This is a genomic window from Micromonospora sp. MW-13 (assembly GCF_003434305.1).
GTDB lineage: Bacteria > Actinomycetota > Actinomycetes > Mycobacteriales > Micromonosporaceae > Micromonospora.
The window spans coordinates 1-57,671 of record NZ_QKKX01000017.1 but is presented as its reverse complement, the minus strand read 5'-3'; the positions used below and the strand labels follow the sequence as shown (position 1 = coordinate 57,671).

Sequence of the window (57,671 nt, the reverse complement as noted above, 5' to 3'; positions counted from 1 at the left end):
CTCCGATAATTATGGCGAGTACCCACAAAAGTTGCGCTGTGGGTTTTCACGCCGGGACGGTGAGTGACAGGAACGGCACTCATTAGCGCATTCTGCGCATATGGACATGTAATGCCGCGAACTCCCATCAAACGTCATAAGATTCAGCGTGTCAGCCAAGCCCGGGCAGGCATCGGTCGACGAAGTTCTTAGGACGAAAGGCGGGACCATGAAGGCTCACGACTGGCTCTGATCGAACTCTTCACCCGAGACCTGACCGGCCGTAAAGTCCGAGATACGCACTGCCAGGAATCACCCGCGGCAGAGGGACTGGACGTGACTGGGAGCGCAAGACGCGACAGTGAGACCGATCGGCGGCTTCTGCTGCTTGTCGGTCTCGTCGTGCTGTGCGCCGCCGCCGCGGTCGCGGTCAGCCTGCGCGACATCGGGTTCGACAGCCCGCCGAGCGCCCGCGAACTCACCAGCGCGGCGACCGTGGCCTTCCTCGTGGCGGTGGGCGCCACCGTGAACGTGCGGATCCGCATCCGGGCGACGACCCACGGTGTCTCCTGGACCGAGGTCGCGGTGCTCGTCGGGCTCGCGGTGGCACCCGTGCCCTGGGTGATCCTCGCGACCGGGCTGGGCGTCGGGTTCGTCCGGGGCATCGTCCGGGTGGCACCCCTCAAGCTGGCGTTCGGCGTCGCGAAGGACATGGTCACCGCGGCTGTCGGCGGGCTGGTGCTGCTGACCGTCGGCTGGAGCTGGCCCATCGGCGGGTCCGTCGGCCGGTCGATCTGGGCGCTCGTCGCCGCGTACCTCGTGGTCGTCGTCCTCGACGAGGTGCTGACCTTCCCGGTCATCGCCCTCGCCACCCGGACCCGGGTCCGCGACCTGTTCCGCGAGCACTTCGACCTGCGCATCGCGAGCGCCGCCGCCCGGTTCGCCGTCATCGTCTCCACCCTGCTGATCCTCAACAGCAACCCCAGCTTCCTGATCGTCGTGCCGCCACTGGTGCTGAGCCTGCACCTCGCCTACTCCAGTCGGGTCCGCAACCGGGCCGAACGCGACGCCTGGCAGCGGCTCGCCCGGACCACCGACGCGCTCAACGTCGTCGACCTCGACAAGGTGCTCACCACCGCCGTCACCCAGGCCGCCGAGCTGTTCTCCGCGGACGAGGTGGAGATCGCCCTGCGCGAGGGCACCCGGACCGTCCGGGGTGCCGCCGGCGCCCTCACCTACGACGGGCCCGCCGACCAGGCCGGCGCGGTGGACGGGTCGGTCATCGAGGTGCCCCTCGAAGGACCCGACCGGGCCGCCGACGTCGGCACGCTGCGGCTGCGGTTCCGCGGCCCGGTCCGGCTCTCCGAACGCGAGCAGTACACCCTGCGCACCTTCGCCTCCGCGCTGTGCACCGCCGTGCGCAACGCCCAGGCGTACGCCGAGCTGGCCCGCGTCGCCGACGAGCACGCGTACGCGGCGACCCACGACGCGCTGACCGGGCTGGCCAACCGGCGGGAGCTGCTGGAGCAGGGCACCGAGCAGCTCGACGCCCGGCACGCCGACGGGGTGACCGCGCTGGTGCTGATCGACCTCAACCACTTCAAGGAGGTCAACGACACCCTCGGCCACGCCGCCGGCGACCGGGTGCTCATGCAGGTCGCCGGCCGGCTGCGCGGTGCCGCCCAGGGCGACGACCTGGTGGCCCGCCTCGGCGGCGACGAGTTCGCCGTGCTCCTGCGCGGCCTGCCCGCGCCGGCGGTGGCCGCCCACCGGGCGGAGGCGCTGCTCGCCGCGCTGCACGAGCCGCTCAACCTGGACGGCATGCGGATCAGCGTCGAGGCCAGCGGCGGCATCGCCGTCGCACCGGCCAGCGGCGGGGTGGCGGAGCTGCTGCGCCGCGCCGACGTGGCGATGTACCAGGCGAAGCGGGCCGGCCAGCGGATCTCCACGTACGCCCCGGCCCGAGACACCGCCGACCTCGGCCGGCTCACTCTCGGCGGGGAGTTGCCCCGGGCGGTCGCCGACCACGAGTTCACCGTCAACTTCCAGCCGATCGTCGACCTCGGCACCGGCGAGGTGACCAGCGCGGAGGCCCTGGCCCGCTGGCACCACCCGGTGCACGGCATGATCGACCCGCTGCGCTTCCTGGAGGCCGTGGAACGCTCCGGCCTGCTCCCGGCGTTCGCCGAGGCGATCCTCGACCAGGCGCTGATCGCCGCCGACAGCTGGCGGGTGGCCGGCTTCGACCTGCCGGTGGCGGTCAACGTGTCGCCGCGCAGCCTGCTCGACGCCCGCTTCCCCGGCTCTGTGCTGGCCCGGCTGCGCGCCCACGACCTGCCGCCGGACCGGCTGGTCCTGGAGCTGACCGAGACGCTGACCCTCAGCCAGCTCGACGTGGTCGACCGGGTGCTCAACCGGCTGCGCGACGAGGGCGTCCGGCTGGCCCTGGACGACTTCGGCACCGGCTACTCCTCGCTCTCCCTGCTCTCCCGGATCCCGGTCCACGAGCTGAAGATCGACCGCAGCTTCGTGTCGGTCATGGAGGGTTCGGCCGAGGCCGCCGCCGTGATCCGATCGACCCTCGACCTCGGCCGCAGCCTCGGGCTCACCGTGGTCGCCGAGGGGGTGGAGAGCGAGCCGCAGCGCCGCGCCCTCTGGGAGGCCGGCTGCACCGCCGGGCAGGGCCACCTGTTCGGCCGGCCGGTGCCGGCCGGGACGCTGCTCTCCACGCTGCACCGGGGTTTCGGCGGTCGCCCCGGCATCCTCGCCCCACCGCTACACGACGCGGGCGCCGTGCTCCGGCTCCCCGCCGGCCGCCGGCAGGGCGGCCGGGCCCGGGGGGAGCATCTGCCACACTTGCCCGCGTGACCGCCGCCGCCGACCGGACCGTCCGCACCCCCTCGCGCTGGCGGAGGGCCGACCGGGCCGCTGGCGGGCTCGCCCTCGACCTCGGCCTGTACGCCGCCTCCGCCGCGTTCGCGGCGGTCACCGCCGCCACCTCCACCCTGCCGCCGCACCGCGCCTGGGGAACCGTCGCCGCGTACGGCTACCTGCTCGCCGCCGTCGTCGTCGCCGTCGCGTTGGCCGCCCGTCGGAGGGACGCCAGCTCCGCCCTGGCCGGCCTGCCGGCCCGCTGGGCGGTCGCCGGGCTCGCCTGGGTCACCGCCACCATGCTGCCGCTGGTCCAGCAGGGCGTGCAGCGGGTGGCCGGCCGGACCGACCGGGCACAGGAGGAGGTGGTGGTCGTCGAGCACGCCGGCAATCGTCTCGTCGAGACCGGCACCCCGTACCTCGGGCACGACGCGATCGCCGCGCTCCCCGCCGACGAGCGGCTGCTCGGCTACACCCCGTACCAGCCGGGGATGGCCCTGTTCGGGCTACCCCGGGCCGTCGCGGACGGCTGGTGGACCGACGCCCGGGTGTGGTTCGCGGTCGCCACCGCGCTGGTCCTCGCGCTGGCGGTCCGCGCCCTGCGCACGGACGCCCCGACCGACCCGACCGGCCGGGCCGACCGGGGCGCGCTGGTGCTGCGGGGCGTCCAGGCGGCCACCGTGCTGCCGATCTGCGCCCTCACCCTGGCCACCGGCGGCGACGACCTGCCCGTGCTCGCCCTCTGCCTGCTGGCCCTCGCCCTCGCCGCCGTCGACCGGCCGGGCCGCGCGGGCCTGGCCGTCGGGCTGGCCGGCGCGCTGAAGCTCTTCGCCTGGCCGGTCGCCCTCGTCCTGATCGCCTGGGCGGCGACCCGGCGCTCCACCGGGCGACTCGCCGCCGGCGCGCTCGGCGTGCCGGCACTCGCCCTGCTCCCGGCCCTGCTGGTCGACCGGGACGCGCTGGTCGAGAACGTGCTGCGCTTCCCGCTCGGCCACGGCCTGGTCACCAGCCCCGCGCAGTCCCCGTTCCCCGGGCAGCTGATCGCGACCGCCCTGCCCGCCGGCCGGGTGGTCGCCGCCGCGCTGCTGGTCGCGGTCGGCGTCGGGATCGCCGTCCGGCTGCTGCGCCGCCCGCCCCGCACGGCCGCCGCCACCGCCCTCGTCTGCGGGTACGGGCTGCTCGCCGCGATCCTGCTGATGCCGTCCACCCGCTTCGGGTACCTGCTCTACCCGGTCGCCCTGCTGGTCTGGGCACCCGCGCTCACCCGCCCCGAACCGGCCACCTACGCCCCCCTGACCGGGGGTCTTCGCCGGAGTGCCGGCGCGGGCCGCCAGGCACGGCGTACACCTGAGGTATGACGACGACCTACCGCGACCGGCAGGAGGCCGGCCGGATCCTCGCCGACCGGCTCGCCGGGCTGGCCGACCGGCCCGACGTCACCGTGCTCGGGCTGGTCCGGGGCGGGGTGCCGGTGGCCCGGGTGGTCGCCGACCAGCTCCACGCCCCCCTCGACGTGCTGGTGGTGCGCAAGCTCGGCCTCCCGATGGCACCCGAGGTCGCCTTCGGCGCGCTCGGGCCCAACGGGGTGCGGGTGCTCAACGAACCGGTGGCCGTCCGGGTCGACCCGGGGGAGGTCGCCGAGGTACAACGCCACGAGCAGGCGGAACTGGAACGCCGGGAACGCCGCTACCGGATCGGACGGCCCCCGCTCGACCTGACCGGGCGGACCGCCGTCGTCGTCGACGACGGCCTGGCCACCGGGGCCACCGCCCGCGCCGCGGTCCAGGTGGCCCGGCGGCTCGGTGCCCGCCGGGTGGTCGTCGCGGTCCCGGTCGGCGCCGAGGAGGCGTACGAGATGTTGGCCGCCGAGGCCGACGAGGTGGTCTGCGACCAGCGGCCCGCCGGCTTCGGCGCGGTCAGCAGCTACTACCAGGACTTCCACGAGGTCTCCGACGACGAGGTGACCGAGGCGCTCGGCACGATCCGGTGACAGCACCAGGTACCTTCGGATAATGCAGCTCACCTGTCCCAAGTGTCACGGAGACATGCGCCAGTACGAACGCAGCGGAGTCGTCATCGACCAGTGCGGCGAGTGTCGAGGAATCTTCCTCGACCGCGGCGAACTGGAGAAGCTGTTCGAGGCCGAGGCGAACTGGAACCGCCAGCAGTCGGCGGGCGCCCCGAACCCGGCACAGCGTCCCCAGGCGCCCGGCGGCTACCCGCCGCCCCCTCCGCCCGCGCACCAGCCACAGCAGCCGGGATACGGCGCGGTTCCCCCGCCGCCGCCTCCGCCGCCCGCGCACGGCTACCCGCCCGCCGCTCCGGCGTACGGCGGGCACGGCCAGCACTACGGTTACCACGGCCACTACCGCCGCAAGAAGCACCACGGCTTCCTCGGCGAACTCTTCGACTGACCGACGCGCCGCGCCGGGCCGGTAAATCCCGCCGGCCCGGCGTCGCCGTCGAGCCGGCGTCCCGTTGGCCGATCACGCGCCGTGGCAGGCTGCACGACATGAGCGTGATTCGGCAGCACGAGGCGCTGGCCCAGGCGTACGACGGCATCAGCTCCGTCGTCGCCCCGCTCGACGACGCCGGCCTGCAACGACCCACCCGCTGCCGGGTCTGGCTCGTCGCCGACCTGCTCTTCCACGTGCTCTGCGACGCTCAACGGGCGCTCGTGGCCCTGGCCAGCCCGGCACCGGGTCCGGCCGACGTAAACGACGTCAGCTACTGGCGCGCGTTCAACCCGGGCGATGACGAGGCCAGCGTGAAGCACGCCTGGTGGGCCGGCCGCTCGGCTGCGGCCTTCGATCGGCCCACCGGCATCGTCCGGCTCTGGTTGGACACCGCCCCCGGCGCCGTCCGGGCGGCGGTCGCCGCCGACCTCGACGGGTACGTGACCACCCAGGGGCACGTGCTGCGCGTACCCGATTTCCTCGCGACCCTGACCATCGAGGCGGTCATCCACCACCTCGACCTGGTGGTGGAACTGCCGAACGCACCGCTGCCCACGGCGGACCCGGCCTGGGTCGCGGTGAACACGATGGACGGGCTGCTCAGTGACAAGGCGGTGCGCCCGGCCGGCTGGGACGACCAGGAACACCGCGGCGGCGAAGGAGGCCACGGACAGCCACGTCTTGTCACCCCAGAGCGCTCGCCGATACTGGTGGTACTTTCACCACGGGCCGCACGCACAAACAACCTCTTCCCGCTCTGCGGAGTCAATTGACGCGCGACCCTTGTCATACGATGGCCATGTCCACGAAGCGGGAGAGATGAAGTTGCGCGGCCACCGTGATGCTGTCGGTCGGCCCATTCCGATGTTTGGCGACAATAAAATCCGCCTCGCCCGCTCGCGGGGACTCCTTGTCGTAGTAGTCGTCCCGGTGCAAAAGGATTACTACATCAGCATCCTGCTCAATTGAGCCAGATTCACGCAAATCAGACAGCTGGGGCCGCTTGTCCGTCCGTTGTTCCGGGCCACGGTTGAGCTGACTCACCGCGATCACCGGGCACTCGACCTCCTTGGCGAGCAGCTTGAGGCCACGGGAAAGGTCCGCGACCTCCTGCTGCCGGCTCTCGGTGCGCTTCGGCGAGGTCATCAGCTGGAGGTAGTCGACCACGATCAGCTTAAGGTCGTGCTTCTGCTTGAGTCGGCGCGCCTTCGCCCGGATCTCCATCAGGTTCATGCTCGGCGTGTCGTCGACGAAGAGCGGGGCCTCGCTGATCTCGCCCATGCACCGGGCCAGCTTGGTCCAGTCGTCGTCGGAGAGCTGGCCGCTGCGCAGCACGTGCAGCGGGACCCGGGCCTCGGCCGAGAGCAGTCGCATGACGATCTCGACCTTGCTCATCTCCAGCGAGAAGATCGCCGCGGCCTGGTTGGCCCGGATAGCCGCATTACGGGCAAAGTCCATGCTCGCGGTGCTGTTGTGCGTCGGGATCATGGACCGGCCGGCCAGGTAGAGGTGGTCCGGGTTGTCCACCGTCACGCAGCGGACCGGGACGCTCGGCACCGGCCGCACATCGACGATGAACCGGCTGTCAGTCCGAGCGGTACTCTCGCTGCGCCTGCGTAGGCGATGAGCCTCCTGCTTCCGAGGCAGGTGGAACACCTCGTCAGTGGTCGTGAAGTTGAGGTTGTACGCGATCGAGGTTTCCGGCCTGCGACCCTTCACCACCTTGCGGCTGATTGAACAGCGATGTCCGAGACTGACGACCAGTTCGTAGGCACCCTCGGCAAGCCTCGCCGAGGTTGTAGTGAGCTGAACAGTGCCGGCGTTGGTGATGGTGCCGTCGGTGTCGAGCAGGCCCGCGAGCAGCGCCCGGCGCTGCGTCTGCGATGCCCGCAGGTACGACTGCGGCACGTGCTTGTTACCGAGCACGCCGATTGCCCGCAGCGACTGCGTCAGCGACGACGGCGAACTGGCGCAGAGAACGCAGCCCTTGCGGCCACGGCCACACATTGGGCATTCCGGAGGCCGGATTGAGTGCAGCGTCGGCTCTGTCGTTGACTTTTTCGTCTCGAAGCCGTCCGCCTCGATCCGCCGCAGGATATCCGGGTCAACGGTGGTGAGCCGGCTACCGGCGCTGTGTCCGTCACCAAGCCAGGCGCCCAGCGTGTACGGGGGCACCGGCAGGTCCGCCTCCGGCAGTTGCAGTGCTTCGGCGTTTCGTACCGCGTGGTTCAACCTGCGGTCGGCGGTGGTGGTTCGCAGCGTTGCTCGGATCTCTTCGGTCGTAACGACATCGGAGTACCGGGCGGCGGCAACCGTATTCTGCCAGGCGCTTACGCGATCCAGAAGGCGCCCGTAGATGGCGCGGGCCGGGTAGACACGGGCACGCGGGCCCCCGCGCCGCTCCTGCGCCAGCGGAGCGAATTGGTACGGGAGGTCTCGCACGACGCGGCGGGCGGTGTGGACGAACTCGTCGCCGATCACCGACGCCAGTTCAGCAACGCTGACATCCTCGGATGCCTCAGACGTCACTCGTCGCAGCCGCTCCACCGCAGAGGGGGACCAAGCGACCTCCCGGCGAACCGCGCCGGCACGCCGGGAAGCGCGTGTAGTCGTCTTCCACAGGTGCTCGGCATCCGCAACGATCACACTGCCGTCGGAGAACTCGACTTCGTAGCAGGGTCGGCCCTCCATTACGTCAAATGCGTGGGTGACCGTCGTCGGGCACCCGTCAGCACCGATAAGTTGGTCGCCGGCCTTAACTTCGCCCATCGTCGTCCAGCCGTTGGGCGTGGGCAGCGGGGTGTCGAGGGCGAGTGCCTTGCCGAGGCCGGGCCGCCCCGCCACGATGATGAGCTGCCCGGCGTGCAGGCCGTTGAGCAACCGGTCGAGGTCGGTGAAGCCGGTCGGCACCCCGGTCATCATGCCGCCCTGGGCACCGACCGCCTCGATCTCGTCCAGGGTGGGCTGGAGCATGTCGGCCAGGACGGCGAAGTCCTCGCTGACCCGGCGCTCGGTGATCTCGTAGACGGCCTGCTGGGCGAGGTCGACGATGTCGTCCACGTCCCGGCTGCCGTTGTTGCCGGTGCCGTACCCGAGTTGCACGATCTTCGTGCCGGCCTCGACCAGCCGGCGGAGCACCGCCCGCTCTCCGACGATCCGCGCGTAGTAGGCGGCGTTCGCGGCGGTCGGCACGCTCGCGATCAGCGTGTGCAGGTACGGGGCCCCGCCGATGCGGGCCAGGTCGCCGGAGTCGGCCAGGGCGGCGGCCACGGTGATCGGGTCGGCGGGCTCGCCCCGGCCGTAGATGTCGAGGATGGCGTCGAAGACGGTGGCGTGCACCGGCCGGTAGAAGTCGTTGGACTTCAGGATCTCGACGACGTCGGCGATGGCGTCCTTGGACAGCAGCATGCCGCCGAGGACGCACTGCTCGGCGGCCACGTCCTGCGGCGGGGTCTTCTCGAACTGGCCCTCTCGCTGGGCGGGGGCTGGTGGCTGTCCGCCGCCCCGTGGCTCCGTCCGCATGTCGTCGGTGACCGACACGGGTCCCCCCCTCCGCTGCGTCGGTTCGAACTACCGGTCTGCCGCCGGGCACGACGACTGCCGATCGGACCGGTCGGGTCGATCGGGGGTCATCGCACCGTCGGTCGAGAGGCAACCATACGGAACCCGAGGTCAGCGACTCAACCACGCCGGTGGATGAGCCTTGGGACAACCTGTGGACGCCGGGGACAATCATGTGCGCAGGGTGTGCACAGGCTGTGGACAACCGCTGGGGAATTCTCCCACGGAACGCGCTGAGCTGCTCAAACGCCGCCCACACCCTGTGGAGGAAGAAATTTCCGGTGAGCTTCGCCGGCCCATCGTCCCGTACCCTCTCCTGCGAACGGCCCACCCACCGCCGCCTGCCACCTGCTGCCGGCGGTACGGTGCTGATCAGCGCCGTGCCCGGTCGGCCCATCGGCTGACCCGGGCAGCGCGCCGGGCGCGGTGACCACAGCACGCACAGAGCCCGCCCCGGCGTACCGGTGCGGGCTCTGTGCGTGGTGCTTCGGGTGTCAGCCCTGGACGACGTTCAGGGCGAACTTGGCGGTCACCTCGGGGTGCAGCTTGATGCTGACCGGGTACGCGCCCAGCGACTTGATGTGGCCGGGCAGTTCCAGCCGCCGCCGGTCGAGGGTCGGGCCGCCGGCCGCCTTGACGGCGTCGACGATCTCGGCCGGGGTGACCGAGCCGAAGAGCCGCCCACCGTCGCCGGCACGGGCCTTCAGGTTGACCTTCAGGCCGTCGAGCTGGGTCTTGACCTCGTTGGCGTGGCCGAGGTCGCGGATCTCCCGGGCCGAGCGGGCCCGCTTGATGACCGTGACCTGCTTCTCCGCACCCTTGGTCCAGGCGATCGCGAAGCCCTGCGGCAGCAGGTAGTTACGGCCGTAGCCGTTCTTCACCTCGACGATGTCGCCCGGGGCACCGAGGCCGGACACCTCCTGAGTCAGGATGATCTTCATGTCGGTGCCTCCTCTCAGCGGGCCGTGGCCGTGTACGGCAGGAGCGCCATCTCGCGGGCGTTCTTGACCGCACGGGCGATCTGCCGCTGCTGCTGCGAGGTCACGCCGGTCACCCGCCGAGCGCGGATCTTGCCGCGGTCGGAGATGAACTTGCGCAGCAGCGCGGTGTCCTTGTAATCGATGTAGGTGATCCCGTCCTTGTCTAGCGGGTTCACCTTCTTCTTTGGCTTGCGAAGGGCCGCAGCCTTAGCCATTGCTCGTGCTCCTGGTTTGCGATCGCGGGCGCTCGGCGCCATTAGAACGGAGGCTCCTCGTCAAAGTTTCCGCCACCCGAACCACCGCGCGAGGGTGCCGGTGCGGCCGAAGCCCAGGGGTCGTCGAAGTTGCCTCCGCCGCCGCCCTGGCCGCCACCACCACCGCCGCCGAAGCCGCCGCCGCCCCCGCCGGAGCGGGACATCTTCTGCACCTTCGCCGTGGCGTAGCGCAGGGACGGGCCGATCTCGTCGACCTCGAGCTCAATGACGGTGCGCTTCTCGCCCTCGCGGGTCTCGTAGGACCGCTGACGCAGCCGGCCCGACACGATCACCCGGGCGCCACGCTGGAGCGACTCGGCGACGTGCTCGGCGGCCTGCCGCCAGACCGTGCACGCGAGGAACAACGGCTCGCCGTCCTTCCACTCGCCGGACGCCTTGTCCATGAACCGGGGCGTCGAGGCGACCCGGAACTTGGCGACCGCGGCCCCCGAGGGGGTGAATCGCAACTCGGGGTCATCGGTCAGATTGCCGATGACCGTGATGGTGGTGTCTCCTGCCATGACCATCTCCTCGCGCACTCATCGTTCGCCGTACAGGCTCTCAGAGCCCTACGACAGCGTCGATGAGGCTGATCCGGGTGAACCGGGTGAACCGGGTTGAATGCTTGTTAGCGCATCTCCGGCCGGATGACCTTGGTGCGCAGCACGGACTCGTTGAGCCGCAGCTGACGGTCCAGCTCGGCCACCGCCGCAGGCGTCGCCTGCAGGTCGATGACGGCGTAGATGCCCTCGGCCTTCTTGTTGATCTCGTACGCGAGGCGCCGGCGGCCCCACACGTCGGTCTTCTCGACCGAGCCACCCGCGGTCCGGATCACGTTCAGGTACGTGTCGAGCGACGGGGCGACGGTGCGCTCCTCGAGGCTGGAGTCGAGGATCACCATGACTTCGTAATGACGCAAGACGTGCTCACCTCCTGTGGGCTAAGCGGCCACGGTCCTTCCGTGGCAGGAGGTCGTGCGTCGTGGCCCGCTCCGGATCCGGGGGAACCCGGCCGGACGCGGACAACCGGACCAGGATACCTGGTCCGAACGATCATGCCCGGGCAGGCTGGCCGCTCCCGGTGGGCCGGCGGGAGCGGCCGGCCGGGCGACGGACCCGGTGCACCGGCGGCCGAACAGGATCGGGGCCCGGGCCGACGCTGACGTCGGACCCGGGCCCCGGTCACGAGGCCGCGGGGCGTCCCGTCCGCATTCCTTGGGTGGGACCTGGGGAGGAACGACCACACCGATGAGGTTGGATCGCGACGCCCCGCGGAGCTTCATCGTGTTGTTATCTGACGGTACAACGACTCTCGTCCCCTTTGGGGCGGATTGGAACTTTCACCCGAGTTTATGCCGATGCTCCGGGTTTCGGACCGCCCGTCGGCCGGGGCGACGGAGATCCCGCTCCGGCTGGCCGGAGCCCGGTCCCGCCGTGGCCTACGGCCCGGAGAGCCGACCGTCGATCCCACCCGGACCAACGACCGCCCCCGCCCCGGGTGACGCCCCGCCCACCGGCGCCCGTCCCTGGATGCCGTACCGGGCCCCACCCCGCCGCACCGTCACCCCGCACGGCGGCGCCGCGACGTAGGCTCGCCTCCATGCGTATCGGAGCCCACGTCGATTCCGCCGACCCGCTGTCGGAGGCGGCCGCCCGGGCCGCCGAGGCCGTGCAGTTCTTCCTCTCCGACCCACAGGGCTGGAAGGCCCCGCAACCACGGGAGGACGCCGACCGGTTGCGAGCCGCCGAGGTCGACCGCTACGTCCACGCGCCGTACGTCATCAACGTGGCGACGTTGAACAACCGGATCCGCATCCCGAGCCGGAAGCTGCTGCTCGCTCATGCCACGGCGGCGGCGGAGATCGGCGCGAAGGGCCTGATCGTGCACGGTGGGCACGTCAACGCGGGCGACGACCTGGCGGTCGGCTTCGACAACTGGCGCAAGACCTTCGCGTACGCGGCGGACTCCGGCGGCTTCGCCCTGCCGGTGCTGATCGAGAACACGGCCGGCGGCGACAACGCCTGCGCCCGTCGCCTCGACGCGCTGGCCCGGCTCTGGGACGCCGTCGGCGAGTACGAGGTGGGCTTCTGCCTGGACACCTGCCACGCCCACGCCGGGGGTGAGGACCTGTTGGACCTGGTCGACCGGGTCAAGGCGATCACCGGCCGGATCGACCTGGTGCACGCCAACAACTCCAAGGACGCGTTCGGCTCGGGCCGGGACCGGCACGACAACCTCGGCGGCGGCAGCATCGACCCGGAGCTGGTGGTTGCCGTGATCCGGGCGGCGGACGCGCCGGTGATCGTGGAGACCCCGGGCGGGGTCGAGGGGCAGGGCGCCGACATCGCGTTCCTGCGCGACCGGCTCGGCGCGGGAAGCCCGGCGGCATGACGACCGAGCGGTCGGACACCGCCGCCGAGGACGCCGCCGGCGAGAAGCCGCCGACGACGGGCACCGCCGACAACAGCGCCGACGCCGTGCAGGACGACGCCTCCGTCGGGGAGGCTGCCGCCGCCGAGGACGGTGTCATCGGGGACGGTGCCGCCGCGACGGGCACCGAGGCCACCGACACCGCCGGCACCACGAGGAACGCCAAGACCGAGCAGACCGACACCGGCAAGGACGGTGTCAGCGCGAAGGACGACGCCGGCAAGGACGACGCCGGCAAGGACGACGCCAGCACAGCCGATGTCGACGCGAAGGACGGCGACACCGCCAAGGACGACAGCGACAGCACGAAGGACGGCAAGGGCGGTAAGCCGGATCGGTGGGAGGCGTTCGCCCCCGCCCCGGAGCCGGTGCCCGGACGGGTGCGGCGCGTCCTGCGGGCGGTCGGCCGGTTCCTGGTCCACGAGTGGACCCTGGCCGTGCTCGCCTCGCTGGCCCTGGCCGCCGCGCTCACCTGGCCGACGCTGCGCTACCCGCTCTACACGCTGCCCCAGGACTACTGGGACCCGAGCCTCCAGGCCTGGCAGATGGCCTGGTCGGGGCACATCCTGCTGACGGATCCGGCGCAGCTCTGGCAGTCCAACACGTTCTTCCCGGAGCCGTGGAGCTTCGCCTTCTCCGACACCCTGCTCGGCTACGCGCCGGCCGGCATGATCGGCACCGGGCCCGAGGCCGCCCTGCTGCGGTACAACATCATGTTCGTGCTGGCCCACGCGTTGGCCACGCTCGGGGCGTACGCGCTGGCCCGGCAGCTCGGCGCGGGTCGGGCCGGCGCGGCGGTGGCCGGGGTCAGCTACACCTACGCCCCCTGGCTGCTCGCCCAGGCGGGTCACCTGCACATCGTGTCCAACGGCGGCATCCCGCTGGCGCTGGCCATGCTGGCCCGGGGGCACGGCTGGTCGCTGCGCCACGGCTACCGCCCCGAGCGACGGCACGCCGGGTGGGCGTACGCCGGCTGGCTGGTGGCCGCCTGGCAGCTCAGCCTGGGCTTCGGCATCGGGCTGCCGTTCGCGTACGTGCTGGCGGGGGCGACGCTGGTCGCCGCCGTGACGTGGTTCGTCCGGCGGCGGTCGAACCCCCGGCCGTTCGGGATCCGGCTGCTCGTCGCCGACGCGGTCGGCGCGCTGCTCTTCGCCGGGGTGGGCGGGCTGTTGGCCGTCCCCTACTTCAAGGTCACCGAGCTGCACCCGAACGCCGCGCGGACGCTCGGCGACATCGGCGTCTACTCGCCGCCGTTCGCGGGCTTCTTCACCGCCCCGGCGGAGTCCCGGGTGTGGGGCGGCCTGCACGAGGGCGCCCGGTCGGTCCTGCCCTGGCACCCGGAGATGACCCTGCTGCCGGGCTTCGTGCTGTACGCGCTCGCCGCGGGCGGGCTGTTCTTCTCGGTGTGGCGGCTGCGGCACCGGCTGCTGCTGCTCGCCGGGGTGGTGGTGACGATGGTGCTGGCGATGGGCACCCGGTTCTTCGGTGGCACCTTCACCTACGGGTTGCTCTTCGAGTACTTGCCCGGCTGGAACGGGCTGCGCACGCCCGGGCGGATGATGCTGTGGACGACGCTGCTGCTCGGGCTGCTCGCCGCGGGCGCGGTCAGCGCCTTCGCCGTGCGGGTTCGGGAGTGGGCCGCCGAGCGGGTCCCGCCGTGGCCGGGTCCGTGGCTGCGGCTGGCCACGGTGTTGCCGCTGCTGCTGGTGGCCGCCGAGGGGTTGAACAGCACGCCACATCCGGTGGTGCCGGCCCAGCCCGCCGCGATGCGGTCGGTGGACGGCCCGATGCTGGTGCTGCCGAGCAGCCAGAACCTCGACCAGCCGGTGATGCTGTGGTCGACCAGCAGGTTCCAGGACATGGTCAACGGCGGCAGCGGCTTCACCCCCGTCCGGCAGGCCGAGATCCGGCAGGCCACGGAGAGCTTCCCGAACCAGGCGAGCGTGACCTACCTGCGTGACCTGGGCGTGCGCAACGTGGTGGTGCTGCGCGACCGGATCGCGGGCACGCCGTGGGAGACGACGATCGACACTCCGGTCGATGCCCTCGGCATCACCCGTGAGGAGGTCGACGGCGCGGTGGTCTACCGGCTCTAGCGGAATCCGACCGGGCCGGGTGGCGTCAGGGGCTCGCCGGGGCCGGTTCGGCGGCGGCATCCGGGGCGGTCGGCCGTCGCCAGCGGCTCAGCCAGGGTGCGTCCGGTGCGCCGTCGAGCACTCCGCCGTCCGGATCGTCGGCGTAGGTGGCCCGCACGGCGTCCCGCCCCGGGTCCAGGATCTCCTTGACGACCAGCACGCAGAGCAGCACGACGGTGCCCAGCCGCAGCGCCGAGGCCAGCACGAAGACTCCCTCGGGGAACACCGGGCGGCTGGTCGCGGTGCCGAGCAGCTCGCCGTAGAAGGCGGCGAAGTAGCCGATCTCGGCGACCTGCCAGGCGATGAACGCGCCCCACTTCGGGCGGGCGAGGACGGCCAGCGGCAGCAGCCAGAGCACGAACTGCTGCGACCAGACCTTGCTGAAGATCAGGAACGCGGCGACGACCAGGAAGGCGAGTTGGGCCAGCCGGGGCCGGCGCGGCGCCCGCAGCGCCAGCCCTGCCACCCCGAGGCAGGCCAGCCCGAACAGGGCGTACGAGAGCCAGTTCAGGGTGGGGATGTTGGCGTTCAGCCACTCGAACGGGCCCATCGAACCGGGGCCGCCGGTGTTGACCTTGCCGTCGAGGTAGCGCCCGATGTACCACAGGGTGCCCCAGTCGATGGGCCGGGTGGTGTTCAGCTCGAAGAAGCGGTCCCAGTTGTCGCGGTAGGGCACTGCGGCGGGGAGGTTGACCGCGACCAGCGCCACGAGCGCCGTGCCGAGGGCGGTGAGGCCGGCGCGGAGCCGGTTCGCGCGCAGGGCGAGCACCAGGATCGGCCCGAGGACGAACAGCGGCCACATCTTGGCCGCCCCGGCCAGGCCGAGCAGCAACCCGGCCATCGCCGGGCGGCGGCGGGCCCAGGCGAACAGCCCGAACGCGGCCAGCCCGACGGCCAGCAGGTCCCAGTTGACGGTGGCGGTGAGGAACAGGGCGGGGGCGAGCGCGAAGAGGGCGGCGTCCCACGGTCGTCGGCGGCGCAGGTTGAGGATGACCGCGACGGTGGCCACCGCGAGCGCGCCGAGCACCAGGACGTTGAGGTTGTAGAACCACTGCCCCTGGTTGATCTCCGGGTTGTCGACGCCGAGCGCGTGCACCGGCAGCCCGAGCGCGCCCATGAAGTACCCGGTCAACACCGGGTACTCGACGGGGTGGTCCCGGTAGGGCACCTTGCCCTCGTTGAGCCCCTCGGCGTAGTAGAGCGCCAGCACGTCGGTGTAGCACATGCGGGTGTACTGCGCGTTGTTCTGCCAGGCCCCGTCCTGGCAGGGGGACTTCTGCACCCAGTGCAGGGCCAGCGTCAGGCAGGCCAGGGCCAGCACGATCCGGGCTGCCGTCCAGAACCGGCTCTCCCGGTCGGCCTGCCGGTCCAGCGCGACCGCGTGGTCGCCCAGCGGGCCGCCGATCAACTCCGAGGCGCCGCGGACGAAGCCGTCCGACCGGGACGGGTGGTCAGCGGGCCCGGCGTCGTCGATGTCTGTCGTCGACTGGGTGCTCATGGACAGGAATCATCCCGTACCGGTGGCCTCCGCGTCCCGCCCAGGCGCGAACATTCCGGTAGGCGAAACGCCGCCGGCGGCCGGACCATGGGGTCCGGCCGCCGGCGGCGTGATGATCAGCCCAGCCCGCTCACTCGCGGGTGCGGGGCGCGATGGTGGGCAACAGCCCCCCGCCGTTTCCGCCGTCGTCGTTTCCGCCCGGCCGGGGGCCGGTCGGGTTCCCGGGGGTACCCGGGGTGCCGGGGGTGCCCGGCGGGGTTCCCGGACCGCCGGGGGTTCCGGGACCGCCGGGGGTCTGCGGGCAGAAGATGCTCAGTGGGTCGCAGTTCGGCTGCTCGGGCTGGGTCGGGGGGGCCGGCTCGGTGCCGTTGCCGGCCTCCTGGTCGCCCATCCCGGTGACCGAGGGCAGGCCCTCCTTGTCCTCGCCGTCCAGCGCGGCGTTCATGTACCGCTGCCAGATGGCGCCGGGCAGCTTGGAGCCGCCGATGTCCGCGCCGTCCTTGTCGATGATCTGCGGTTTCTTCGGATCCTTGCTGCCCACCCAGACCGCGGTGGCGATCTGCGGGGTGTAGCCGACCATCCAGGCGTGCGCGTTGTGCTTGCTGTCGTACTCCCAGGTGCCGGTCTTGCCCGCCGCTTCCCGGCCGTTCGCCAGCGACCGGCTGTTGGGGCCGGGGATCTGCTTGAGGACGCCGGTGACCTCCTTGGCGACCTCCGCGCGGATCCGCTGCTGGGGCTTGAGCTGTTCCCCCTTGACCAACTCCCACTGGCCGGTGTCGACGTTCTGCTTCTGGACCTTCAGCACGAAGTGGGCCTTGTTGTACTTGCCACCGTTCGCGAGGGTGGCCAGGCCGTTGGCGTGGTCGAGGACCGTCACGGGGTACTGGCCGTAGCCGATGACGTGGTAGAAGGGCGCGGGCGCGACGTCCTCGCCCTTCTTCTTGGTCAGGTCGATCGGCTTCGGCGGGTTGTCGGACGTGGTCCACATGGTGGTGACGCCGGCCGCGCGGGCCATGTCGACCACCTTTCCCGGGCCGATCTTCTCGGTGACGTGGAAGAACGGCACGTTGTACGACCGGACCGTCGACTCCTCCAGGGTGCACCACTGCTTACAGACGCCGGCGCCGCGGCCCGCGTTCTGCACCTCGTTCTTGAAGCCCTCCGGCTTGAACGGCGTGGCGTCCCAGTGCGACTTCACCGAGATGCCCTCGTTGATCGCCGCGGCCAGCGTGTAGATCTTGAACGACGAACCCGGGGAGTGGCCGCCGGTGAGATTGCCGGCGGAGTCGGTGTTCTTGCCGGCGTAGTCGAAGTCCGCGCCGCTGTCCCCGCCGTAGTAGGCGAGCACCCGCCCGGTCGCCGGGTCGATCGAGACCACCGCCGCCATCAGGTTCTTCGGCTGGTCGTTGAGCTCGGAGTTCTTCTTGGCCCGCATCGCGGTGTTCTCCGCGGCGGTCTGGAGCTTCGGGTCGATCGTGGTCTGGATCCGGTAGCCGCCGTCACGCAGCGCATCGACACAACTGACCTTGCCGGCGGCCTCGGAGTTGGTGCAGATCCCCCACTGCTCCATCTCCTCGCGGACGTAGTTGATCACGTTGCCACGAGGGCTCTTCACGCCGAACGCGGCCGAGCCGGCGTTCTTCGGGCTGAGCGTCTTCGGATACTCCGCGTCGGTCGGCCGCTGCGGCCGGTTCGGGGCGTTGATCCAGCCCTCGGCGGTCATGCCGTCGAGCACGTACGTCCACCGGGACTTCGCGTCGACCGGGTTGACCGCCGGGTCGTAGCCCCTGTGGGTGTCGCTGGCGACCGGCTGCTTGATCAGCGCGGCGAGCACCGCGGCCTGGGCCACGGTGAGCTTCTTGGTCGGCACCCCGAAGTAGGTCTGCGCCGCCGCCTCGATGCCGTACGCGCCGCGCCCGAAGTAGATCACGTTGAGGTAGTGCTCCATGATCTCGGACTTGGTGTACTCGTCGCTCAGCTTGGAGGCGAGGATCGCCTCCTTGACCTTCCGGGCGTACGTGTCGTCCTTCAGGCTCTCGTAGGCGTTGCGGGCGTACTGCTGGGTGATCGTCGACGCGCCCTGCTTGTCGCCGCCGGAGAGGTTGTTCCACGCGGCCCGGGCGATGCCCTTGTAGTCCACGCCCGAGTGCCGGTAGAAGTTCCGGTCCTCGGCGGCGGCCACCGCGTCCTGCACGTGCGTCGGAATGTCGGCGATCTTGACGAGCTGCCGGTTCTGTTCGCCGAGCTTGGCCAGGACCGTCTTGTTGTCCTTGGCGTACACGGTGGTGGACAGCGGCAGCGGCAACTGCTCGGGCAGCATCACGGTGGTGGAGTAGTAGGTGAAGCCGACGACGCCGATTCCGGCCAGCATGATGAAGACCGCGAAGCCGGCGATCAGCATGTTGATCCGGCGACGCTTCTTCGCCCGCGCGACCGCGTTCGGGTCGCCGCCGCGCCCGGCGCGCCCGCCCCGACCCGGCCCGGCGGGCCCGCCGGGCCCGCCGGGGCCGCCCGGCCCGCCCGCGCCGCCGGAGACCGGAGCCACCCCGGCCCGCCCGACGGTGGCCCGGCCAGCGAGCCCGCCCACCGCCGCGGAACCGACGCTCGCCCGCCCGGCGGAGCCGACCCCGACCGAGGCCCGCCCGGCCGGGGCGCCGCCGGAGGCCGGCGACACGGGCACCGAGGCGCGGCCCGCGCCGGCCCGGCCGGCCGCCGGGGCACCGGGTGCCGGGGAGACGGGCACCGAGGCCCGGCCGGCGCCCGCGCGCCCGACCGAGGCGGACCCCACCGAGGCGGACCCGGAGGCCGCCCCACCGCGCGGTGGCACCGCCGCCGAGCCACCCACCGAGGCGCGTCCGCCGGCGCCCCGGGGCGCGACCGAGGCCCGCCCACCCTGTGCCGTACCCTCTGGTGACCAGCCGTTGCCGCGGGCGTCGCCGCCTCGGCCGTACGCGTCGGCCGTGCCCGGGTCGCCGTTGGCGCCCGGGATCTGGGCCCGCCCGCGCGAGGAGCTGGGATCGCCGTACGAGTTCATTCCTCACACCCTGCCGGTCGCGGTGGGACGCGATCGCGCCGCCACCGGGTTGCCGTGAGCTGAAACACGCGACGTCCCCGCCCGAGCGCGTCGGGCCGGGGGCGTTGCTTCCGGATCAATCGGGCCAATCAGGCCAAAGGGCTGTCGGTCGTCCCGTCTCCTCCACACCGGGCCAACCGAATCAGCTGGATTCACCGTTGCGCCTCTCGCCTCCGCCGAGCGGCCGGGCCGGGAACCGCGGCCGAGGCGGCCGTGCCACCCACCGCGCCCTGCTCCGCCCCGTCCTCCGTGTCACCGGCCAGCCCGTCCCGGCCGAGCAGGTACTGCTCGACGAGGTGGTTCCAGTCGCAGCCGAGGCACACCTCCACCACGAAGACCTGGAACTCACGCAGAGTCATCGCCAGGACGGGCAACTCGGTCAGAGTACGCGCCTGCCCGGCGGAGTGCTTGAGCTCGTCCCCGTAAATGTAATGGACGTGGGTCAGGTTCTCGCTGCGGCAGATCGGGCAACGCTCCTCGGTCGGTTCCCCGTGGAACCGGGCGGCGTTCTTCAGGTACGGGGAGGCGTCGCAGACGTCGTACGTGCCGACCCGGCCAGCGAGGAGTTCGCGCAGCACCGCCCGCTTCCGGAGCGAGTAGTCGACGACCTGGCGCTGCGTACGCATGCGGAGAAGGGTACGCGGTCCGGCTCGACGAGGCGACCACCGTCACAATCCGTCACCCCAGGAACTCGCCTCGAAGGTTTGCCCTGATCCTGGGTGAGCCGCTAACGTGCGATGTATCGGTCCGATACATCGCGGTGGTTACGCCCACGCGTCGGGGGTAAGAAGGGGTGGCCCGTGCTCGAGCTCGCCATCCTCGGCCTCCTCCAGGAGTCCCCGATGCACGGCTACGAACTCCGCAAGGAACTCGCGGCCAAGTTGGGCGCGATCCGGGCGGCGATCAGCTACGGCTCGCTCTACCCCACGCTGCGCAGGTTGCAGGCGGCGGGATGGATCACCGAAGCCGCCGAGACACCCGCGACCGCCGAGGAGGTTCCCGCGCTGACCAGCCGACGAGGTCGGGTGGTCTACAAGATCACCGCGGAGGGCAAGGAACGCTTCGCCCAGCTCATCGGGCAGGCCGGCCCCGAGACGTACGACGACACGGGCTTCGGTGTGCACTTCGCGTTCTTCGCCCGCACCGACCAGGCGACCCGACTCCGCATCCTGGAGGGTCGCCGCCGAAAGATCGAGGAGCGTCGCGAGGGGCTTCGCGACGTGCTGGGCCGCGCGGCCGAGCGCCTCGACGCGTACACCCTGGAACTGCAGCGCCACGGTCTCGACGCCTGTGAGCGCGAGGTCCGCTGGCTGGAGGAGCTCATCGCCAACGAGCGCTCCGGCCGTGCCCCGACGGTCCCGCGAGCCGGGACGGTTGGCGGCCGACGAGATACCGACAGCCCGCCTCCGCCTGGAGAGTCCAGGAAAGAGCGGCCGTGATGAAGAAGAAGGAGGCAGACGCTATGGGCTCCGTCCGCGTCGCCATCGTCGGTGTGGGGAACTGCGCCTCGTCCCTCGTGCAGGGCGTGGAGTACTACCGCAACGCCGACCCGAACGACCGCGTCCCGGGTCTCATGCACGTCACCTTCGGCGACTACCACGTTTCGGACGTGGAGTTCGTCGCGGCGTTCGACGTGGACGCCAAGAAGGTGGGCATGGACCTCGCGGAGGCGATCGTCGCCAGCGAGAACAACACCATCAAGCTCTGCGACGTGCCGCCGACCGGCGTCAGCGTGCAGCGCGGCCCGACCTTCGACGGCCTGGGCCAGTACTACCGCGAGATCGTCGAGGAGTCGGACGCCGCGCCGGTCGACGTCACGCAGGCGCTGCGCGACGCGCAGGTCGACGTCGTCGTCTCCTACCTGCCGGTCGGCTCCGAGCAGGCCGACAAGTTCTACGCCCAGGCCGCGATCGACGCCGGCTGCGCGTTCGTGAACGCCCTGCCGGTCTTCATCGCCTCCGACCCGGAGTGGGCGCAGAAGTTCACCGACGCGGGCCTGCCGATCGTCGGCGACGACATCAAGAGCCAGGTCGGCGCCACCATCGTGCACCGCGCCCTGGCGAAGCTCTTCGAGGACCGCGGCGTCGAGCTGCTGCGCACGTACCAGCTCAACTTCGGCGGCAACATGGACTTCATGAACATGCTGGAGCGCAACCGGCTGGTCTCGAAGAAGATCTCGAAGACCCAGTCGGTCACGTCGCAGATCCCGCACGAGATGCAGAAGAGCGACGTGCACATCGGCCCGTCGGACCACGTGCCGTGGCTCGACGACCGCAAGTGGGCGTACATCCGCCTGGAGGGCCGCTCGTTCGGCGACACCCCCCTCAACGCCGAGCTGAAGCTTGAGGTGTGGGACTCGCCGAACTCGGCCGGCGTCATCATCGACGCCGTCCGGGCCGCGAAGATCGCCCTGGACCGGAAGATCGGCGGCCCGATCCTGTCGGCCTCGTCGTACTTCATGAAGTCCCCGCCCGTGCAGTACGCCGACCACGACGCGCACGCCGCCGTCGAGTCCTTCATCAAGGGCGAGGTCGAGCGCTGACGCGCTGACCACCAGCACCGCCGCGAGGGCCGGGTCCGTCGGGACCCGGCCCTCGCCGTCGCTCAGGCCGACATCTCCAGGTACGGCGACAGCCGCAATGCCAACTCGTCGACCGAGTCCACCTCACCACTGGTCAACGCGTCGGTCAGCCCCATCCGCTCCTTGGCCGGCATGGTGAAGGTCAGCCCGCCGCGCTGCAGAAACACCCGCATCGCTGCCCAGGCCAGCCCGGCGTTCCACATGTCCAGGGGCCGCCACATCATCAGCCCGTGCAGCAGCGCCGCCGCTTTGTCCAAGACGGTCGGGTAGGCCGGGCGATTCATCATTCGAGCGTGCGGACGGGCCGCTGCGGCGACCAGGATGCCCGCGTCCCGCACCCGACTCTGCGGACCGGTGTACTCAGCCAGAAGGGTCAGCAGATCCTCCGGCTCCGGCCAGGGCTGCCTCACCGGTCCCCCAACATCTCGAAGAACTCGGCGTCCTCCGCGAAGACCCGCCGGGCTGCCTGGCGGGTCCACTCGTTGCGTTCTTGACGTTCGAGGTACTCCTGGATCGCCACCTCGACGGTCTTGTGCATCGAGCGGTGCTCGGCTTCGGCCAGCTCACGGAGCCGCTGTTCGACTTCGGGCTTGAGCGTCAGGGTGAAGGCCATACCACTTTTGTATAACTCTTCAGGGGCCACGTCAATCATGCTTGGCGCTCTCTCTGCCTCCTCGCAAATTAGGTGGAGCGGGTCCTGTTGACCTGCTCGGATGTTGCTCCCGAGCGCCGCCCGCAGGCCGCGTACCGGCCAACGGCTGGACAGGAAAGTCGGGTGCGGCAGCATGAGAATCGAAATGTGTAACAGCCGTCACTTATTCATCCGCCGCGTGTCCGCCGGAGCGTCGGTACGGCGTGCCCTCGGTACCCGCCCGGGGCCGCTCTCGGTGCGGGTGCCGACGACGCGGAGCCCGGCCGGCTGCACGTAGATGGTCCGGCGCTCGACCGCGTCGCCCTCCGCATCGAGTTGGTAGACATCGAGCCAGCGCCAGCCGTGGTAGGTGATTAAGTCGTCGCGCACCCGGATCACCCGGGCGATGATCGGCCGACTGATGAACTGGACGCTGGCAGCCCGGGTCACCTGGACCACGTCCCCGGCCCTGATCTCGACGCTCACGACCCGTACCGCCGCCACGCCCTGATCCGGGCCCGCGCCACCTCGACGGCAGGACAACAACTCCCGACGCAGCACGCCCGACAACGGTGGTGCCGGTGGTACTCCAACACCTGCCAGGCAATTCGCACCAGTGCCGGCAGCCGCCGCCCGGTCACGACTCAAGCCAGTTCTCGCGGCCGGTAGGGATAGGGGGACGCGCCCAGCACAGGCGATGCGGTGCCCGCCAGCGTCGCAGGGCCGCCAGGCGGGATTCCGGCACCGCCGCTGGGCACACCGGCAACCCCAACTCGACCAGTTGGTTCGCCGCCGCGTTGGCCGGCCGGCACGGTCCCGGGACCTGGCAGACCCGGCAGAGCCCCGCCGGATCGAGTACGTGCGCGGCGATGATCTCGTACGCGGCGCGGCTCTCCGGCCGTACCCGGCTCTCGTGCAACCTCATCGGTGCGTACCCCTCGCCTGAAGGGGGCGGGCGCGCGGTCCGTCACCGCCGCGAGGGGGATTCGCGGCGGGGTCCACGCGCCCGCCCGGCTCGGTGCCGAGGGATGCGCTGTCGGGTCAGCGCACCCCTCGACCGAAAACCGAAGGGGTACGCACAACGCAGGCGCGCCGGTGTCCGCTCGCAGCGGGTACGGCGTGGTAGACAGTCGGGGAGTCGTTCCCCGGGGCGCCATCCATCGCGATGTGTCTCCCGTTCGGCTCGTTCCAGGGCCGGGGTGGGCATGCCGCCAAGCCAACCCACCCCGGTCCTTCCATCAGCCGCCAATTACCTTCAGTAACAGCAGCCACACGCAGCATGCATCAGATCTAGCACTGGTGCAAGCTTGCAACAAGGGAATCTGTTCGCCATGCTGATGCAGACGAATGGAGACGTGATGCCGAACGAACTTGCCTCCACACTTCGCGCCCAGTGGCTTGGTCAGCAGCTCCGCGAGATGCGGGAAGCTGCCCGGCTGACGCTGCGGGACGTGGGTGAATGCCTCAATCGCAACGCCAGCACCGTCAGCCGGATCGAGTCCGGCATGCTGCCGGCCCGGGTACCCGAGGTGCTGGCCTACCTCGATGTCTGCGGGATCGACGACCCCAAACGACGCGACGACCTCAAGACGATGGCGCAGGATGTCTGGCAAAAGGGCTGGTGGGACGGCTTTAGCGCCAACGTCGCCGCCTCATTGATCGACTGGATCTGGCTGGAGAGCCGCGCCACCGCAATCGACTCATTTCAGGACTCGGTGATCCCCGGCCTGCTCCAGACCCGGGAGTACGCCGAGGCCGTCATCCGGGCCGCCGACCAGCACCTTCCCGACGACCAACTCCAACGCTTCGTCGAGCTGCGCATGAACCGCCAGCAGCGCTTGAGCCATCCCGAGCCGATCCGGCTCTCCGCGATCATCGACGAGGGCGCGTTGCGCCGGACGGTCGGCGGATCCGAGGTGATGCGCGCCCAGCTTGCCCACCTTCGTTCGCTGGCCGGCTGGCCGAACGTCGAGATCATGATCCTGCCGCTCGCCGCAGGCGCCCACGCCAGCCCAAATGGTGCCTTTGATGTCTTCCGGATGCGGCGGCCGTATCCACCCGCCGGCTGCATCTCCACGGTCGTCGGGACAGTCGTGGTCGAAGGGGAGAAGGCCGATTCGCTGCACCAGCGCTACGATCGGCTACGCCGGGCGGCGCTGCGTAACGGCGCCGTGCAGCGGATCCTCTTCGACCTGGAAGCACGTCTGGAGTGAGCACATGGCGACCGTCGGCCGATCGACCAGCACCGCACTGCCGGTGGCCTGGCACGTCAGCACCCGCAGCGGCAACGGCGACGGCAACTGCGTCGAGGCCGGGCCGGTGCGCGACGGCAGCGGGCGGTTCGCCGTCCGCGACAGCAAGGACCGCGGCGGACCCGTCCTGGTCTACGCCGCCGCCGACTGGGGCACCTTCCTCACCGGCCTGCGCGCCGGGCGTCTCGCCTGACTCGTCTAACTCGCTGACCCGCCCCTCCCGCCGCACACCCCGGCAGCGGTCAGGACCAGGCGCGCCGCAGGGCGACGCCGGCCTCCAGCTCCAGCAGCTTCACCTTGCGCGGCAGGCCGCCGCCGAAGCCGACCAGCTTCGCCCCCGCGCCCACAATCCGGTGGCAGGGCACGATGACGGGGACCGGGTTGCGGTTGCAGGCCACCCCGACCGCCCGCGCCGCACCGGGGTCGCCGACCACCCGGGCCACCTCGCCGTAGGTCGACGTCTCCCCGTACGGGATGCGGGTCATCTCCTGCCACACCGCCCGTTCGAAGTCGGAGCCCCGGCGCACCGCCACCGGCACCGTGAATTCGGTCAGCTCACCGGCGAAGTACGCCCGCAGCTCCGCCACGGCCCGCCCGGACAACTCGTCGCCGGGTGCCTCGGTCGCCGCCGCCACCCGCCCGAAGTGCGCGCCGCACACCCCGGCGTCGTCGGTGGCCACGGAGAACTCACCGATCGGCGAGTCGAGAACGGTCCAGCGCACACCCCCATTCTTCCCTCCCGGTCCGACCGCACCGCGACCCGGCCTCCCAGACAGGCAGGAACGTCGGTGCTCGCCGATCCGACCGGGCGGGAAACTGGCCCAGCAATCCGTGCCCCGAAGGTGGCCTTGGGTGACCTTGCGCGGCAGGGCTACCGTGCAGGTCATGGCCTCGGGGACACTCATCTTCCTGATCATCGGCGGGGTGGGCGTCGCCGTGCTGGCGCTGGCCCTGCTCGGCGCGGAGCTGTTCCAGTTCGGCCATCCCGACGTCGACGGGCCGGTGTCCGTCGAGGCGGTCGCCGGATTCACCGGCGCCTTTGGCTTCGGCGCCGCGATCGTCAACGAGCTGGTCGGCGGGCGCACCCCCGGGCTGATCGCGGCGGCGGCGGCCGGTGGCGCGCTGGCGGCGGTGCCCACGGCCTGGCTCGCGGTCCGGCTCAGTCGGGCGGCCCGCGCCATGCGGACCGACCCCACCCCCAGCCGCAACGACCTGGTCGGCGCGCTCGGCCTGGTGGTGACCCCGGTGCCGACGGACGGGTACGGCGAGGTCCGGATCCGCGTCGCGGGCCAACCGGTGAAGCTCAACGCCCGCGCCGACGGCCCGATCCCGGTCGGTGCCCAGGTCTTCGTGGTGGAAGCCCTGAGCGAGACCAGCGTGCACGTCGAGACCTACTGAATCCCTGCGCAGAGAACCACCGAACCCCCTTTCACACCCTCAGAGCGGAAGTCGTATGCCCCTCCTCATCGCCATCGGCGGCGCGGTTCTCCTCGTCGTCGTCCTCGTCCTGTTCGTGCTCTCCCGGATCAAGGTCGCCGGGCCCAACGAGGCATTCATCGTCACCGGCCGCAAGGGCCGGACCACGCAAACCGCCGACGGCGGCCGGTCCACCGACAACTCCGGGCAGAAGGTCGTCCTCGGCGCGTCGGTCTTCGTCCTGCCGGTGGTGCAGAAGATCCAGTCGCTGGACCTGTCCAGCCGCCGCATCGACGTCGGCATCAAGGGCGCGGTGAGCAAGCAGGGCATCCGGGCCGACCTGCACGGCGTCGCCATCGTCAAGGTCGGCGGCACCGAGGGCGCGATCCGCGCCGCCGCCCAGCGCTTCCTGCACCAGCAGGGCGAGATCGACAACTTCACCCGCGAGGTGCTGGCCGGCGCGCTGCGCTCGATCGTCGGCCGGCTCACCGTCGAGGAGGTCATCCGGGACCGCGCGGCGTTCGCCAACGCGGTGGCGGAGGAGGCCGAGCACTCGATGACCAACCAGGGCCTGGTGCTGGACACCTTCCAGCTCCAGGACATCGTGGCCGAGGGGTCGTACCTGCAGGACCTCGGGCGGCCGGAGGCGGCCCGGGTGCTCAAGGACGCCTCGATCGCCGAGGCCCGGGCCCGGCAGCAGGCCGAGCAGGAGCGGCTGCTGGCCGAGGAGGCCATCGCCGAGGCGAACCGGAACCTGTCGCTGAAGCAGGCCGCCATCCAGGCCGAGATCGACGCCGCGAAGGCGAAGTCGGCGGCGGCCGGGCCGCTCGCCCAGGCCGAGCGGGACCAGGCGATCCTCTCCGAGCAGCAGAAGGTGGCCGAGCGCAACGCCGAGCTGAAGCAGCGCCAGCTCGACACCGAGGTACGCAAGCCGGCCGACGCCGCCCGGTACAAGGTGGAGCAGGAGGCCGAGGCGGCCCGCAACGCGGCCGTGCTGAACGCCGACGCCCAGCGGCAGGCCACCATCGCCGCCGCGCAGGCCGTCGCCGAGCAGGCCCGGCTCACCGGTGAGGGCGAGCGGGCCCGCCGGGCCGCCCTGGCCGAGGCGAACGCGATCGAGGGCGCCAAGGAGGGCGAGGCCGAGCAGCGCCGGCGCTCCGCGATCGCCGAGGCGGTCGAGCGGGAGGGCCAGGCGGAGGCGACGGCCATCCTGGCCAAGGGGCAGGCCGAGGCCGACGCGATGGCCCGCAAGGCCGAGGCGTTCGCCGCGTACGGCGAGGCGGCGGTGCTGGACCTGCTGGTCCGGGTGCTGCCGCAGGTGGTCGAGGCGGCCAGCGCGCCGATCGGCGCGATCGACAAGATGACGGTGATCTCCACCGACGGGGCGTCCTCGCTGACGAAGTCGGTGGCGAGCAACGTGGCGCAGGGGCTCCAACTCGGCACCGACCTGACCGGCATCGACCTGGCCGGCCTGCTCGGCAAGCTCGGCGCGGCCCAGTCCGTCGGCGGCGGCAAGCCCGCGGTCGACGCCTGATCTGACAAAGGGGCCCCGGCCGACGGAATACGTCGGCCGGAGCCCCTTCCACGCTCAGGCCGGCGTGACGCCCTGCTCGCGGGCCCAGCGCAGCAGCTCCGCCTCGGCCTCGTCGCGGTCCAGCGGGCCGCGCTCCAGGCGCAGCTCCTTCAGGTGCTTCCAGGCCTGGCCGACGACCGGCCCCGGCGGCACGCCGAGCAGCTCCATGATCGCGTTGCCGTCCAGGTCGGGGCGGACCCGGGCCAGATCCTCCTCGGCCGCGATCCGGGCGATCCGCTCCTCCAGCGCGTCGTAGTCCGCCGCCAGGGCGGCGGCCTTGCGCCGGTTGCGGGTGGTGCAGTCCGAACGGGTCAGCTTGTGCAGCCGGGACAGCAGGTCCTCGGCGTCGGTGACGTAGCGGCGCACCGCCGAGTCCGTCCACTCGCCCCGGCCGTACCCGTAGAAGCGCAGGTGCAGGCCGACCAGCTTGACCACCTGCGCGGTGACGTCCTTCGGGTACTTCATGGCCTTCATCCGGGCCTTGGTCAGCCGGGCGCCGACCACCTCGTGGTGGTGGAAGCTGACCCGGCCGTCCGGCCCGACCGCCTTGGTGGCCGGCTTGCCGATGTCGTGCATCAGGGCGGCCATCCGCAGGACGAAGTCGCAGCCGTCGGTCTCGTACGACACGGCGTTGCTCACCACGGTGAGCGTGTGCTCGTAGACGTCCTTGTGCTGGGCGTGCTCGTCGATCTCCAGCTTCAGCCCGGTCAGCTCGGGCAGGAAACGGTCGGCCAGCCCGGTGTCGACCAGCAGCCGCAGCCCGGTGATCGGGTCCGCGCCGCAGAGCAGCTTGGTGAACTCGTCGCGGACCCGCTCGGCGGTGATCCGGTCGAGGTCGGCGGCCATCCGGGTCATCGCCGCCCGCACGTCCGGGTGGACGGTGAAGCGGAGCTGGGCGGCGAACCGGGCCGCCCGCAGCATCCGCAGCGGGTCGTCGCCGAACGACTCGGCGGGGGTGCCGGGGGTGCGGATCACCTTGGCGGCGAGGTCGTCGAGGCCGCCGTGCGGGTCGGTGAACCGGTGCCCGGGCAGGCTGACCGCCATCGCGTTGACGGTGAAGTCGCGGCGCCTCAGGTCGTCGGTCAGGTTGGTGCCGTACTCGACGACCGGGTTCCGGCTGACCTGGTCGTACGCCTCGGCGCGGTAGGTGGTGATCTCCAGCCGCAGCCCGTCGCGCTGGCAGCCGATGGTGCCGAACTCGCGGCCGGTCTCCCAGATCGACTCGGCCCAGCCCTTGATGACCCGCAGGGTCTGGTCGGGGTGGGCGTCGGTGCAGAAGTCCAGGTCGTCGCCGAGGCGGCCGAGCAGGGCGTCGCGTACCGAACCACCCACCAGGTGCAGCTCGTGGCCCGCCTCGGCGAACCGGCGACCCAGCTCGTCGGCGACGGGGGAGACGCGGAGCAGTTCGGCGACGGCGTTGCGCTGCGCTGCGGTGAGCTCGCGGCGGTCGGCGGCGTGGGGAGCGGAGGCTTCGAACATGGGATCGCCAGCCTATCGGGCCGGTGGGGGAACTGATCCGCCGGGCGTGGGTAAGCGGTGGAGGTTGACTATGGTCATGGGGTGCGGGCCGGTGCCCGGCTCCGACGTACCCCTTGGAGGCTGGAAGATGAGCGGCGGTCTCTACCGCAGCGCGAACGCCGCGCAGGGCGGCGGCCGGCCCCCGGGTGACGACGCCACCTTCATCTCCGCGGAGCCGCTGAACCAGCCCGCGATGGAGTCGACCGCGCCGCCGCAGGAGGTCGTCGCGGAGACGAGCGCCGCGACGAACAGCGCGGTGATGGCGATCGGCAGCCTGGTCAGCCGGGGCACCGGCTTCCTGCGCACGCTCGTGCTCACCGCCGCGCTGGGCGGGGCCCTGGTCGGCGACGCCTACACCACGGCGCAGATCTTCCCGGGCATGGTGTACGAGTTCCTGCTCGGCGGCATCCTGACCAGCGTGCTGGTCCCGGTGCTGGTGCGCCGGCGCAAGACCGACGACGACCGGGGCCAGGCGTACGCCCAGCGGCTGCTCACCCTCGCGGTGATCGCGCTGGCCGTGGCGGCGGTGCTCGCGGTGGCGATGGCCCCGGTGCTGACCTGGCTGTACGCCAGCGACCAGCAGACCGGCGAGTACCGCGGCCTGGTCAACGCGCTGTCCCGGCTGATGCTGCCGATGATCTTCTTCACCGGCCTGAGCGCGCTGATCAGCGCGGTGCTGAACACCCGGGGGCACTTCGCGGCCCCGATGTGGGCCCCCATCCTCAACAACATCGTGGTGATCGCGACCGGCGGGCTCTACATCGCGATCTTCGGGGCGAAGATCGTCGAGCCGAACGAGATGACGCTGGGGCGCGTCCTGCTGATCGGCGGCGGAACCCTGCTCGGCGTGGCGATCCAGGCCGCCGGCCTGCTGCCGGCGCTGCGCAAGGTCGGCTTCCGGTGGCGGTTCCGCTTCGACTTCGGCAAGCTCGGCCTCGCCGAGCTGGGCCGGCTCGGTGCCTGGATGTTCTGCTACGTCGCGGTCAGCCAGCTCGGCCTGGTCGTGGTGTTCAACCTGCTGAGCCGGGCCAGCGGCGAGAAGGCCGCCGGCCCACTGATCTACAACAACGTCTTCCTGCTGCTGATGATGGCGCACGGCATCATCGCGGTGTCGATCATCACCGCGCTGATGCCCCGGATGAGCGCCGCCGCGGCCGACGGCCGGTACGCCGACCTGGCCGCCGACCTGTCCCGGGGCACCCGGACGGTCACGGCGGTCCTCGCCCCGATCGGGGTCTGCTACGCCGTGCTCGCCACCCCGGTCGCGTTCGCCCTGTTCCAGCACGGCGCGTTCACCGAGCAGAACGCCCGGGACACCGTCCCGGTGCTGGTCGTGGCGGCCGTGGCCCTGGTGCCGTTCGCGATCAGCCAGCTGTTCACCTTCGCCTTCTACGCGCTGCCGGACACCCGGACCCCGGCCCTGGTCAACATCCCGGTGGTGGGGCTGCGGGTGGCCGTGCAGATCGGCCTCTTCTCGCTCTTCGCGGCGAGCTTCGCCGCCGCCGGGATGATGCTCGGCAACGCCGTCTCGTACGTGGCGGCGGCCGTCATCTCGGCGTGGCTGCTGCGCGGCCGGGTGGGCCGGATCGGGATGGGGCAGATCGCCGGCACGTTCGTGCGGGTGGCCGTCGCCGCCGCCGGGGCCACCGTCCTCGGGTTGCTGGTGGTGAAGCTGCTGCCGGGCGACGACGCGCCCACGCTGGTCCAGTCGGCGGTGCAGATCGTGGTCGGCGGCGCGGTCATCGGCGGGACGTACCTGGGGCTGGCCATGGTGCTGCGGATCAGGGAGATCACCGAGGTGATCGGGATGGTCCGCAGCCGCCTCGGGCGCTGACCCGGCACCGCGCCGGGGCCCTCCGGCCGGCCACCACGCAGGGTGACCGGGGATCACCAGGCTGGGGATGCGCCTGTGGATAACTCAGCGATTCGCGGGTCAGCAGCCATAAGTGCCTGTGGGCAACCAGCCGGAAGGCTGAGCATGACGGGCCGTTCGGTGGGGTATCCGGGCGGCGACACCAGCCCCGTCGCACCGGCCCGGCCCCTGCGACGACTACTTGCGGTCAACCTCTAGATTGGCTAGTACATGTGCCAGCAACGCGGCTGACAACGGCCGTAACCGGGCGAGTCCGGCATGTCCCGGCACCTCCGCCGGGTTCGGCGGGAAGATGACATGTCGGGGAGGCGGGCAACCCGGGTAAGGTCGCTTCCGACGGGTACGGCTGACCCAGGCGTTCCACGTCGACACCGTCGGCCGGTTCCTCAACAGGCAGAGCGGGAAGCCACATGCCCAGCAGCGCGGGTCCATCGATCGACACGATCACCGAGGGAGGACGGGTGACCCAGGTCGGCGAGGGTCAGGAGGCGGAGGAGAGCGCTCCGCCGGTCATGACCTTCGGTGCTCCCACGGCGGGTGAAATCCTCGCCGAGCGGTACGAGCTGGTCGAGCACATCAACAATGACAGCGCGGGCCGGCTGGTCTGGCGCGGAGTCGACGTCGTGCTGCGCCGTCCCGTCGCGGTCGTGCTGCGCTACCCGGGCGGCGACTCCGCCACCGAGATGCTCCAGGCGGCCGTCGCGGCCAGCCGGGTGATCCACCCGAATCTGGTCGGCGTCTACGACGCCATCGACGAGGCCGATCGGGCGTACGTGGTCCGCGAGTGGGTGGACGGGCAGTCCCTGCGGGAGCTGGTCGCCGACGGCCCCCTCGACCCGGGCCGGACGACCGCGATCGGCAACGCGGCGGCCAGCGCGCTGGCCGCCGTGCACGCCACCGGCATGGTGCACGGCAACGTGCACCCCGGCACCGTGATGATCAGCGACGAGGGCCGGGTGGTGCTGGCCGACGCCCGCACCGACAGCGCCGACAGCCAGGAGAACGACGTCCGGGCGATCGGCGGCGTCCTCTACTTCGCCCTGACCGGGCACTGGCCGCACGCCGAGGCCCCGCTGCACGGCGCCACCGCCGGGCACGGCCGGGCCGCCATCCCGGACGCCGTCCGGGACGCCAGCGGGGCGATCGCCGCGCCGCGGCAGGTCCGCGCCGGCGTGCCGGCCTACCTCGACGACCTGACGATGGACCTGCTCGACGCCGGAATCGCCCCGCCCCCGTCGGACGTGCTCGCGGCCGAGCTGGGCCGGCTCGACATCCCGATCGAGGAGGAGCCGTACCTGGAGCCGGCCGGTCCGCTGCGGTTCGCCGCGGAGACCGGCGACGAGCCGTCCCCACTGGCGTCGGTGGGCGGCCGGAAGGTCGCCATCGGTATCGCCGGCCTGCTGGCGGTCGCCCTGGTCGGCCTGCTCATCGGGATCAGCGCGCTGGGCGGGGACGACGAGCCCCCGCAGGCCGAGCCGGTGGCCCGGCCGTCCAACAGCGCCCCGGCCACCGAGGCGGCGCCCGCCGCCACGCGCAAGCTGTCGGTGAGCGACGTGCGCATCATCGACCCGGACAGCAAGCTCCGCGACGAGCTGGGCGGCGCCGAGAAGGTGATCGACGGCAACCAGGACGAGAGCTGGGACACCGACACCTACACCCAGGCGAACTTCGGCAACCGCAAGAGCGGCATGGGGGTCTGGCTCGACCTCGGCGAGGAGCGCACGGTCAAGTCGGTGCAGGTGAGCCTCTCCGCCACCGGGGCGTCCGCCCAGCTCTTCGCCGGCAAGACCGACCCGCCCTCCACCTCGGCCGGCGACAAGTCGCTGCTCACGAGCTACCAGAAGAGCCCGATCGGGCAGCCGTTCGAGGAGCACGACGGCACCACCATGACCTTCAACGGCTTCGACGCCGACACCAAGTACCGCTACCTGCTGTTCTGGATCACCGAGCTGCCCTCGAACGACCGGGGCTACCAGGTCGGGGTCCAGGAGATCACGGTCCAGGGTTCGTGAACCGGCGACCGCCGACGGGTCGCCACCCCGGGCGGGCGTGGTGATGGACGGTCACGGCGAGCGGACGACAGACGTACCGGTGGACGGCCAGCGCCGTCCACCGGTCGCCGTTCCGACCGGCTCCGTCCCGGGCACCGGGCCGAGCGACGTCGAACTGCTCCGCGCCCACGTCGCCGGCGACCGATACGCCTTCACCGAACTCTTCCACCGGCACCGGGACCGGCTCTGGGCGGTGGCCCTCCGGACGGTCGGCGACCGCGAGGAGGCCGCCGACGGGCTCCAGGACGCGCTGCTCTCCGCCCACCGCGCGGCGGCCCGGTTCCGGGGTGACTCCGCCGTCACCACCTGGCTGCACCGAATCGTGGTGAACGCCTGCCTGGACCGGATCCGACGCCGGCAGGCGCACCCGACCGTTCCGCTGCCGGACGGGACGCACGGCCCCGACGACGGCCCGTCGACCGGCGGGGTGGAACCGGCCGCCCCCGTCCAGGACCACGACACCGCCCTGGTGGTCCGCCAGGCCCTCGCCGAGCTTCCGGTCGAGCAGCGGTCGGCGCTGGTGCTGGTGGACGTACAGGGCTACCCCGTCGCCGAGGTGGCCCGGATCCTCGGCGTCGCCGAGGGGACGGTCAAGAGCCGCTGCGCCCGGGGCCGCGCCCGCCTCGCTGTGGCGCTCGGTCACCTGCGCACGGGTGTCGTCCCCGAGGGAACGACCGGCGCGGACGCCGACGAGGGCCCGAACCTGCGGTCCGGCCGGCCCGGGCGGGTCGCCCCGCCACAGGACGGGCGGTCCGGGGCGCGAGTCCGGAACGCCGCCCCACCCGACGCCGGGGCCGGCCCGGACGTGCCCGTCGTCACCCGGGGGAACCCTGGGCCGGCGGGGGGCGTCCGATCTGGGTCGGGGCGCTCCCGGCGCGACGCCAACCAGGAGGAATCGTGACGGCCGGGGGGTTCAGGGAGGTCGACCACGACCTGCTCGCCGACTACCTCGGCGGCGCGCTCGACGGCACGCCGGACGAGGCGGTCGTGGCCCGGCTGGTCGAGGAGGACCCGGCCTGGGCCGAGGCCCACGACGCGCTGGCGCCGGCCCTGGCCCGGGTCGGCGAGGACCTTGCGGCCTGGGCCGGACCGGCCCCCGAGATGCCGCTGGCGGTCGCCGACCGGATCGCCGCCGCGCTGGCCGGCGCCGGCCCGGGCACGCCCACCGGCCCCTCCGTTGCGCCGGACGCCACGGACCGGACCGATCCCGATCGCGCGACCGGAGTGCCACCCGCGCTGGTGCCGGCCCAGCCGTCGGGCGGGTCGCGCCGGCCGGCCGGAGGGTCCGGGCCGACGACCGGTCGTACCGGCACCGCCGGTCCTGGCCGGCGCGGGCGACGCTGGGTCCGGATCGCCGGGCCGGTGGCGCTGGCCACCGCGGCGGTGTTCGCCGTCGGGCTGGGGCTCAACCGGTTCGTCACCGAGAGCACGCAGTCCGACAGCGCGGCGACCACCACGATGAGGGAACCCGCCGGAGCGGCGATGGGTGCGAACGGCTCCTTCCGCGCGACCGGAAACCCGCAGCACAGCGGCATCGACTGGACGCCGGAGGCGCTGGCCTCCGGCGCGCCGCGCACCGGGCCGTCCAAGTCGGTCGGGCAGGGATCGGCGGCGCCGGAGGTCGGCGGAGGCGAGCGCCTCCCGGCGGTCGGCGACCTCGACCGGCTCACCGCGGCGGGTGCCCTGACCTCCTGCCTGACGGCGGTCAGCACCGAGTACGGGGCCGGTCCGCTCACCGTCGACCTGGTCGACTACGCCCGGTTCCGGGGCGACCCGGCGCTGATCGTGCGCTTCGTCGACCCGTCCGGGGTGCGCTGGGCGTGGGTCAGCGGCCCGGAGTGCGGCGTACCCGGATCCGGGGCCGACACCCGCTACCGGGCGCGGGTAGGGTGAGATCACGGTTCGCCGGCGGGCGTAGCGGGGCGGGGTGACCCGCTGGCCCGGGCGAGACGGAATCGGCGACGCCGTCCTTCCACGTGACGTGACCCACCGGATGACCGGCTCGGGAATCCCCACTTCGTACGATGACGTTTCGCAAGTCAGGAGTCGTGGCGGCGTCCGCGTGGCGGCGGCACTCAGACCGGCATCGGTGCGCGCGCCGATGGCGACCACACACATCGGGAGACGGCAGTGGACGAGGTCCGCAACCTGATCATCATCGGCTCCGGGCCGGCCGGTTACACGGCGGCGGTCTATGCCGCGCGCGCCAACCTCAAGCCCCTGGTCATCGAGGGCGTGCAGTCCGGTGGCGCGCTGATGACGACGACCGAGGTGGAGAACTTCCCCGGCTTCGCCGACGGCATCCTGGGTCCCGAGCTGATGGACAACATGCGCAAGCAGGCCGAGCGGTTCGGTGCCGAGTTCCTCACCGACGACGTGACCCGGGTCGAGCTGAAGGACACCGGCAGTGTCGGCTCCGACGCGGTGAGCACCGTGTGGGTCGGCGAGACCGCGTACCGGGCGAAGGCCGTCATTCTGTCCACCGGTTCGGCCTGGCGTCCCCTGGGCGTGCCGGGTGAGCAGGAGTACCTCGGCCACGGCGTCTCGTCCTGTGCCACCTGTGACGGCTTCTTCTTCCGCAACCAGCACATCGTGGTCGTCGGTGGCGGCGACTCGGCGATGGAGGAGGCCAGCTTCCTCACCCGGTTCGCCGAGTCGGTCACCATCATCCACCGGCGCGACTCGTTCCGGGCCAGCAAGATCATGGCCGAACGGGCGCTCGGCAACGACAAGATCAAGGTCGAGTGGAACACGGTGGTCGAGGAGGTTCTCGGCGCCGACGGCAAGGTCTCCGGCGTACGGGTCCGCAACGTGCACAGCGGGGAGAGCAAGGTTCTCGACGTCACCGGCGTCTTCGTGGCGATCGGTCACGACCCGCGCAGCGAACTGTTCCGCGGCCAGGTCGAGCTGGACGACGAGGGCTACGTGAAGGTGCAGGCGCCGAGCACCCGGACCAGCATCCCGGGCGTGTTCGCGGCCGGCGACGTGGTCGACCACACCTACCGGCAGGCGATCACTGCCGCCGGCACGGGCTGCGCGTCCGCCCTGGACGCCGAGCGCTTCATCGCCACGATCCAGAGCTGAGCCGCAGCACCACCCGCAGCGACGCCGCCCCCGGCGTGGCACCGAAACGACGAACGATCTGAACGAAGTCCCGGAGGAGGGTCATAGTGGGAGCGACAAAGGCGGTCACCGACGCGAGCTTCGCCGCCGACGTGCTGAAGTCCGACAAGCCGGTGCTCGTCGACTTCTGGGCTGAGTGGTGCGCGCCGTGCCGCAAGGTCTCCCCGCTGCTGGAGGAGATCGCCGGCGAGATGGGCGACCAGGTCAGCATCGTGAAGCTCAACATCGACGAGAATCCGGAGACGGCCCGCGCCTACCGGGTGATGTCCGTGCCGACCCTGACCGTCTTCAAGGACGGCGAGCCGGTCCAGTCCATCGCCGGCGCCAAGCCGAAGGGCGAACTGGTCAAGCTGATCCAGTCCGCGCTCTGACCGACGCACCCCGAAACCCCGTACCCCTCGCGGGTGCGGGGTTTCGGGTTTCCGGCCCTGACCTGGGCGGACACCGCACCTCGGCCGGCCGGACCGCATAGCCTCAACCCGGGGGCGGCCGGTCGGCCACGCCGCGCCCCGTCGCCCAGCGGGGTCGCCGACCCCGCCTGCGGCGTCGCGGGACGACCGGCCACAACCGTGCGAAGGGGGTCGAGCGTGCGTCCGATCCGACCCGGCGACCGGGGACCGGCGGTGACCGAGATCCGTGGCGTGCTGACCGGCCTCGACCTGCTCCCCTCGTCGCCCACGGGCGACGACGACGAGTACGACGCCGCGACCGAACGCGCGGTCCGGGCGTTCCAGCAGTCCCGTGGGCTCAGCGTGGACGGGCGGGTCGGCGCGGAGACGTGGCGCGCCCTGGACGCCGCCCGCTGGCGGCTCGGCGCGCGGACCCTCTACCACGCGGTGCCGGAGCCACTGATCGGCGAGGACGTCCGGTCGTTGCAGGAACGCCTGCTGGAGATGGGGTACGACGTGGGCCGCGCCGACGCCATCTACGGCGTGCGCACCTCGCGGGCGGTGGCCCAGTTCCAGCGGGAGATGGGGCTCAAGCCCGACGGCTCCTGCGGCCCGCACACCATGGGGACGCTGCGCCGCCTGGGGCGCAAGGTGGTGGGCGGCCGGCCGCAGTGGCTGCGCGAGTCCGACGCGATCCGGCAGGCCGGCCCCGCCCTGGTCGGCCGGACCGTGGTCATCGACCCCGGGCACGGCGGCACCGATCCGGGGGTGGTGGTGCCGGACGGGCCGCTGCGCTGGACCGAGGCCGACCTGGTGCACGACCTGGCCAGCCGGCTGGAGGGGCGGCTCGCCGCCTCCGGGGTGCGGGTGCAGCTCACCCGGGGGCCGGCGCCGGGGAGTTGCCTACCGGACGTGGAACGGGCGCAACTGGCCAACTCCCTGGGCGCGGACGTGTTCATCTCGCTGCACACCGACGGACACGCCAATCCGGAGGCCGAGGGCGTGGCGACCTACCACTATGGCACCGACAACGGGGTCACCTCGGCCACCGGTGAGCGGCTGGCCGGGCTGGTACAGCGGGAGATCGTGGCCCGGACGGGGCTGCGGAACTGCCGGACCCACGCCAAGACGTGGGACCTGCTCCGGCTGACCCGGATGCCGGCGGTACGGGTGGAGGTGGGCTACCTGACCTCTCCGGCGGACCGGGGACGGCTGGTCGACCCGCGGTTCCGGGACCGGATCGTCGAGGCGATCGTGGCCGCCGTCCAGCGGATGTACTTCCCGGTCGAGCGGGACGTGCCCACCGGCTCGATCGACGTCAGCGAGCTGCGGGCGGCGGTCGCGGCCGGCCGGGTGGCCACCGCCTGAGCCCGCCCGGTCCGTTGCCTGGGCGGGGCCGGGCGAGGGCCGCCGCACGACTCCGACCAGCCGGGCCCGCTCCGCTCCCGCCCGGCGCACGGCGCTGGCGGCGTGCGGGTCAGCCGCTGGTGGAACGGGTGGCCGGGGCAGGCCGGACCGGCCGGAGCAGGGTCTCCGGGCTCATCGAGCCGAGCAGCTTCTCCAGGGCGTACTCGACGTCGGACTTCCAGCTCAGCGCGGTGCGCAGCTCCAGCCGTAGCCGGGGGTAGCGCGGGTGCGGACGGACCGTCTTGAAGCCCACCGAGAGGAAGTAGTCGGCGGGGGCGACGCAGCCGCCGGGCGGGTCGCCGTCGTCGCCGAACTTCGCGTCGCCGAACGCCTCGATCGCCTTGATCCCCCGCTTGGTGAGGTCCCGGGCCACGCCCTGCACGAGCATCCGGCCGAGCCCGCCACCGGCGAAGGGGGCGACCACGTGCGCGGTCATCAGCAGCGCCGCGTCGGCGGAGACGGGCGAGGTGGGGAACGCCATCGCGCGGGGCACGTAGGCCGGCGGGGCGTACATGACGAAGCCGGCGGGCATGCCGTCGACGTACGCGAGCTTGCCGCAGGAGCCCCACTCCAGCAGCGTCTGGGAGACCCAGGCCTCCTTCTCCAGCCCCGGGTCGCCCGCCGCGCAGGCCCGGTCGGCGGACACCGGATCAAGCTCCCAGTAGACGCACTGCCGGCACGGGCGGGGCAGGTCTTCCAGGGTGTCGAGGGTCAGGCTGACCAGACGTCGAGACATTGGCGCATCCCCACAATAGGCTCGGAGACGAGACCGGCGCGCAACGCCACCGCCGCCTCGGCCCCCCGACGAGCGATCGTACGCCGACTGGTGACGCTACGGGAGGGGACGCGCGAATGCACCCGGAGCGCCGCCGGGACGCCCCCGTGCCGGCCGCCCGCGGGTCCGGGATGTGGACTCGGGTCACGTCGTAGGGGCCGTTCGTCGCCGACCCGACTACCATCGGGGATCTGCGTCCCGTGCCGCCATGGTCTGCGGCGTCCCGGGTATCCCGGGAGGGCGGCAGCCGCCCGACACGCGATCGAGGTGATGTCATGACCGGCACGACGCTCGACGACTACACCGACCGGTACGCCCGGCGCGTCCGAGGCATGACCGCCTCGGAGATCCGCGCGCTGTTCGCGGTGGCCAGCCGGCCGGAGGTGGTCTCGCTCGCCGGAGGCGCACCGTACATCGCCGCCCTGCCGCTGGACGCGGTGGGCGAGATGCTCGGCCGGCTCGGCTCCGAGCACGGGGCCACCACCCTCCAGTACGGCATCGGCCAGGGCACCCTGGAGCTGCGCGAGCGGATCTGTGAGGTGATGGCCCTCTCCGGCGTCGACGCGTCCTGCGGCGCCTCCCCGGAGGACGTCGTGGTGACCGTCGGCGGCCAGCAGGCGCTCGACCTGGTGGCCCGGCTCTTCCTCGACCCGGGTGACGTGGTGCTCGCCGAGGGGCCGACCTACGTCGGCGCACTCGGGGTGTTCCAGGCCGCCCAGGCCCAGGTGGTACACGTGCCGATGGACGACGAGGGGCTGATCCCGGAGGCCCTGGAGGCGGCCGTGGCGGAGCTGGCCCGATCCGGCCGGCGGGTGAAGTTCCTGTACACCATCCCGACCTACCAAAACCCGACGGGCGTGACGCTCAGCGAGGAACGGCGCGAACGGGTGCTCGACATCTGCGAACGCGCCGGCCTGCTGGTGGTCGAGGACGACCCGTACGGTCAGCTCGGTTTCGAGGGTGACGCCCCGCGCCCGCTGCGGGCCCGCCGCCGCGACGGGGTGTTCTACCTGAGCACCTTCTCCAAGACCTTCGCCCCCGGGTTGCGGGTGGGCTGGATCCTGGCCCCGCACGCGGTGCGCGACAAGCTGGTGATCGCCAGCGAGGCGCAGATCCTCTGCCCCAGCGGGTACGCCCAGGCCGCCGTCTCGACCTACCTGGGCACCATGCCGTGGCGGGAGCAGCTCAAGGTGTACCGGGAGGTCTACCGGGAGCGCCGGGACGCGATGCTGGCGGCCCTGGACGACCTGATGCCCGCCGGCACCACCTGGACCAACCCCGCCGGCGGCCTGTTCGTCTGGGCGACGCTGCCCGACGGCCTGGATTCGAAGGCGATGATGCCGCGGGCCATCGCGGCGCGGGTGGCGTACGTGCCCGGCACCGGCTTCTACGCCGACGGCACCGGCACCGGCACCATGCGGCTCAACTTCTCCTTCCCGTCACCAGAGCGGATCCGCGAGGGCGTGCGCCGACTGGCCAGCGTGATGGAGCAGGACATCGCCATGCGCCGGGTGTTCGGCGCGGTCGGCCGTCCCGAGGTGCGGCGCGGGCAGGCCGGCGCGGACACGCCGGGACCCGACTTGGCATGATTCCGGCATGGCTTCGACCCCTGCCGAGCGAATCACCGTGACCGACCCCGCCGTCACCGACGAGCTGCACGTGCTGGTGCTCGCCGGTGGGCTCTCCTACGAGCGGGACGTCTCGCTCCGGTCCGGCCGGCGGGTGCTCGACGCGCTCCGGGCCGTCGGGGTGGAGGCGGAGCTGCGGGACGCCGACGTCGCCCTGCTGCCGGCGTTGGTCGCCGACCCGCCCGACGCCGTGGTGATCGCCCTGCACGGCGCCACCGGCGAGGACGGCTCGCTGCGCGGCGTTCTCGACCTCTGCGACGTCCCCTACGTCGGTTGTGACGCCCGCGCGTCCCGGCTGGCCTGGGACAAGCCGTCGGCCAAGGCGGTGCTTCGGGAGGCCGGCATCCCCACCCCCGACTGGGTGGCGCTGCCGCATGACCGCTTCTCCGAGCTGGGCGCGGTGGCCGTGCTGGACCGGATCGTCGACCGGCTGGGCCTGCCGCTGATGGTGAAGCCGGCGCAGGGCGGTTCCGGGCTGGGCGCCGCCGTGGTCCGGGAGGCGGCGTCGCTGCCGGCCGCGATGGTCGGCTGTTTCGCGTACGACCCGACGGCGCTCGTCGAGCGGTACGTGCCCGGCATGGACGTGGCCGTTTCGGTGGTCGACCTCGGGGAGGGGCCGCGGGCGCTGCCCGCCGTGGAGATCGTGCCTCGCAACGGCGTGTACGACTATGCGGCCCGGTACACCGCCGGCCGGACCACCTGGCACGCGCCGGCCCGGCTGGACCCGGAGGTGGCGGCCGGGGTGGCCGAGGTGGCGGTGGCCGCGCACGCCGCCCTCGGGCTGCGCGACCTGTCCCGGGTCGACCTGATCGTCGACGCCGACGGCCGGCCGCACGTGCTGGAGGTCAACGTCTCCCCGGGGATGACGGAGACGTCGCTGCTGCCGCTCGCGGTGCAGGCCGCCGGTCTGGACTTCGGCCGTCTTCTCGGGTCGCTGGTGACCCGGGCCGCCGCCCGTCCCGTCTGACCTTCCCCTTCGCCCCGTTTCCCGCCCGTCCGGTACGGGGCGGTGTCAGCGGCGTCCCGGCTCATCCACCGGCTCATCGGTCGACGGGGCGGCGGAGTCCTCCCCGCCGTCCGGTTCCGGGATCTCCTCGGCCGCTTCGATCACCCCGATGGCGTCGTCCTCGTCCGGGGCAGGGGCGGGGGCGGACGACTGGGCGGCGATGCTCGACGGCGCCTGCCACTGGATGCGGGGCGGCTCGGCCAGCGGACGGCCGCCGAACTCCGCCAGCCAGGCGGCCACCAGGGCCAGGTTCTCCCGCCACTGCTCCTCGGAGATGGGCGGGAGGATCGAGTCCCACAGCGACAGGAACGTGCCCCGGAGCTGGAGTCGCCCGTACGGCCGGGCCAGGAACCACAGATGCAGGTGGGCGGACCCGTCGCCCCAACGGTTGACGTGGACCCGCGCGACGCCGTCGAGGGAGCGGATCGCCCGTTCCAGCCGGACCGTCATCACGCCCAGTTCGGCGGCGAGGAGGTTGGGCAGGTCGCCGAGGTCGAGGTGGGAGCGGGACTCCAGGATCAGCACCATCGGCAGCCCGGTCGGCCGGTCCATGGCGCGGACCCGCCACCGCTCGCCGACCCAGATGTACGCATCGTCCGGCGCGCCGCACGCCGTGCATTCCCGAGCTCCCTCGCCCCGGCGCGGGGGCTCCACCGCGACCGGGTCGTCGAGGTGCTTGACCTGGAGATCGCCTTCGAAGGGGAAAGAGGGCCAGGAGGTGAAATCGGGGACTGAGGGAGGGGTGTCGTGCACGACGCTGACCCTAACCGAGCGGGCAATCCCTGTCCCTACCTGATTCGTCCACCCTCAGGTACGCCGGACCGGCCGTAGCCGCCTGTCCCGATCCGGGTCAGCCCGCTCCGACTCGCCCCCACATCGGTTGTCCACACGTTATCCACAGGCCCCTGTGGTCGTCACCACCCCACGTCATCCACAGGCCGAAACCGCGTTTCACGCGGGGTTTCACGTGGAACGGAGGGTGCCTGTGGAAAACCGCTGTGGATAACTTTGCGGATCGGCGACGAAGTTGTGCACAGCCCACCGACTCCCTCGTACCTAACGACCCGCAGAGCGATGGGTCGCTGTCTCGGCGACCTGAAATGTGAGCGCTTCAGGCCCAGGCGAGGTGGCTTCGGTCCCCAGGGAGATGGTCGCGGGAGGAGCCGATAGGCGAAGTTCGGGGGCGGGCCTTCGCGGTTACCCCGGCCGGGCCGGGGCGGCTGGCGCGGCGCCGGCCCCCGACAGCCGCCCCGCTGCCGATCGAGGCCTGGCTCCCTCGACCATGGGTGCCTCTCCCGTGATCCGCTTCCGGCTCGCTCGCCGGAGGAGTCCCGCGATCGGACCCCCGGGGATGTGGCTATCGGGGGGCATGCGTCCCGTCCCCACCTCGCGCCCGTCCCCTCATGCGCTGAGACCGAACCGGCCGGTGTCGGCCCCGGTGCGTGCCGCGGTTGGGCGCCTCGATATCGCCCGCTCGCCCCATGGCTCAGCTCGTCGGTCGTCCGGCTCGGTTCCACGTGAAACCGTTGCTCGCGATCCGAGCCGCGCTGGCCCGAACGGCGGCGGTGCCGGAATGTGGTGGGCGTGGTGTTCAACCTGGTGCCGCTGCGCCGGTCGCCAAGGCGTTAGCCCTCCGCGCCGACTGTCTTCCCGGTTCCCGGCCGGGCCACGAGACCGGGCCGTTGGCGGTCTGGCGCGGCTGCCTTCGGGCAGGTGGGTTTCCTCGGCTCTGTCTCCTGGTATCGGCCGGTTCTCCGATACCAGGCTCGCGGTGGGCGGGTCGGCGGGCGGGTCGGCCGGCGAGCGGGACGTCGTCCCCGAGAACACCGGCGGTCCGGACGTCCGTTCACAGGCATTCCGTCTCGTCCGTCCGCCGGCCCGGGTTCCGGTTTTGGCCCTGGCCCGATCCGGAAACCCCTGACGCCTGCTTGGCCTCGCCCTCCACCCCCACCGGCCCGCGTTCGGCTCTGGTTGCCGCTCTCCCGGCCCACCGCCGACCCCTTGTCCTGCCGCCTTAACTTGGCACCGGCCCCTCGACTGAGCCCGCGCTGCTGTCAGTCCTGCTCATCGGCGAGTGCCCGAACCCGGTTCTCGGCCCGGCCTACCCAGTCCGCCCCAGGGCGACGGCAGGGCCGCTCCCGTCCGGCCGCCTCCGCCGCGCGATCCCCGCAATTCGGTGCCACCGGCCGTCCGCAACCGATCCGACTCGCCGGTCAACGGCCCGGCCACCGTCAGCAAGGCTGGGCAGACCGTTTCACGTGGAACAGCGACCTACCTCGCCGACGTCGGTCCGTCCGGTGAACCTGCACCCGGCGGTCGCGGGGGGCGGTCGCGGGGGGCGGTCGCGGGGGGCGGTCGCGGGGGGCGGTCGCGGGGGGCGGTCGCGGGGGGCGGTCGCGGGGGGCGGTCGCGGGGGGCGGCTCTCCGACCCGGGTCGGAGAGCCGCCCTGCCGTGGACGGGTCGGTGTGGGGCGAGGGGATGGTGCGGGTCGGCCACAGCCACGCCCGTTCGGTGCTCTCCGGCCCGCGAACCGGTTGCGCCGGGGCCTCGACCGTGGGCGCATGGGCGGGGGATGCGGGGTCGCGTCGGGGAGGGATGCCGCCGTGCGGCCGGTCGCAGGGCCCGCCAAGTCGACCTTGCCGGACCCGCCAGGTCGGCCTTACCAGGCCCGGTGCTCGGCAGCAGTCGCCCGGCTCGGTCGACGTTTCACGTGGAACACTTCCCCCGCTTCTTCCGGGCACGGCACGGACTGGGTTCCGAGGCGAGGCGTCACCGCCTCGGCCCTTCGGGGACGGCTCCTGACGGCCCTGGGGCGTCGTGATCAGTCCCCGCTACCCGGAAACCGCAGCACGTCGATCAGTGCTCGCAGACGCCCGCACAGCGGGCTGCTCTGCCAGCCGCGTTCGAACGGCCCCAGCGCCGCTTCCGTTTGTCAGCCAAACAGGGTCCGCTGGCGGGGCACCGCGGCGCAGCACGGGTGCCGGCTGCTCGTCACGCTCCTACGCGCTCAGCCCGGTCCGAGCCGAACACCGGTCGGGGCAGACCCGTAGGAGGACAGGAGACGACTCAAAGCCGCCGCAGGGCGGCCTGTCTTTTCCCAGGGGCGGGCGCGGGGCGACCTTGCGTCGCCGCCGGCAGCTCCCGCACGACCAGGGGGCCGAGAGACGAATCGGCCGCGTCGTCCTGCACGGACGGCGCGGCCGGGATCCGACCGGGTCAGTCAGTCCTCGGCTTCCTCCTGGCCGACCCCGATGATGCCGACGATCCGTTCGAGGTCGTCGACCGTGGCGAACTCGATCGTGATCTTGCCCTTGCTCCGTCCGATGTCCACCTTCACATGGGTGTCGAACCGGTCGGAGAGCCGGTCCGCGAGATCGGTCAGGGCGGGGGCGTGTGGCTTGGTCCGTCGCTTCGCGGCGGGACCCTTGGCCGGTCCGTCGGCCAGCGCGAGCGCGACGATCTCCTCGGTGGCCCGGACGGACAGCCCTTCGGCGACGATGCGGAGCGCCAACTGCTCCTGGGCCTCCGCTTCGTCGAGGCTCAGCAGCGCGCGGGCATGACCGGCGGAGAGCACCCCGGCGGCAACCCGCCGCTGCACCGGGGCGGGCAGGTTCAGCAGCCGGATCGTGTTGGAGATCTGCGGTCGGCTGCGGCCGATCCGGCGGGCCAGTTCCTCGTGGGTCGCGCCGAACTCCTCCAGCAGTTGCTGGTAGGCGGCGGCCTCCTCCAGGGGGTTGAGGTTGGCCCGATGGATGTTCTCCAGCAACGCGTCGCGGAGCATGGCGTCGTCGCGGGTGTCCCGGACGATCGCCGGGATGTTCTCCCGACCGACCGCCTGCGCGGCCCGCCACCGGCGCTCGCCCATGACGAGTTCGTACTTCTCGCCGTCCAGCGCACGCACCACGATCGGCTGGAGGAAACCGACCTCCTGGATGGAGGTCTTGAGTTCCTCCAAAGCCTCCTCGTCGAAGACCTGGCGGGGCTGCTTCGGGTTGGGCACGATCGCGTCGACCGGGATCTCGGCGAACCGGGCGCCGGGCACCGGGCTGAGCTGAAGCTCGGGCTCCGTCGGCTCGGGCTCCGTCGGCTCGGGCTCGGTCACCACCGGCTCCGTCGCTACCGGCTCGGTCACCACCGGCGGGGCGATCGCCGGCGGAACCTGGGCGGGGCGTTCACCTGCCTCGGGCGTCGCCGTCATCGTTCCGGCGGGCTGGACCGGACCGGTGGGGATGAGCGCCCCTAGCCCCCGGCCCAGACCGCCCCGAGGACGGTTCTTCATACGACGCCTCCCAGCGACTCGTCCGCACTACGCATTCCGGCTCACCGGCTCCTTGACCCCACGCTCGGCAATTTCCTGGGCGGCCTCGAAGTAACTCGTCGCCCCCCGCGAACCGGGATCGTAGGTCATCACCGACTGGCCGTAGCTCGGCGCCTCCGAGACGCGGACGTTGCGGGGAATGACCGCCTGGAGCACCTTGTCGCCGAAGTGGTTCCGGACGTCCTGCTCCACCGCGTCGGCCAGCCGGGTACGCCGGTCGTACATGGTGAGCAGGATGGTGGAGACATCCAACCTCGGGTTGAGGTGCTGACGGACCAGGTTGATGTTGTTGATCAGTTGGTTGAGCCCCTCCAGCGCGTAGTACTCGCACTGGATCGGGATCAGCACCTCCTGGGCGGCCACCAATGCGTTGACGGTGAGCAGGCCGAGCGAGGGCGGGCAGTCGATGAAGACGTAGTCGAAGTGCCCGGGGTACGCGGCGATCGCCCGGGCCAGGCGAGACTCCCGGGCCACCACCGACACCAGCTCGATCTCGGCACCAGCCAGGTCGATCGTGGCCGGTACGCACCACAGATTGGGGATGCCCTCGACGCCCTGGGCCACCTCCTCCAGCGGCACGCTGTTGATCAGGCAGTCGTAGACGTCCGGAACCCCGGTGTGGTGCGGGACGTTCAGCCCGGTAGACGCATTGCCCTGCGGGTCGAGGTCGACCACGAGGACCCGGTTTCCGTGCAGGGCAAGCGCCACCGCCAGGTTCACCGTGGTCGTGGTCTTACCCACGCCGCCCTTCTGGTTGGCGACGCACATCACCCGGGTCCGGTCGGGGCGGGGCATGCTCACCTCGCCACTTGGATTAAGGATCTGCACGGCGCGCATAGCCTCCATAGCCAACGGTGGGTCATCCTCTTCGCGCGTCGGGGTTTCACGTGAAACGTACGCGGCATCCGCCGGATCGGTCCCGTAGGCCCCGGCTGGTGGTGCCGGCGTGTCGCCAGGAACGGCGACTCCGGGGGTCGTATCGGGCACCGCACGAGGTGCGGGTTGCTGGGGAACGGCCGCTGCGGCGGGCAACGACTCGAACCGGACGGGCGCGGTGGCGTCGCGCTGGTCGGCGACGGCACGCTCGGCGGGGGCCGGCCCGTCGGGCCGGCCAGCACCGTAGACCGTCCCGGACCTTCCCACGGGCTGCCGGGCGCCACCCGGGCCGGCCGGTGCGGCGCGGCGCGGCACCGGTTCGCAGTCGACTGGAGGCGGGACCGCACCCGGGGTGCCGGCGTCCCAGCCCTGCTGGTCGGTTTCACGTGAAACGGGGTCGGTCGCGGAGCGTCCTCCGCGACCGGTCGTCACCCGTGGATCGTCGTACCTGCCGTCGTCATGCACCTGTCATCCCTGCCCGCTCCGGATGGTCGGTCCGCACCCCGTCGTCTTGGCCACGCTCGTCGCACCGCGGAGCGTACGGCCCGGCGGGAGCGGCCGGGGCTCCCTGGGGCGCAGATGCCGCCCGCTCCCGGCCAGCCTACGGCGGACAGGCGCGGCCGGTCCACGTCGGGTTCTCAGGCCGCCGCGCACCCGCATCCCTATCAACGACGCGACCTGCGGTGGGAAGCCGGCGGGGCGGCGAGGAAGTCGGATCAGCGACCCCGGCGCCGACCACCGCGCGTCCGTTTCGAGGCGGACTTGACCCGTGGCGGGTTCACGACCCGCTCCCGGACGATCTCCACCACCGTTGCGGGTGGCTCGATCACCCCGACTCCGCAGTGGTGCACAGTGGGCTCGCCCCCGCCCAGCTTGGCAACCGCCTCGGCGTGCTCGGCGATCTCGTCGGCGGCGGACGATCCCTTCATGGCCAACAGGCGCCCGCCGCGCACCGCCAGCGGCAGGCACCAGGCGGAGAGCCGGTCGAGCGGGGCCACCGCCCGCGCGGTGACGATCTCCGCGCTGAACGGACCGACGCCGGTGGACCCGGTCGCCGCCTCCTCGGCCCGGCCCCGGAACACCCGGACCGTCTTCGCCAGGCCCAGCCGCTCGACGACCTCGATGAGGAACGAGGTGCGCCGGGCCAGCGGCTCGACCAGCGCCACGGTCAGGTCGGGGCGCGCGATCGCGAGTACCAGGCCGGGCAGGCCGGCGCCGGAACCGACGTCCAGCACCGACACGCCCTCCGGGATGCGCTCCGCCACCGCGGCGCAGTTCAGCAGGTGCCGCTCCCAGATCCGTGGTGCCTCGCGCGGCCCGATCAGGCCCCGGACCACGCCGTCGGTGGCGAGCACCTCCGCGTACGCCGCAGCGAGGTCGAGCCGCTCGCCGAAGAGGGTACGAGCCGCCTCGGCCAGCTCCGGCGGCAGCGCCGCGACGGCAGGGTCCGGCCCGCTGGTGAGGTCCGGCTCGCCCCCCGCCGACGGCTCGACGGCAGGGTCCGACCGTTCGGTGAGGTCCGGCCCGACGGCCGCCGACGGCTCGACGGCGGAGTCCGGCCCGCCGCTCGGGTCCGGCCCGTCGACGGATTGCCGGGACCGGACAGGCGACGGCCCGGGCGGCGTGCCACCCGGGCCGGTCACGGCGTCAGCCGTGGTGTCGTCGTGTGGCACCCGGTCAGTCCGCCGGCCGGACGATGATGCGCCGGTTCGGCTCGACGCCCTCGGACTCGCTCTCCACCCCGCTCATCGCGTTGACGACGTCGTGGACGCACTTGCGCTCGAACGCGGACATCGGCTCCAGCCGCACCGGCTCGCCGTACTCCTTGACCTTCTCCACCGCGTTCTTGGCGACGGCGGCGAGTTCCTTACGGCGGGTGGCCCGGTAGCCCCCGACGTCGAGCAGCAGCCGGCTCGGGGTGCCGGTCTGCCGGAACACCGCCAACCGGGCCAGCTCCTGGAGCGCCTCCAGGGTGGAGCCGCGCTGACCGACCAGGTTCTGCAGCCCGCCGCCGACCACCTCGACGACCGGCCGACCACCGGACACCAACTCGTCGATGTCGCCGTCGTAGTCGAGGATGTCGAGCAGCCCCTCGACGTAGTCGGCCGCGATCTCGCTCTGCCGGAACAGCTCGCTCTCGGCTGGCGCCTTCTTCTCCCGCGTGCCCGCCCCGGCCTCGGCCTCCTCCGCCTCGGTGTCGTCGGTGGCCTCGATCGGCGCGATCTTCTCGTCCAGGGACTGGTCAGCGCTGGGGATGCTGGTCTCGGTCACGGTCTCATCTCCGTACTCGCTCGGCCGGACCGTCGGGTCCGCTGGTCTCCCGGGCCCGGCGGACGATCGCCGGTGCCCTGGGCACGTCTGTACGGGCCAGTCTCGCCCGTGTCCGCGCTGGGCGCGGCGGTTCCGGCCCGGCGCCTGCCCCGTGGGGCGGCTGCCAGGGACCGGGCCCGTCCGCCACCGGCCGGGCCGGTGGCGGACGGCTGAAGGATCAGCCCTGGCGCTTGGCCGGGCCGCCCTTCTTCGGGTTGACCGGCTTGGCGCCCGGCTTGGGACCGGCGACCTTCGGGGCGGACGGGGCCTGCTTGACCGGGGTCGGGGCGGCCTTGCGGCCGAGCAGCCCGCCGATCTTCTTCGCCGGCTGGACCGGCCCGCGGGACGCGGGGGTGCCGGTGCGGCCCGGGGTGGGCGGCGGCGGGTACTTGCGGAGCACCCACTGCTGCTGGCCGAGGGTGAACATGTTGTTGGTGACCCAGTAGATGATCACACCGATCGGGAAGATCGCGCCGGAGACGAGCAGCGACAGCGGGATGCCGTAGAGCATCAGGCGCTGGATCATCTTCTGCTGCGGGTCCTCCGCCCAGCCGGTCTTGAGGATCATCTGGCGGCTGGTGAGGTAGGTGGTGCCCATCATGATCAGGACCAGAATGCCGGCGATCACCTTGACAGTGGTGCCGTTGGCGCCGAGGCGGGCCAGTTCCTCGGCGGTCGAGCCGAACTTGCCGGCGATCGGGGCGGTGAAGATCTTGGCGCTGGAGGCGCTGTTGAACTGGTCGACGGTCCAGCCGTAGAGGGTCTTGTTGTCCTTGGCCGGGTCGAGGCGGCGCAGCACGTGGAAGAGGCCGAGGAAGACCGGGATCTGGAGGAACATCGGAAGGCAGCCCATGAGCGGGTTGGCCTTTTCCTTCCGATAGAGCTCCATCATCTCCTTCTGGAGCGTCTCCCGGTCACCCTTGTGCTTCTCCTGGAGCTCCTTCACCTTGGGCTGGAGCGCCTGCATGGCCCGCTGGGACTTGATCTGCTTGACGAAGACGGGGAACAGGATCACCCGGACGGTGACCACCAGGAAGACGATGGCCAGGATCCAGGCCCAGTTCGTACCGATCACCGCGCCGACCGGCACGCCGATGGCATCCCAAGCCGAGTGCCAGGTCAGCAGGATCCACGAGATCGCGTAGTAGATCCAGTCGAGACTCAATTCTCAGACTCCAGTCACATCGGCACGGCGGCGACCGCCCGGCTCGGGCACCGGGTCGTATCCACCTGGGTGAAAGGGGTGGCAGCGCGACAGCCGCCGGACCGTCAGACCGGCTCCCCTCAGCGCGCCGTGTCGGGCCACCGCCTCAAGGGCGTATGCACTGCACGACGGGTGGAACCGACAGCGGGCCGGCAGCGCCGGGCTTATCCAACGACGGTACGCGACGATGGGCCCGCTCAGCAGTCGGGCACCCAGGCTCGTCGGCCGCGGAGCGGCGGAACCGCTGCTCACCGTGATCGCCGGCCCCGGGAGGTGCGGGCCGCGTCGAGCGCCGCGTCGAGGTCTGCCCCGAGCCGGGGGTACGACGCCTCGGCGGCGGCCGGCAGCGCGCGTACCACCAGGGTGCTGCCGGCCGGCAGGGCCGCCAGCCGCTCGCGGACCAGGTGCCGCAGCCGGCGCCGGACCGTGTTACGGACGACGGCGGGGCCGACGGCCTTGGACACGACGAAGCCGGCGCGGGTCGGTGTGGAGGTCTCCTCCGCACCGGGGGTCCGCGCCGGCTTCGGCGAGGTGTCGGCCGTGGGGCCGGGTGTGACGGGCAGGGTCAGATGGACGACGACGGCGCCTCGGCCGGCTCGACGGCCAGCCCGGACCGCTGCGGCGAAGTCGCTGCTGCGCCGCAGTCGTTGCGCGGCCGCCAGCACGACTGCCCACGTCCCCCGGACCGGACCTGTCGGCCTCAGGCCGACAGGCGGGTGCGGCCCTTGGAGCGACGGGTCGAGATGATGGCGCGGCCGGCCCGGGTGCGCATGCGCAGCCGGAAGCCGTGGGTCTTCGCGCGCCGGCGGTTGTTCGGCTGGTAGGTGCGCTTGCTCACGTCAGGCTCTCCGTTTTCGTACGCCCCGGAGGCAGGACCGCCGGGATCGTGTGGTGGTCCAGGCCACCTCGGCGGTGGCCCCCGATCGGTGCTGCCCGGCGGCGCGGGACCTCGACTATGCGGGGAAGGCGACTGCGGACAGCAAGCACACACCACCCTAGCAGAGGGCGGCAGAGCAGCCGCTCCAGCCTACGCAGGGGGGCAATGACCGTCAAACACCTCGTACGGCGGCCCCGCCAGGCCGCGAGCGCGACCGAAGCGGCGGTTTTCACTGATGCCGACAAGGGTGCCACGCGTCGGCGGTTGATGGCCCCCGCCCCCCGCTGTTAGCGTGCGCGTTTGCGGTCGGCATCGGCAGCCGGTTGGCGTCGGCAGGCAAGACCGGACAAGGTAGTGAATCGTTCGGCACGGTGAAACCCGCTTCAGCGCCCGCCCAGACAGGGGGCAGGTCCGACCCGCCTCCGGCGGGAGGCCACAATCGGTCGGTACACACAGGCTGTGGATAACTTGTGGATGACGACGACCGGTCAGCCGTTCGGGCTGGACCAGCGGCGGTCGGGAGCAGAGGCGAGGGGGTGGCACGACGGTGGCCGGTACGACCGACCTTGCCGCGGTGTGGACGGCGACCACGGACGAACTCGCCGATGAGATCATCTCCGCGCAGCAACGCGCGTACCTGAGGCTCACCCGCCTCCGCGCGATCGTGGAGGACACCGCGCTGCTCTCGGTCCCGGACGCGTTCACCCGCGACGTGATCGAGTCCCGGCTGCGGCCTGCCATCACCGAGGCGCTGACCCGGCGGCTCGGCCGGCCGATCCAGGTGGCCGTCACCGTACGGGTGGCCGAGGAAACGGCCGGACGCCCGGCCGGCACGGTCTACCGCGGCGCCCCGGACGCCGGTGGCCCGCCCGGCTTCGACGGGCCCTCCGGCTTCGACGCCCACAGCTACGACGGGCCGGGAACGAACCGACACGAGCCGGAGCCCGGCCGCCCTGCCCCGGGGTACCCGGACCGGGGCGAGCAGGCCCACGCCGGCCACGGCCGACCGGCCGGTCCCGGGCGCGAGGACGCCGGCTACCCGGAGCGCGGCGCGACGGAGCACCCGTCGGCGGACGACGCCCCCGCGCACTCCCCGGCGGGTGCCGACGGTCACCGGGCGGGGCTGGTGCCGGCCAGCCGGGACGCCCAGGAGCCGCTGTTCAGCACCGCCTTCGCCGAGCCGCTGGCTCCGGACCGGCGCGGCTACGAGGGGCGACCCGCGCTCGACCCGGGTGCCGACAGCCGGCCCTACGAGCCCCGGTACCGCGACGCGGGGCCGGCGCCCGGCCCACGGCTGCCCCGCGACGGCGGGACGGACAGCGGCCCCGGGCGCGGCGGCGCGGATCACCGGCCCGGCGGCCGGGACGACCGGCGGATGCCCGGGGGCGCGGATGCCGGCGGGAACCGGCTCAACCCGAAGTACATGTTCGAGACGTTCGTCATCGGCTCGTCCAACCGCTTCGCGCACGCCGCCTCGGTCGCGGTGGCCGAGTCGCCCGCGAAGGCGTACAACCCGCTGTTCATCTACGGCAGCTCCGGGCTGGGCAAGACCCACCTGCTGCACGCCATTGGCCACTACGCCACGACGCTGGGCAACGCCCGCTCGGTCCGGTACGTCTCGACCGAGGAGTTCACCAACGACTTCATCAACTCGCTGCGGGACGACAAGACCAGCGCGTTCCAACGCCGCTACCGCGACGTCGACATCCTGCTGATCGACGACATCCAGTTCCTGGAGAACCGCGAGCGGACCCAGGAGGAGTTCTTCCACACCTTCAACACCCTGCACAACGCCAACAAGCAGATCGTGATCACCTCCGACCGGTCGCCGAAGCAGCTCGCCACGCTGGAGGACCGGCTGCGGACCCGGTTCGAGTGGGGGCTGCTGGCGGACATCCAGCCGCCCGACCTGGAGACCCGGATCGCGATCCTGCAGAAGAAGGCGGCCCAGGAACGGCTGTACGCCCCGCCGGACGTGCTGGAGTTCATCGCCTCGCGGGTGTCGAACTCGATCCGGGAGCTGGAGGGGGCGCTGATCCGGGTCACCGCGTTCGCCAGCCTCACCCGGTCGACGGTGGAGCTGTCGCTGGCCGAGGAGGTGCTGCGGGACTTCATCCCCGACGGCGCCGGCCCCGAGATCACCGCGGACCAGATCATGGTGTCCACCGCCGACTACTTCGGGGTCAGCCTGGAGGACCTGCGCGGGCACTCCCGGTCCCGGGTGCTGGTCAACGCCCGGCAGGTGGCCATGTACCTGTGCCGCGAGCTGACCGACCTGTCGCTGCCCCGGATCGGACAGGCGTTCGGCGGCCGGGACCACACCACCGTGATGCACGCCGACCGGAAGATCCGCCAGCAGATGGCGGAGCGCCGCTCGCTCTACAACCAGATCGCCGAGCTGACCAACCGGATCAAGCAGACCACCTGAGCCGTACGCCCGCCGCCGCGCCGCGCGGCGCGAGAACCCCGACGCCCTGCCGGACCCCGGCAGGGCGTCCGTGCGTTCGGGTCGGGTGACCCCGGACACATCCCGCCCGACGGTCCACTGTCCACAGGGGGTTCCGAGCCGTCGGTGTTGACCCTCCACCGGGTCGAGGCCGCAGGATCGGGCCGTGTCCGTCCACAGCCGCCGCTCGTTGTCCACAGCCGGTTTTCCACCGACGGTGGAAAACTACGTTCCGTCCTACGCCAGTTACCCACAGGCTGTGGACAAACCCTGGGGACGAGGCTGTGGACGGCTGGGGACAGAGCCGCAGTTGTCCACGGATCCGAGGGGTCCTGTGGGTTTCCTGTTGAAGGTTCTGGGGACAACGGCGATCCGGGCGGGCCGGCCCGTCCACAGGACTGGGGAGAAAGTCGGTGGATAACCGGTGGATAACCGGTGGACGACGGTGGACAACCCGGTGGATCGGGCGGCCTGTGGATCGCGGGGCCAGTTGTACCCCCGGTTCTCCACAGCCAAACCACCGGTGGATAACCTGTCTGACCTGCGCAGACGTCGGTTTTCCACAGTTTGCACAGGTGCGATGAAGACGATGAGTTTGTTCTTCTAAGAGAACAAAAACCAATCATCACCGTTGGACTTCCTGTGGATCGGGTCGGAACGGCCGGGGACAGCCCGTCCGGCACCGACGCGATCCACGGGGTCGGGCGCACAGCCGTTGCCCGCGCGCCCTAAGGTGCGATGGGTACCCGCACGGTCGGGCGGGACGGTAGGCAGCGGTCGGCATGAGAGAGTTGTCGCTGACGTCGACGCGGAGGCATTGATGAAGTTCCGAGTGGAGCGCGACGCGCTCGCCGAGGCCGTGGCGTGGACCGCTAAGAGCCTGCCCAGCCGGCCGTCCGTGCCGGTGCTGGCCGGCGTGATGCTCCGGGTGACCGACGGCAATCTGCAGGTCTCCGGCTTCGACTACGAGGTCTCCAGCCAGGTGACCGTCGAGGTGCAGGGCGACGCCGACGGCGCCGCGCTGGTCTCCGGGCGGCTGCTCGCCGAGATCACCAAGGCGCTTCCGGCCAAGCCGGTCGACATCGCCGCGGTCGGCGCGCACCTGGAGCTGGTCTGCGGCAGCGCCCGGTTCACCCTGCCCACCATGCCGGTGGAGGACTATCCCTCGCTGCCGGAGATGCCGGAGAGCGCCGGCACCGTGGACGCCGCCGCGTTCGCCGCGGCCGTCGCCCAGGTGGCCGTGGCAGCCGGCCGGGACGAGACCCTGCCGATGATGACCGGCGTCCGGGTCGAGCTTTCCGGTGGCAACCTGGCGATGCTCGCCACCGACCGGTACCGCCTCGCCCTGCGCGAGATGGAGTGGAACCCGGACGACCCCGAGGTGAGCATCAACGCCCTCGTGCCGGCCCGGACCCTGCACGACACCGCCAAGGCCCTCGGCCCGCTCGGCGGTCAGGTCACCATGGCGCTCTCCCAGGGCGCGGCCGGCGAGGGCATGATCGGTTTCTCCGGCGGCACCCGGCGCACCACCAGCCGGCTGCTCGACGGCGCGAACTACCCGCCGGTGCGCTCGCTCTTCCCGAGCAGCCACAACGCCGAGGCCCGGGTGGCGGTCAGCACCCTGATCGAGGTCGTGAAGCGGGTCGCCCTGGTCGCCGAGCGCACCACGCCGGTGCTGCTCAGCTTCAGCTCCGACGGGCTCGTCGTCGAGGCCGGCGGCACCGAGGAGGCCCGGGCCAGCGAGGCCATGGACGCCACCTTCACCGGTGAGGCGCTGACGATCGGCTTCAACCCGCAGTACCTGATCGACGGCCTGAACAACCTGGGCACCCAGTTCGCGCTGCTCGCGTTCGTCGACGCGTTCAAGCCGGCGGTGATTTCCCCCGCCGGCGAGGATGGTGAGGTCATCCCGGGGTACCGGTACCTGATCATGCCGATCCGCGTCTCCCGCTGATCGCACACCCCTTGATCCAGACCCAGCGGAGGTAGGAAACAGATGCAGCTCGGCCTGGTAGGGCTCGGCCGGATGGGCGGCAACATGCGCGAGCGGTTGCGCGCCGCCGGGCACGAGGTGGTCGGCTACGACCGCAACGCGGAACTGAGCGACGCCGCGAGCCTGGCCGAGCTGGTCGACAAGCTTGACGCGCCCCGCGCCGTCTGGGTGATGGTCCCGGCCGGCGTCACCGACACGACCATCGACGACCTCGCTGGCGTGCTCGGTGCGGGCGACATCATCATCGACGGCGGCAACTCCCGGTTCAGCGACGATGGGCCCCGCGCCGAGCGGCTCGCCGAGCAGGGCATCGGCTACCTCGACGTCGGCGTCTCCGGCGGGGTCTGGGGCAGGGAGAACGGGTACGGCCTGATGGTCGGCGGCGCGCAGGAGCACGTCGACCGGCTGCTGCCGATCTTCGAGGCGCTCAAGCCGGCCGGCGAGTTCGGCTTCGTGCACGCCGGCCCGGTCGGTGCCGGCCACTACGCCAAGATGGTGCACAACGGCATCGAGTACGGCCTGATGCACGCCTACGCCGAGGGTTACGAGCTGCTCGCCAAGTCGGAGATCGTGACCAACGTGCCGGGCGTGTTCAAGTCCTGGCGTGAGGGCACCGTCGTCCGCTCCTGGCTGCTCGACCTGCTCGACCGAGCCCTCGACGAGGATCCGGAGCTGGCCGAGCTGAGCGGCTACACCGAGGACACCGGCGAGGGCCGGTGGACGGTCGACGAGGCCGTCCGGCTGGCCGTGCCGCTGAACGTCATCACCGCGTCGCTGTTCGCCCGGTTCGCCTCCCGGCAGGACGACTCGCCCGCGATGAAGGCCGTCGCCGCGCTGCGCCAGCAGTTCGGCGGGCACGCCGTCCACAAGCGCTGAGCGGTATCCACAGCCTGTGTACGTCCGCCGGCTCGAACTGGTCGACTTCCGCTCGTACGAGCGGGTCGGCGTTGATCTGGAGCCGGGTCCGAACGTCCTGACCGGCGCCAACGGCGTCGGCAAGACCAACCTGGTCGAGGCGCTGGGTTACGTGGCGACGCTGGACTCGCACCGGGTCGCCACGGACGCCCCGCTGGTCCGGATGGGGGCGTCCGCCGCGGTGATCCGGTGCGCCGTGGTGCACGACGGGCGCGAGCTGCTGATCGAGTTGGAGATCGTCCCGGGCAAGGCCAACCGGGCCCGGCTGGGGCGCTCGCCGGCCCGGCGGGCTCGTGACGTCCTCGGCGCGCTGCGGCTGGTGCTGTTCGCTCCGGAGGATCTGGAACTCGTCCGCGGTGACCCGGCCGAGCGCCGCCGCTACCTCGACGACCTGCTGGTCAACCGTCAGCCCCGGTACGCCGGGGTGCGTGCCGACTACGAGCGGGTGGTCAAGCAGCGCAACGCCCTGCTGCGCACCGCGTACCTGGCCCGCAAGACCGGCGGGTCGCGGGGCGGGGACCTGTCCACCCTCGCGGTCTGGGACACCCACCTGGCCCGGCACGGTGCCGAGCTGCTCGCCGGCCGGCTGGAACTGGTCGCCGCGCTCGGCCCGCACGTCACCAAGGCGTACGACGCGGTGGCGGCGGGGCGCGGCGCGGCCGGTGTCGCGTACCGGCCGTCGGTGGAGTTGACCGGCCCGACGCCGGACCGGGCGGCGTTGGTCGAGGCGTTGACGGCGGCGCTGGCCGAGTCCCGGTCGGCCGAGGTCGAGCGGGGCACCACCCTGGTCGGTCCGCACCGCGACGACCTGGTGCTCACCCTCGGTCCGCTGCCCGCGAAGGGGTACGCCAGCCACGGCGAGTCCTGGTCGTTCGCGCTGGCGCTGCGGCTGGCCGGGTACGATCTGCTCCGCTCCGACGGCATCGAGCCGGTGCTGGTGCTCGACGACGTCTTCGCCGAGCTGGACGCGGGCCGCCGGGAGCGGCTGGCGGAGCTGGTCGGCGGGGCCAGCCAGGTGCTGGTGACCTGCGCCGTGGACGACGACGTGCCGACCGGCCTGCGCGGCGTCCGGTACCAGGTCGGCGAGGGGGCGGTGCGTCGTGTCGGATGATCGGAAGCTTCCACCGGCCCGCCTCGGGCCGCCGCGCCCGGGGCGTACCCCGCCCGGCGCGACGGCCGGCCGGAAGGCGGCCGGGGGCGAGGTCGCGCCGGGCCCGGCCGGGCGGCCCGACGGTCCGGCGGCCGACGGTGCCGGTGGCGACGCAGCCGCC

The 57,671-nt window shown here is 72.1% G+C and carries 48 protein-coding genes and 1 pseudogene; 26 read left to right on the top strand and 23 right to left on the bottom strand.

Translation table 11 applies throughout. The annotated features are described in order from the left end of the window. Positions 1 to 315: 315 nt before the first annotated feature. The 5 genes from C5N14_RS11965 to C5N14_RS11945 all read left to right on the top strand — a co-directional run bounded on the left by C5N14_RS11965 (position 316) and on the right by C5N14_RS11945 (position 6,079). On the top strand, positions 316 to 2,847 hold the full coding sequence (locus C5N14_RS11965) for a bifunctional diguanylate cyclase/phosphodiesterase (protein WP_207892703.1): 2,532 nt from the start codon (positions 316 to 318) through the stop codon (positions 2,845 to 2,847). Then, a complete protein-coding gene (locus tag C5N14_RS11960) occupies positions 2,844 to 4,208 on the top strand; it encodes a glycosyltransferase family 87 protein (protein ID WP_117668165.1) in 1,365 nt (454 codons plus the stop codon). The genes C5N14_RS11965 and C5N14_RS11960 overlap by 4 nt, the downstream gene beginning before the upstream one ends. Next, a complete protein-coding gene (locus C5N14_RS11955; protein WP_117668164.1) occupies positions 4,205 to 4,840 on the top strand; it encodes a phosphoribosyltransferase in 636 nt (211 codons plus the stop codon). The genes C5N14_RS11960 and C5N14_RS11955 overlap by 4 nt, the downstream gene beginning before the upstream one ends. Before the next feature lie 19 nt (positions 4,841 to 4,859). Next, the gene (locus C5N14_RS11950; RefSeq protein ID WP_117668163.1) at positions 4,860 to 5,264 is read left to right on the top strand and encodes a zf-TFIIB domain-containing protein; all 405 of its coding nucleotides are present in this window, start codon (positions 4,860 to 4,862) and stop codon (positions 5,262 to 5,264) included. A 98-nt stretch (positions 5,265 to 5,362) separates the two neighbouring features. Then, complete coding sequence (locus tag C5N14_RS11945; RefSeq protein ID WP_117668162.1) at positions 5,363 to 6,079, top strand: maleylpyruvate isomerase N-terminal domain-containing protein; 717 nt, start codon at positions 5,363 to 5,365, stop codon at positions 6,077 to 6,079. 13 nt (positions 6,080 to 6,092) lie between these two features. Here C5N14_RS11945 and dnaB read toward each other — a convergent pair whose 3' ends face one another. From dnaB to rpsF, 5 genes are all read right to left on the bottom strand, one after another. Continuing rightward, positions 6,093 to 8,828, bottom strand: a complete 2,736-nt coding sequence (gene dnaB, locus C5N14_RS11940) for a replicative DNA helicase (protein WP_117668280.1) — start codon at positions 8,826 to 8,828, stop codon at positions 6,093 to 6,095. Between the two features lie 533 nt (positions 8,829 to 9,361). Further along, positions 9,362 to 9,808, bottom strand: coding sequence for a 50S ribosomal protein L9 (rplI, locus tag C5N14_RS11935; RefSeq protein ID WP_117668161.1), 447 nt, complete (start codon positions 9,806 to 9,808; stop codon positions 9,362 to 9,364). Between the two features lie 14 nt (positions 9,809 to 9,822). Continuing rightward, positions 9,823 to 10,062: a 30S ribosomal protein S18 gene (gene rpsR / locus C5N14_RS11930; protein WP_007073789.1), complete on the bottom strand. Its 240-nt coding sequence runs from the start codon at positions 10,060 to 10,062 to the stop codon at positions 9,823 to 9,825. 41 nt (positions 10,063 to 10,103) lie between these two features. Next, positions 10,104 to 10,640 (bottom strand): single-stranded DNA-binding protein, encoded by a 537-nt coding sequence (locus tag C5N14_RS11925; protein ID WP_172896610.1) that lies wholly within the window; start codon positions 10,638 to 10,640, stop codon positions 10,104 to 10,106. 89 nt (positions 10,641 to 10,729) lie between these two features. After that, positions 10,730 to 11,020, bottom strand: coding sequence for a 30S ribosomal protein S6 (gene rpsF / locus C5N14_RS11920; RefSeq protein ID WP_117668160.1), 291 nt, complete (start codon positions 11,018 to 11,020; stop codon positions 10,730 to 10,732). A 680-nt stretch (positions 11,021 to 11,700) separates the two neighbouring features. On the opposite strand from rpsF, the gene C5N14_RS11915 reads away from it, so the two are divergent. Together C5N14_RS11915 and C5N14_RS11910 are read left to right on the top strand one after the other, a co-directional pair. Continuing rightward, entirely contained in the window at positions 11,701 to 12,492 is a 792-nt protein-coding gene (locus tag C5N14_RS11915; RefSeq protein ID WP_117668159.1) for a deoxyribonuclease IV, read from the top strand. Further along, positions 12,489 to 14,627: a hypothetical protein gene (locus C5N14_RS11910; RefSeq protein WP_243639465.1), complete on the top strand. Its 2,139-nt coding sequence runs from the start codon at positions 12,489 to 12,491 to the stop codon at positions 14,625 to 14,627. The genes C5N14_RS11915 and C5N14_RS11910 overlap by 4 nt, the downstream gene beginning before the upstream one ends. A 25-nt stretch (positions 14,628 to 14,652) precedes the next feature. Here C5N14_RS11910 and C5N14_RS11905 read toward each other — a convergent pair whose 3' ends face one another. The 3 genes from C5N14_RS11905 to C5N14_RS11895 form a co-directional block, all read right to left on the bottom strand. After that, positions 14,653 to 16,164, bottom strand: coding sequence for a glycosyltransferase family 87 protein (locus C5N14_RS11905; RefSeq protein ID WP_117668158.1), 1,512 nt, complete (start codon positions 16,162 to 16,164; stop codon positions 14,653 to 14,655). A 130-nt stretch (positions 16,165 to 16,294) separates the two neighbouring features. Further along, positions 16,295 to 19,198 carry a transglycosylase domain-containing protein gene (locus C5N14_RS11900; RefSeq protein ID WP_117668157.1) on the bottom strand — a complete coding sequence of 968 codons (2,904 nt, stop codon included), beginning with the start codon at positions 19,196 to 19,198 and terminating at the stop codon, positions 16,295 to 16,297. 191 nt (positions 19,199 to 19,389) lie between these two features. After that, complete coding sequence (locus C5N14_RS11895) at positions 19,390 to 19,863, bottom strand: DUF5318 domain-containing protein (protein ID WP_117668156.1); 474 nt, start codon at positions 19,861 to 19,863, stop codon at positions 19,390 to 19,392. A gap of 174 nt (positions 19,864 to 20,037) precedes the next feature. Here C5N14_RS11895 and C5N14_RS11890 point away from each other — a divergent pair, with 174 nt between their 5' ends. After that, complete coding sequence (locus C5N14_RS11890) at positions 20,038 to 20,676, top strand: PadR family transcriptional regulator (protein ID WP_117668155.1); 639 nt, start codon at positions 20,038 to 20,040, stop codon at positions 20,674 to 20,676. Between the two features lie 23 nt (positions 20,677 to 20,699). Continuing rightward, complete coding sequence (locus C5N14_RS11885; RefSeq protein WP_117668154.1) at positions 20,700 to 21,779, top strand: inositol-3-phosphate synthase; 1,080 nt, start codon at positions 20,700 to 20,702, stop codon at positions 21,777 to 21,779. A 62-nt stretch (positions 21,780 to 21,841) separates the two neighbouring features. On the opposite strand, the gene C5N14_RS11880 is transcribed toward C5N14_RS11885, so the two are convergent. From C5N14_RS11880 to C5N14_RS11870, 3 genes are all read right to left on the bottom strand, one after another. Continuing rightward, positions 21,842 to 22,102: a hypothetical protein gene (locus C5N14_RS11880; RefSeq protein WP_128763559.1), complete on the bottom strand. Its 261-nt coding sequence runs from the start codon at positions 22,100 to 22,102 to the stop codon at positions 21,842 to 21,844. A gap of 122 nt (positions 22,103 to 22,224) precedes the next feature. After that, the gene (locus tag C5N14_RS32090; protein ID WP_165878081.1) at positions 22,225 to 22,431 is read right to left on the bottom strand and encodes a ribbon-helix-helix protein, CopG family; all 207 of its coding nucleotides are present in this window, start codon (positions 22,429 to 22,431) and stop codon (positions 22,225 to 22,227) included. 198 nt (positions 22,432 to 22,629) lie between these two features. After that, on the bottom strand, positions 22,630 to 22,935 hold the full coding sequence (locus tag C5N14_RS11870) for a hypothetical protein (protein ID WP_207892702.1): 306 nt from the start codon (positions 22,933 to 22,935) through the stop codon (positions 22,630 to 22,632). 872 nt (positions 22,936 to 23,807) lie between these two features. On the opposite strand from C5N14_RS11870, the gene C5N14_RS11865 reads away from it, so the two are divergent. Both C5N14_RS11865 and C5N14_RS11860 read left to right on the top strand, forming a co-directional pair. After that, complete coding sequence (locus C5N14_RS11865; RefSeq protein ID WP_117668279.1) at positions 23,808 to 24,662, top strand: helix-turn-helix transcriptional regulator; 855 nt, start codon at positions 23,808 to 23,810, stop codon at positions 24,660 to 24,662. Between the two features lie 4 nt (positions 24,663 to 24,666). Then, positions 24,667 to 24,894 carry a DUF397 domain-containing protein gene (locus tag C5N14_RS11860; protein WP_117668151.1) on the top strand — a complete coding sequence of 76 codons (228 nt, stop codon included), beginning with the start codon at positions 24,667 to 24,669 and terminating at the stop codon, positions 24,892 to 24,894. 49 nt (positions 24,895 to 24,943) lie between these two features. Here the strand turns inward: C5N14_RS11860 and C5N14_RS11855 are convergent, their stop codons facing one another. Further along, positions 24,944 to 25,423, bottom strand: coding sequence for a methylated-DNA--[protein]-cysteine S-methyltransferase (locus C5N14_RS11855; protein ID WP_117668150.1), 480 nt, complete (start codon positions 25,421 to 25,423; stop codon positions 24,944 to 24,946). Between the two features lie 163 nt (positions 25,424 to 25,586). On the opposite strand from C5N14_RS11855, the gene C5N14_RS11850 reads away from it, so the two are divergent. Further along, positions 25,587 to 26,099, top strand: a complete 513-nt coding sequence (locus tag C5N14_RS11850) for an NfeD family protein (RefSeq protein ID WP_117668278.1) — start codon at positions 25,587 to 25,589, stop codon at positions 26,097 to 26,099. A 55-nt stretch (positions 26,100 to 26,154) separates the two neighbouring features. Then, a complete protein-coding gene (locus C5N14_RS11845; protein ID WP_117668149.1) occupies positions 26,155 to 27,651 on the top strand; it encodes a flotillin family protein in 1,497 nt (498 codons plus the stop codon). Positions 27,652 to 27,705: 54 nt separating this feature from the next. Here the strand turns inward: C5N14_RS11845 and C5N14_RS11840 are convergent, their stop codons facing one another. Then, complete coding sequence (locus C5N14_RS11840; protein WP_117668148.1) at positions 27,706 to 29,169, bottom strand: CCA tRNA nucleotidyltransferase; 1,464 nt, start codon at positions 29,167 to 29,169, stop codon at positions 27,706 to 27,708. A gap of 127 nt (positions 29,170 to 29,296) precedes the next feature. Between C5N14_RS11840 and murJ the strand changes: the two genes are divergently transcribed. From murJ to C5N14_RS11805, 7 genes are all read left to right on the top strand, one after another. Next, complete coding sequence (gene murJ, locus C5N14_RS11835) at positions 29,297 to 31,042, top strand: murein biosynthesis integral membrane protein MurJ (protein WP_117668147.1); 1,746 nt, start codon at positions 29,297 to 29,299, stop codon at positions 31,040 to 31,042. A gap of 449 nt (positions 31,043 to 31,491) precedes the next feature. Then, positions 31,492 to 33,093, top strand: coding sequence for a protein kinase family protein (locus C5N14_RS11830; RefSeq protein ID WP_117668146.1), 1,602 nt, complete (start codon positions 31,492 to 31,494; stop codon positions 33,091 to 33,093). Between the two features lie 43 nt (positions 33,094 to 33,136). After that, positions 33,137 to 34,033: an RNA polymerase sigma factor SigM gene (gene sigM, locus C5N14_RS11825; RefSeq protein ID WP_243639501.1), complete on the top strand. Its 897-nt coding sequence runs from the start codon at positions 33,137 to 33,139 to the stop codon at positions 34,031 to 34,033. Then, positions 34,030 to 35,025 (top strand): hypothetical protein, encoded by a 996-nt coding sequence (locus C5N14_RS11820; protein ID WP_117668144.1) that lies wholly within the window; start codon positions 34,030 to 34,032, stop codon positions 35,023 to 35,025. The genes sigM and C5N14_RS11820 overlap by 4 nt, the downstream gene beginning before the upstream one ends. Before the next feature lie 237 nt (positions 35,026 to 35,262). Beyond that, on the top strand, positions 35,263 to 36,216 hold the full coding sequence (gene trxB, locus C5N14_RS11815; RefSeq protein WP_117668143.1) for a thioredoxin-disulfide reductase: 954 nt from the start codon (positions 35,263 to 35,265) through the stop codon (positions 36,214 to 36,216). 86 nt (positions 36,217 to 36,302) lie between these two features. Then, entirely contained in the window at positions 36,303 to 36,626 is a 324-nt protein-coding gene (trxA, locus tag C5N14_RS11810; RefSeq protein WP_117668142.1) for a thioredoxin, read from the top strand. Positions 36,627 to 36,842: 216 nt separating this feature from the next. Further along, positions 36,843 to 38,012, top strand: coding sequence for an N-acetylmuramoyl-L-alanine amidase (locus C5N14_RS11805; protein WP_117668141.1), 1,170 nt, complete (start codon positions 36,843 to 36,845; stop codon positions 38,010 to 38,012). Between the two features lie 109 nt (positions 38,013 to 38,121). Here the strand turns inward: C5N14_RS11805 and C5N14_RS11800 are convergent, their stop codons facing one another. Then, entirely contained in the window at positions 38,122 to 38,787 is a 666-nt protein-coding gene (locus C5N14_RS11800) for a GNAT family N-acetyltransferase (protein ID WP_117668140.1), read from the bottom strand. Between the two features lie 314 nt (positions 38,788 to 39,101). On the opposite strand from C5N14_RS11800, the gene C5N14_RS11795 reads away from it, so the two are divergent. Both C5N14_RS11795 and C5N14_RS11790 read left to right on the top strand, forming a co-directional pair. Next, positions 39,102 to 40,415: a PLP-dependent aminotransferase family protein gene (locus C5N14_RS11795; RefSeq protein ID WP_117668139.1), complete on the top strand. Its 1,314-nt coding sequence runs from the start codon at positions 39,102 to 39,104 to the stop codon at positions 40,413 to 40,415. Between the two features lie 7 nt (positions 40,416 to 40,422). Next, positions 40,423 to 41,421: a D-alanine--D-alanine ligase gene (locus tag C5N14_RS11790; protein ID WP_117668138.1), complete on the top strand. Its 999-nt coding sequence runs from the start codon at positions 40,423 to 40,425 to the stop codon at positions 41,419 to 41,421. 54 nt (positions 41,422 to 41,475) lie between these two features. Here C5N14_RS11790 and C5N14_RS11785 read toward each other — a convergent pair. From C5N14_RS11785 to rpmH, 9 genes and pseudogenes are all read right to left on the bottom strand, one after another. After that, a pseudogene (locus tag C5N14_RS11785) lies at positions 41,476 to 42,213 on the bottom strand (hypothetical protein); the annotation flags it as partial. Between the two features lie 2,468 nt (positions 42,214 to 44,681). Beyond that, positions 44,682 to 45,740, bottom strand: coding sequence for a ParB/RepB/Spo0J family partition protein (locus tag C5N14_RS11780; RefSeq protein WP_117668137.1), 1,059 nt, complete (start codon positions 45,738 to 45,740; stop codon positions 44,682 to 44,684). Positions 45,741 to 45,767: 27 nt separating this feature from the next. After that, positions 45,768 to 47,120: a ParA family protein gene (locus C5N14_RS33955; protein WP_117668136.1), complete on the bottom strand. Its 1,353-nt coding sequence runs from the start codon at positions 47,118 to 47,120 to the stop codon at positions 45,768 to 45,770. A gap of 251 nt (positions 47,121 to 47,371) precedes the next feature. Then, positions 47,372 to 48,085: a 16S rRNA (guanine(527)-N(7))-methyltransferase RsmG gene (gene rsmG / locus C5N14_RS11770; RefSeq protein ID WP_207892710.1), complete on the bottom strand. Its 714-nt coding sequence runs from the start codon at positions 48,083 to 48,085 to the stop codon at positions 47,372 to 47,374. 247 nt (positions 48,086 to 48,332) lie between these two features. Further along, complete coding sequence (locus C5N14_RS11765) at positions 48,333 to 48,926, bottom strand: R3H domain-containing nucleic acid-binding protein (RefSeq protein WP_117668134.1); 594 nt, start codon at positions 48,924 to 48,926, stop codon at positions 48,333 to 48,335. Between the two features lie 217 nt (positions 48,927 to 49,143). Further along, on the bottom strand, positions 49,144 to 50,130 hold the full coding sequence (gene yidC, locus C5N14_RS11755) for a membrane protein insertase YidC (protein ID WP_117668132.1): 987 nt from the start codon (positions 50,128 to 50,130) through the stop codon (positions 49,144 to 49,146). Positions 50,131 to 50,133: 3 nt separating this feature from the next. Further along, positions 50,134 to 50,373 carry a membrane protein insertion efficiency factor YidD gene (yidD, locus tag C5N14_RS11750; RefSeq protein ID WP_207892709.1) on the bottom strand — a complete coding sequence of 80 codons (240 nt, stop codon included), beginning with the start codon at positions 50,371 to 50,373 and terminating at the stop codon, positions 50,134 to 50,136. A 44-nt stretch (positions 50,374 to 50,417) separates the two neighbouring features. Beyond that, entirely contained in the window at positions 50,418 to 50,834 is a 417-nt protein-coding gene (gene rnpA / locus C5N14_RS11745; RefSeq protein WP_117668130.1) for a ribonuclease P protein component, read from the bottom strand. 35 nt (positions 50,835 to 50,869) lie between these two features. Then, positions 50,870 to 51,007, bottom strand: coding sequence for a 50S ribosomal protein L34 (gene rpmH / locus C5N14_RS11740; protein ID WP_117668129.1), 138 nt, complete (start codon positions 51,005 to 51,007; stop codon positions 50,870 to 50,872). Between the two features lie 586 nt (positions 51,008 to 51,593). Between rpmH and dnaA the strand changes: the two genes are divergently transcribed. The 4 genes from dnaA to recF all read left to right on the top strand — a co-directional run bounded on the left by dnaA (position 51,594) and on the right by recF (position 57,511). Further along, positions 51,594 to 53,474: a chromosomal replication initiator protein DnaA gene (dnaA, locus tag C5N14_RS11735; RefSeq protein ID WP_117668128.1), complete on the top strand. Its 1,881-nt coding sequence runs from the start codon at positions 51,594 to 51,596 to the stop codon at positions 53,472 to 53,474. 838 nt (positions 53,475 to 54,312) lie between these two features. Beyond that, the gene (gene dnaN / locus C5N14_RS11730; protein WP_117668127.1) at positions 54,313 to 55,446 is read left to right on the top strand and encodes a DNA polymerase III subunit beta; all 1,134 of its coding nucleotides are present in this window, start codon (positions 54,313 to 54,315) and stop codon (positions 55,444 to 55,446) included. Between the two features lie 42 nt (positions 55,447 to 55,488). Then, positions 55,489 to 56,361: a phosphogluconate dehydrogenase (NAD(+)-dependent, decarboxylating) gene (gene gnd, locus C5N14_RS11725; protein ID WP_117668126.1), complete on the top strand. Its 873-nt coding sequence runs from the start codon at positions 55,489 to 55,491 to the stop codon at positions 56,359 to 56,361. 16 nt (positions 56,362 to 56,377) lie between these two features. Beyond that, complete coding sequence (recF, locus tag C5N14_RS11720; RefSeq protein ID WP_117668125.1) at positions 56,378 to 57,511, top strand: DNA replication/repair protein RecF; 1,134 nt, start codon at positions 56,378 to 56,380, stop codon at positions 57,509 to 57,511. The last annotated feature ends 160 nt before the right edge of the window (positions 57,512 to 57,671 follow it).

Coding starts and splice junctions, on each gene's coding strand:
- dnaN (WP_117668127.1), top strand. CDS start 54,313: ATGAAGTTCCGAGTGGAGCGCGACGCGCTCGCCGAGGCCGTGGCGTGG.
- C5N14_RS32090 (WP_165878081.1), bottom strand. CDS start 22,431: ATGGCCTTCACCCTGACGCTCAAGCCCGAAGTCGAACAGCGGCTCCGT.
- murJ (WP_117668147.1), top strand. CDS start 29,297: ATGAGCGGCGGTCTCTACCGCAGCGCGAACGCCGCGCAGGGCGGCGGC.
- gnd (WP_117668126.1), top strand. CDS start 55,489: ATGCAGCTCGGCCTGGTAGGGCTCGGCCGGATGGGCGGCAACATGCGC.
- C5N14_RS11885 (WP_117668154.1), top strand. CDS start 20,700: ATGGGCTCCGTCCGCGTCGCCATCGTCGGTGTGGGGAACTGCGCCTCG.
- C5N14_RS11880 (WP_128763559.1), bottom strand. CDS start 22,102: ATGAATCGCCCGGCCTACCCGACCGTCTTGGACAAAGCGGCGGCGCTG.
- C5N14_RS11910 (WP_243639465.1), top strand. CDS start 12,489: ATGACGACCGAGCGGTCGGACACCGCCGCCGAGGACGCCGCCGGCGAG.
- C5N14_RS11830 (WP_117668146.1), top strand. CDS start 31,492: ATGCCCAGCAGCGCGGGTCCATCGATCGACACGATCACCGAGGGAGGA.
- sigM (WP_243639501.1), top strand. CDS start 33,137: ATGGACGGTCACGGCGAGCGGACGACAGACGTACCGGTGGACGGCCAG.
- C5N14_RS11955 (WP_117668164.1), top strand. CDS start 4,205: ATGACGACGACCTACCGCGACCGGCAGGAGGCCGGCCGGATCCTCGCC.
- C5N14_RS11800 (WP_117668140.1), bottom strand. CDS start 38,787: ATGTCTCGACGTCTGGTCAGCCTGACCCTCGACACCCTGGAAGACCTG.
- C5N14_RS11900 (WP_117668157.1), bottom strand. CDS start 19,198: ATGAACTCGTACGGCGATCCCAGCTCCTCGCGCGGGCGGGCCCAGATC.
- C5N14_RS11850 (WP_117668278.1), top strand. CDS start 25,587: ATGGCCTCGGGGACACTCATCTTCCTGATCATCGGCGGGGTGGGCGTC.
- C5N14_RS11845 (WP_117668149.1), top strand. CDS start 26,155: ATGCCCCTCCTCATCGCCATCGGCGGCGCGGTTCTCCTCGTCGTCGTC.
- C5N14_RS11945 (WP_117668162.1), top strand. CDS start 5,363: ATGAGCGTGATTCGGCAGCACGAGGCGCTGGCCCAGGCGTACGACGGC.
- dnaB (WP_117668280.1), bottom strand. CDS start 8,828: ATGCGGACGGAGCCACGGGGCGGCGGACAGCCACCAGCCCCCGCCCAG.
- C5N14_RS11795 (WP_117668139.1), top strand. CDS start 39,102: ATGACCGGCACGACGCTCGACGACTACACCGACCGGTACGCCCGGCGC.
- rplI (WP_117668161.1), bottom strand. CDS start 9,808: ATGAAGATCATCCTGACTCAGGAGGTGTCCGGCCTCGGTGCCCCGGGC.
- C5N14_RS11790 (WP_117668138.1), top strand. CDS start 40,423: ATGGCTTCGACCCCTGCCGAGCGAATCACCGTGACCGACCCCGCCGTC.
- C5N14_RS11915 (WP_117668159.1), top strand. CDS start 11,701: ATGCGTATCGGAGCCCACGTCGATTCCGCCGACCCGCTGTCGGAGGCG.
- C5N14_RS11840 (WP_117668148.1), bottom strand. CDS start 29,169: ATGTTCGAAGCCTCCGCTCCCCACGCCGCCGACCGCCGCGAGCTCACC.
- C5N14_RS11895 (WP_117668156.1), bottom strand. CDS start 19,863: ATGCGTACGCAGCGCCAGGTCGTCGACTACTCGCTCCGGAAGCGGGCG.
- C5N14_RS11780 (WP_117668137.1), bottom strand. CDS start 45,740: ATGAAGAACCGTCCTCGGGGCGGTCTGGGCCGGGGGCTAGGGGCGCTC.
- C5N14_RS11905 (WP_117668158.1), bottom strand. CDS start 16,164: ATGAGCACCCAGTCGACGACAGACATCGACGACGCCGGGCCCGCTGAC.
- C5N14_RS11865 (WP_117668279.1), top strand. CDS start 23,808: ATGCCGAACGAACTTGCCTCCACACTTCGCGCCCAGTGGCTTGGTCAG.
- rpsR (WP_007073789.1), bottom strand. CDS start 10,062: ATGGCTAAGGCTGCGGCCCTTCGCAAGCCAAAGAAGAAGGTGAACCCG.
- C5N14_RS11860 (WP_117668151.1), top strand. CDS start 24,667: ATGGCGACCGTCGGCCGATCGACCAGCACCGCACTGCCGGTGGCCTGG.